The sequence below is a fragment of the Lentzea sp. genome, from assembly GCF_035525475.1.
In the GTDB taxonomy this organism is placed as follows: domain Bacteria; phylum Actinomycetota; class Actinomycetes; order Mycobacteriales; family Pseudonocardiaceae; genus Lentzea.
On sequence record NZ_DATLEC010000045.1, the window covers coordinates 1 to 57,671 of the forward strand.

Genomic DNA, 57,671 nt, shown 5'->3' on the forward strand with positions numbered 1-57,671 from the left:
CGCGTGCACGCCGTAGTGCTTCGCGGCGTGGATGATCATCGATCCCCACCCGCAGCCGACGTCGAGCTCGCCGCTCACGTACGCACGCGCGAGCCCCAGCTCGTTCGGACTCCACACGAGCCGCCGAAGGGCGTCCCGCGACCGGATCACGAGCACGGTGCCGTCCTGCGGCCCCGCCACACTTCCGTCCCACGCACGAATCCCGATCGGCAGGGCCGAACCCAGCACCCGTTCGGCCATTCCCGCCAGCTGACCAGCGACGACCACCCCGCACCTCCTGCGCGACCCGGCTCCGCCGGACGTTCGGGACGACAAGAGGTTCGGTTCGTTTCTGAACCGAGACGCAACCGCGCCCGTATGGCCTGAATAGAGCGAACGGATGGACAAGGAGGACATGAGTGTGATCCGACGTAACCGCATTGCCATCGGGCTCGCCGCGGGACTGGCAGTTGTGCTGGGTCTGGGTGTCTGGAGCGCCACGGGTGGTGGCACGAACTCCAAGCCGGTGGCACAGACGGAGACCGACCTGGGCGTCCTCGGTGACTACGGCGACGTGGGTCAGCCCCCGGTACTCCAGGAGCCCGCCCAGGCACCAGAAGCCCCTGTTCAGCAGCAGGCACCGGAAACCCCCGCGGCGCAGCAACCCGCGGCGCAGCCCCCGGCGGCAGCCCCGGTCAGCTCCTTGAAGCTGGTCGGCAAGGCAGTGGACAAGATGGGCATGGTCGTCCAGGACGGCGACGGCCGCACGATGTACCGCTTCGACAAGGACACCCCGAAGCCGGAAGGCAAGTCGAACTGCAACAACCAGTGCGCCGTGACGTGGCCGCCGTTGCTGTCCGACACGGTCCCGCAGGTCGAGGGCATCGACTCGAAGCTGGTCTCGCTGATCACCCGCGCCGACGGCAAGAAGCAGGTCGCGATCGACGGCTGGGCCCTCTACGCCTACTCCCAGGACCCGAAGCCGGGCGCCTGGAAGGGCCAGGGCGTCGGCGGAACGTGGTTCGTGGTCCAGCCCAACGGCAAGCGCAACGTGGAGTGCCTGCCCCCCGGCGTAACGGCCCCCGCTGCCTGAACCGCAGCATCCCGTTAGGACAGTCCATCTGAGACACACAGCACCCTGACACGGTGTGACCCCGGCCCTGGGGAAGGGGCCGGGGTTCCCGTCGTTTCGCTCTGAGAACACGGAGGGGCGCCACCGACGAGGTGGCGCCCCTCCGCTTTGAAGGTGTCAAGAGCGTGAAGGCAGCGCCCTCAAGAACTCAGAGCGTCGAGTACAACGGGTGCTTGGCGGCCAGGACCTCGACCCGAGCCCGCAGCTCCTCAACGGCGGCCCCGGGCTTCAAGGCCTCAGCGATCACGTCAGCGACCTCGACGAAGTCGACCTCACCGAACCCGCGAGTGGCCAACGCCGGCGTACCGATCCGCAACCCCGAGGTGACCATCGGAGGCCGCGGGTCGTTGGGAACGGCGTTGCGGTTGACGGTGATCCCGATCCGGTGCAGCACGTCCTCCGCCTGCTTGCCGTCCAACTCGGACGAAACCAGGTCGACGAGCACCAGGTGGACATCAGTCCCCCCGGTGAGCACCTTCACCCCGGCCGAAGCGACATCAGCCTGCGACAACCGGTCGGCCAGAATGCGCGCCCCCTCCAGAGTCCGCCGCTGACGATCAGCGAACTCCGGGGAGGCGGCGTGCTTGAACGCCACGGCCTTGGCCGCGATCACGTGCTCGAGCGGACCACCCTGCTGCCCGGGGAACACCGCCGAGTTGATCTTCTTGGCGATGTCGGCGTCGTTGGACAGGATCACGCCGCCACGAGGACCACCCAGGGTCTTGTGGGTCGTGGTCGTGGTCACGTGCGCGTGCGGCACCGGCGACGGGTGCAACCCAGCGGCGACGAGCCCGGCGAAGTGCGCCATGTCGACCATCAGGTACGCGTCGACGGAGTCCGCGATCCGGCGGAACTCCGCGAAGTCCAGCTGACGCGGGTAGGCGGACCAGCCGGCGACGATCAGCTTGGGCCGGTGCTCGGTGGCCAGCCGCTCGACCTCGGCCATGTCGACGAGGCCGTCGGAGTCGGCCACGTGGTACGGCACGACGTTGTAGAGCTTGCCGGAGAAGTTGATGCGCATGCCGTGCGTCAGGTGCCCGCCGTGCGCCAGGTCCAGGCCCAGGATGGTGTCGCCCGGCTGGAGCAGGGCGAACATCGCGGCCGCGTTGGCCTGCGCGCCCGAGTGCGGCTGGACGTTCGCGAAGCCGGCGTCGAAGAGCGCCTTGACGCGCTCGATGGCCAGGCGCTCGATGACGTCGACGTGCTCGCAGCCGCCGTAGTAGCGGCGGCCGGGGTAGCCCTCGGCGTACTTGTTGGTCAGCACCGAACCCTGGGCCTGCAGCACCGAGACGGGCGTGAAGTTCTCCGAGGCGATCATCTCGAGGGTGCCCTGCTGGCGCGCCAGCTCGGCGGCAACGGCCTCGGCGACCTCGGGGTCGTACTCCGCGAGGGAGGCGTTGAACTGCTCGGACATCTGGAAGATCTCCCTACTTGGCGCGCTTGTAGAACGGAAGTGCGACGACCTCGACCGGCTGCTTCTTGCCGCGGACGTCCACCAGCAGAGGGGTGCCCGGCTCGGAGCTCGCGCGGGACACGTAGGCCATGGCGACGGAGTAGCCGAGGGTCGGGGACAGCGCACCCGACGTCACCTCGCCCACGACCTCGTCGCCGTTCAGCACCGCGTAACCGTGACGCGGTGCGCGGCGCTCGGGGGTCTTCAGGCCCACCAGGACCGAGTCCACACCGGACTCCGAGACCTTGGTCAGTGCGTCACGGCCCACGAAGTCGCCCGGCTTGTCGAGCTTCACGACGCGACCGAGGCCGGCGTGGTACGGAGTCAGCGACGTCGTCAGCTCGTTGCCGTACAAGGGCATTCCGGCTTCGAGGCGCAACGTGTCGCGGCAGCCGAGTCCACACGGCTTGAGCTCGTGCGCGGCGCCGGCCTCCAGGAGCGCGGCCCAGACGGCGGACGCGTCGGCGGGCGCCACGAAGAGCTCGAAGCCCTCCTCACCGGTGTACCCGGTGCGGGCCAGGAGCGCGTCCACGCCCGCGACGGTCGACGGGTACGAGGCGTAGTACTTGACCGCCGAGAGGTCGGTGTCGGTCAGGCCGGACAGGATCTCGACCGACTTCGGGCCCTGGATCGCGATCAGCGCGTAGTCGGTCGAGGCGTCCGTGACGACGGTGTCGAACCCGGCGGCGCGCTCCACCAGCGCCTCGGCCACCACGGAGGCGTTGGAGGCGTTCGCGACGACCATGAACTCCTCGTCGCCCAGGCGGTAGACGATCAGGTCGTCGATCACGCCGCCGTCGGCCTGCGTGATCATCGTGTAGCGGGCCTTGCCGACGGCCAGCGCGGAGATGTGGCCGACCAGCGCGTGGTCGAGCGCTTCGCCCGCCTGCGGCCCGGTCAGGACGATCTCACCCATGTGCGTGAGGTCGAACAGGCCCGCGGTGGTGCGCACCGCGTGGTGCTCCGCGAGCTCGCTCGAGTAGCGCAGCGGCATCCGCCAGCCCGCGAAGTCGGTGAACATCGCGCCGAGCTGCTCGTGCTCGGCGTTCAGAGGCGTGAGGCGGGACATCAGAACGCTCCTTGAGGGTGCGCCGAAGAGCCGGGCGAGGCCGGCTGAGGCAGCAGAAGAATGACACGGTCCATCGGAGACTCCTCACGAGAGCGAGCCTCCCCCTCTGTCATGAGCCTGAGAGCTTCGCCGCGCGGAACGCGACTTGCACCGTGGGCGAGGCCGATGGGCCTGCTTTCCAGAGTTGCCTTCGTCGTGCGGTAGGGGTACCTGAGAGATTCCGGGGAGGAGTTGCTCCTTCGGCGCCCTCTGCCCGGCGAACCGGAAACAGTGGGACTCTCCCGCGCGACATCGACGGCCGTGTTCAGTTGTCAGCCCCAGACGCTAGCAGGCCAAACGTCACAACGGCACGCCCTGCGCGGTCTTCTCGACCACTTTGCGCTCCGCCCAGAACGACAGGAACGGGATCGTCCCGGCGAGCAGCACGAGGGCGGTGCCCTTGATCGACCAGCGCAGCTTCAGCGCGAGGTCGACGGAAAGCACCAGGTAGATGGCGTAGAGGAAGCCGTGGATCGGGCCCACGACCTTCATCGCCCCGCCCATGTCCGCGGCGTACTTGAGCACCATCGCCACGACCAGGAGCAGCAGGAAGACACCGACCACGTAAGCCATGACCCGGAACCGGGTCAACGCACCCTTCATCTGCCCGCCTTCGCTCAACGACCGTCCCGCGCGTTGAGGTCCGCGAGCATGCGGTTGTAGGCCGCGAGCTCCGCGTCTTCTTCGTCGTCGACGTGCTCGACAGGCGCGGGTTTGACGGCGTCAACGGTAGCTACCGGCTTCGGAGCGGGCGCAACCGGCTCCGGTGCGAGAGCCTCGTCACGGTTCTGGCGTGCCAGGCGGCGGAAGCGCCACACCATGAAGAGGGGGAAGAGGCCGAAGAGGGGCCACTGGAGCACGTACCCGAGGTTCTGGAACGTGCCGCTGGCGGAGGAGAAGCGCTGCCACTGCCAGTACGCGAGCCCGCAACAGACGATCAGCGCCGCCAGACAGGCGAGCGCGATCAGAACACGCTGGGGAGTAAGGAGGCCGCGCACGACCTCCACACTACAAGTGCAGGGCTCCCGCCTTCGAGAGCCCTTCTCCGCTACGCCACGCCGTCCCGGCGCTGCCTCTGCAGACGTGCGACGCACCAGGCCGCGGCGGAGCCACGACGAAGGTGCTGGAGAACCGTCATCGGTCCCAGGCGCCTCCCGAGGTCGGCAGGAGTCAGGCCGGCAGCGCGGTAGTCGAGCGCGCGCTGGTCCAACGGGCTGATGCCCGCGTCCCACCACTGCTCGGCCTCGCTGACGTCACCGACGAGCTGCCAGTAGCTCGCTGCGGCGGCGAGCAACGCCTCGGGTGCCTCCGGCGCCCGCTTGCGCATCGCGGCCACGTAGGCCGGATCCGCCGAGTCGACCTTGACCAAGCCACGCGACCCGCTCCTGGCGGCACCCCGCTGCACGGGGATGCCTGGCGCCACGGGGGGAGCCTCGGCGAGCCACGCGTTCTTGATCCGGTTCACCTCCTGCATCTCTGCGTCATCAGACCGTTCAGCCGCCCACTGCTTCAAGAGCTCGTGGACCCCGGAGTCCTCGACCATCCATGCCTCCTCGTCGGTCGGGGATCGGCCATTGCAGCGGAAGGTATTCGGTAGGTCTGACAATCGCCAGACCCTGAATCCCCAGAACACCCGTTACCAGTGCGTGATTGGCCGCTTTCCACCCGTCCGGCTCAACGCGAACGGTCGTATCTCACCGTCAGTCACTAGCGGATCGGCGTCGCCGTCCCGAAGAGGCTCCTGATGAAGGTGATGATCGACTCCGCGCCCTCGCGCAGCCAGCCGAGCACCGTCTGGACCGCGCCGGCGGACTCCTCGGGCCGGGTGATCAGGAGGAACAGCACCAGCGCGACGACCGCCAGCACTAGCACCTTCTTGAGGTTCACAGGTACCTCTCCGTCCATGTCGCTCACAGCTGAGGCGGCGGACCGCCGTGTCACCCGACATGCTCCCTCATTCACCCTTGCGATGAACAACGGCCACGCCCAAGCCGGGTCAGGATCCACCGGCAGCGCACGCCTGCACGACGGCCAACGTCACCCGAATGGCGGCTAAAGCCGTTCCTGTCCAGCGCCGATGTCCTGGGCACGAGGTGAACACGGACTCCCTCGCATCCCACAGCTTGGACAAGGACTGGTGCACCGGACCTCACCCGGATGCCGAGCCCTCGGCATCACGCTGCGTCACGCCGTCGTTGCGCATTTAATGCGCACCCGGCCATTCATCCAATTACTCCGGCCCGCCGCAGTTCCATAATTTCGGCGTCCGACACACCCATGTCGGCAAGCACTTCCCCGGTGTTCACCCCGGCTTCCACGGGAGGCGTCGGAACCGCCGTCGGCGTCCGGTCGAAACGGGGGGCCGGCGCCGGGTGCAGCGCTCCGGAGACGTCGACGAACGTGTCCCGCGCCGCGTTGTGCGGATGCCGCGCCGCCTCGTCGGGGGTCAGCACCGGCGCCAGGCACGCGTCCGTGTCCCGCGCGAGGTCGGCCCACTCGTCCCGCGTCCTGGTCTTCACCGCCGCCGCGATGCGTTCCCGCAGCTCGGGCCAGTTCGCCGGGTCGTTGCGCGACGGCGCGTCCTCGAGACCCAGCACGCGCACCAGGTCGGCGTAGAACCTCTCCTCCAACGCGCCCACGGCCACGAACCGGCCGTCCGCGGCCTCGTAGACGTCGTAGAACGGCACGCCGCCGTCGAGCATGTTCTCGCCGCGCCCGCCCTGCCACATGCCCGCGGACCGCATCCCGTGCAGGAACGTCGTCAGCAACGCCGCCCCGTCGACCATGGCCGCGTCCACGACCTGACCGCGCCCGGAGCGCTCCCGTTCGTACAGCGCGGCGAGCACGCCGAGGGCCAGCAGCAGCCCTCCCCCGCCGAAGTCGCCGAGCAGGTTGATCGGGAACGACGGCGGCCCGCCTGCCCGTCCGAGGGGTTCCAGCGCGCCCGCGACGGCGATGTAGTTGATGTCGTGGCCGGCGCGGTCGGCGAGGGGCCCGTCCTGGCCCCAACCGGTCATACGTCCGTATATGAGGCGCGGGTTGCGGGCGAGGCACTGCGCCGGACCGATGCCGAGCCGTTCGGTGACGCCCGGCCGGAAGCCCTCCACCAGCACGTCCGAGCGTTCGACCAGCCGCAGCACCAGCTCGGAGCCCTCGGGCCTGCGGGTGTCGACCGCGATGGAGCGCCGGTTGCGGCCCAGGAAGTCGCCGGGGACCGTCGAGCGGCTCCCCGGCTTGTGCACCTGGACCACGTCCGCGCCCAGGTCGGCGAGCACCATGCAGGCGAACGGCGCGGGCGCGAGGCCCGCGAGCTCGACCACGCGAAGACCTGCGAGAGGTCCCTTCCCGGAAGGACCGGTCACAGGGACCTCGCGATGATTTCCTTCATGATCTCGTTCGTGCCGCCGTAGATCCGCTGCACGCGGGCGTCGGCCCAGGCACGGGCGATCGGGTACTCGTTCATGTAGCCGTAGCCGCCGAACAGCTGCACGCACTCGTCGACGACCCTGCTCAACCGGTCGCTGGCCCACCACTTCGCCATCGCCGCGGTCGGCACGTCCAGCTCGCCGCGCAGGTGCTTCTCGACGCACTCGTCGATGAACGCCCTGGTCACGGCCGCCTCGGTGGCGCACTCGGCGAGCTTGAACCGGGTGTTCTGGAACTTGATCAGCTCCTTGCCGAACGCCTGGCGCTCCTTCACGTACCTCAGCGTCAGGTCGACGGCGGCCTCGATGCCCGCGACGCAGCAGACGCCGATGATCAGGCGTTCCTGCGGCAGCTGCTGCATGAGCTGGACGAAGCCGAGGCCCTCCTGCCCGCCGAGGAGGTTCGCCGCCGGCACGCGCACGTCGTCGAAGAACAGCTCGGCGGTGTCCTGGCCCTTCATGCCGACCTTGTCGAGCACGCGGCCGCGCCGGATGTCGTTCTCCACGACGAGCAGCGAGATTCCGGTGGCGCCCTGCGCCGGGTCGGTCTTGGCGACGACGATGACGAGGTCCGCGAGCACGCCGTTGGTGATGAAGGTCTTGGAGCCGTTGATGACGTACTCGTCGCCGTCCTTGACGGCCTTGGTGCGGATGCCCTGGAGGTCGGAGCCCGCGCCCGGTTCGGTCATCGCGATCGCGCCCACGTACTCGCCGGACGCGAGCTTGGGCAGCCAGCGCCGCTTCTGGTCCTCGGTGCCGTAGGAGTTGAGGTAGTGGGCGACGATGCCGCTGTGGACGCTGTTGCCCCACGAGCTGTCGCCGGCGCGCGCCTGCTCCTCGAGCAGCACGGCCTCGTGCGCGAACGTGCCGCCACCGCCGCCGTACTCCTCGGGGATGCTCAGGCACAGCAGCCCGAGCTCACCGGCCTTGCGCCACAGGTCGCGGTCGACCTGCTTCTGCTCGGCGAAGCGGTCGGCGTTCGGGGTCACCTCCTTCTCGAAGAACGTGCGCGCGAGCTGGCGCAACTGGTCCAGGTCGCTGTCCATCCACCGCGATCGACGCTCTGCCATGCGGTCAACGAAACCACCGGTGGGTGATCGACGCCATGACCGGCACGCGTCGGCGTCACCCGAAAATCTGAGCGAAATTCCCACCCCGTCGTCCAGACTTCACGGTGTGGAGATCCATCAGGTCGAGCCGGACGAGTGGCGGTTGTGGCGCGACACCCGGCTGGCAGCCCTGTCCAGCGACCCCGAGGAGTTCGGGTCGACGCTGGCGGCCGAGCAGCGGTACGGCGAGACCGAGTGGCGCGACCGCGCCGCGGAGGGCCTCAAGCTCGTCGCGCTCGACCAGGAGCCCGTGGCGCTGGTCGCCGCCACCGCCAAGCCGGAGGGCCTCTACCTCCACTCGATGTGGGTGCGGCCGTCCCACCGCGGCCGCGGCATCGGGGAAGCGCTGGTCAGGACCGTGCTGGAGTGGGCAGCGGAGGAGGGCTGGAAGGTCGTCGTGCTGCGGGTCTGGGTCGACAACCTGCCCGCGCGGAAGCTCTACCGGCGCCTGGGGTTCGTCCAGGCGGAAGATCCCGAGCACATGGAGTTCAGGGTGAGCTAATCGGTCACCCTCCACGGTCATGGCCAGCTCGATGAGCCGGGCCTAGCGTGGTGTCATGAGCGAAGCCTTGATCTTCGACGCGGTGCGCACGCCGCGCGGCAAGGGCAAGCGCGGGTCGCTGCACAGCGTCAGGCCCGTCGAGCTGGCCGCCGGTGTGCTGCGCGCGCTGTCCGAACGCAACTCCCTCGACACCTCCGCGGTCGACGACGTCGTGTTCGGCGTCGTGTCACCGCTCGGCGAGCAGGGCGGCGACATCGCCCGCACGGCCGTGCTGGCCGCCGGGTGGGACCAGCGCCCCGCCGGCGTGCAGCTCAACCGGTTCTGCGCGTCCGGACTCGAGTCGGTGAACCTCGCGGCGGCCAAGGTCGCGTCCGGGTTCGAGGACCTGGTGGTGGCGGGTGGCGTCGAGTCGATGTCGCGCGTGCCGATGGGCTCCGACGGTGGCGCGTGGGCGATCGACCCCTCGACGAACTTCGACCTGTCGTTCGTGCCGCAGGGCGTGTCGGCCGACCTGATCGCGACGCTCGAGGGCCATTCGCGCACCGACGTCGACGCGTGGGCCGCCCGTTCGCACGCCCGCGCGTTCGAGGCGCAGAAGAACGGCTGGTTCGAGCGGTCCGTGGTGCCGGTCGTCGACCAGAACGGCACGGTGGTGCTCAAGGAGGACGAGACGATCCGTCCCGAGTCCACCGTGGAGTCGCTGGGCAGGCTCAAGCCGAGCTTCCAGTTCCACGGCGACCTCGGCTACGACACGGTGGCGATCGACCGCTACCCCACCGTCGAGCGCATCACGCACGTGCACACGCCGGGCAACTCGTCGCAGATCGTCGACGGCGCCGCGGCCATGCTGATCGGCTCCGCGGCGGCCGGGAAGGCGCTGGGCCTCACGCCGCGCGCCCGGATCGTCTCCGTGGCCGTCGTGGGCACCGAGCCGACGATCATGCTCACCGGACCGGCGCCGTCCGCCCGCAAGGCCCTGGACAAGGCGGGCCTCTCGGTGGAGGACATCGACCTGTTCGAGGTCAACGAGGCGTTCTCGTCGGTCGTGCTGAAGTTCCTGCGGGACATGGACGTCCCCGAGGACAAGGTCAACGTCAACGGCGGCGCGATCGCGCTGGGGCACCCGCTGGGCGCCACCGGCTGCATGATCCTCGGCACGCTGCTCGACGAGCTGGAGCGCCGGGACCTGCGCCGCGGCCTCGCCACGTTGTGCGTCGGCGGCGGCATGGGCATCGCGACGATCATCGAGAGGGTCTAGAAGATGCCGTTCCACTACGACAAGGACGCCGACGGCATCGTCACCCTGACGATGGACATGTCCGGCTCCGCCAACGTCATGAACGACGAGTACCGCGACCTGATGGGCGACGCGGTCTCGAAGCTCGAGGGCGACGACATCACCGGCGTCATCATCACGTCCGCCAAGAAGACGTTCTTCGCCGGCGGCGACCTCAACGTGCTGATCGCGATCACGCCGGAGAACGCCTCGCAGGCGCTGGAAGGCGTCGAGGAGCTCAAGTCGCAGCTGCGGCGCCTGGAGAAGCTCGGCAAGCCGGTCGTGGCGGCGATCAACGGCACCGCGCTCGGCGGCGGGTTCGAGATCGCGCTCGCCTCGCACCGCCGGATCGTGCTGAACGACAACGGCATCCGCGTCGGTCTGCCCGAGGCGACGCTGGGCCTGCTGCCCGGCGGCGGTGGCGTCACGCGCATGGTGAGGCTGCTCGGCGTGCAGAAGGCGTTGCCGTTGCTCATGGAGGGCAAGCAGCTGCGTCCGGAACGCGCGCTGCAGGCCGGGATCGTGGACCAGCTCGTGGACACGCGCGAGGAGCTGATCTCCGAGGCCCGTGCGTGGATCAAGGCGAACCCGGCGCCGACGCAGCCGTGGGACGTGCAGGGCGCGGGCGTGCCGGACCTGAAGTTCGGCGACCCCAACAGCTACGGCCTGCTCGCCGCCGCTCCCGCCGTGCTCAGCAAGAAGTCGCACGGCGCGTACCCGGCACCGCAGAAGATCATGGCGACGGCCGTCGAGGGCGCCTACGTCGACTTCGACACGGCGTTGAAGATCGAGGGCCGCTACTTCGTGGAGCTGGCCTCCGGTCAGGTCTCCAAGAACATGATCACGGCGTTCTGGTTCAACCTCAACGAGGTCAACGGCCGCGCGTCGTCGGCGGGCAAGCGGGTGGCGAAGCTCGGCGTGCTCGGCGCGGGCATGATGGGCGCCGGAATCGCCGAGGTGTCCGCGAAGGCGGGCATCGAGGTGGTCCTGAAGGACGTCACCCTCGAAGGCGCGCGGAAGGGCGCTCAGGGCCTGGAAGGCGTCAAGCCGACCGACTCCGACGACGACCTCGCGGGCTGCGACCTGGTCATCGAGGCCGTCTTCGAGAACCGCGAGCTGAAGAACGAGGTCCTGTCCTCCGCCGAGGCGAAGGCGTTGCCGGACGCGGTGATCGCGTCCAACACCTCGACGCTGCCGATCACCGGCCTCGCGTCCGCGGTGACGGCGCCGGAGCGGTTCATCGGCCTGCACTTCTTCTCGCCGGTGCCGAAGATGCGGCTCGTGGAGATCATCCGCGGCGAGAAGACGTCCGGGGAGACGCTCCAGCGCGCGCTGGACTACGTGCGGCAGATCGGGAAGACGCCGATCGTCGTCAACGACTCGCGCGGCTTCTACACCTCGCGGACCTTCGGCACGTACGTCATCGAGGCGATCACGATGCTGGCCGAGGGCGTGGCCCCGGCGCTGATCGAGAACGTCGCGAAGAAGTCCGGCATGGCCGTGGGCCCGCTGGCGGTGTCCGACGAGGTGACGCTGTCGTTGCAGCTGAAGATCCACGACCAGACGCTCGCCGACGACCCGTCCCTGGTCTCGGAGAGCCCGGCCTACGACCTCATCCGCGAGATGGTGTCGCTGGGGCGCAGCGGGAAGTCGACCGGCGCGGGCTTCTACGAGTACCCGGAGGGCGGCAGGAAGTTCCTGTGGCCCGAGCTCACGACCCGGTACGCGAAGGCCGACGCCGGAGTGTCCGAACAGGACGTTCGCGACCGGCTGCTGTTCGTGCAGTCGCTGGAGACCGTGCGGTGCCTGGACGAGGGCGTGCTGACGTCGGTGGCGGACGCGAACATCGGCTCGATCTTCGGGTTCGGCTTCGCGCCGTGGAGCGGTGGCACGCTGCAGTTCATCAACTCCTACGGCGTGCAGGCTTTCGTCGAGCGCGCGGACTACCTCGCCGACACCTACGGCGAGCGGTTCCGTCCTCCGGCATCCCTGCGGGAGCGCGAGAAGTTCTAGGCACGGTAGGAGCCGGGTGAAGACCCGGTCCACCGCTTGAACGCCCGGTGGAAGGCGCTCGCCTCGGAGAACCCGAGGCGCAGCGCCAACTCCTCCACCGACTCCCCGCCGCGCACCAGCGACGCCACCGCCTGGTCGCGCAGCAACTGCTCCCGCACCTCGCGGAACGACGTTCCCTCAGCGGCGAGCCTGCGCCGCAACGTCGGCGCCGACACCCCCAGCGCGGCCGCCACGGCCTCCAGCCCCGTCACCCCGCGCCCGAGCAGCCGCCGCACGTGCCCCGCCGTGTCGGCCCCGTGGTCCCGGCGCGACAACAACTCCGCCGGCGAGTGCCTCAGGAACCTGCGCAACGCCGCCTCGTCCTGCACGACCGGCATGCGCAGGAACTTCGGGTCGAACGAGATCGCGGTGGCGGGCGCGCCGAACGTCAGCGGGCAGCCGAAGATCAGGTGGTACTCGGCGGCGTGCGCGGGCTCGGGATAGGCGAACCCGGCGCCCTGCAAGGGGATGCGCCGGCCGATCAGCCACGACGAGAACCGGTGCCACAGCACGAGCAGCGACTCGGTGAGGAAGTGGTCGGGGTCGCCCGGGATGTCGAGCGTGAAGCGCCCGCCGTCGAGCGACAGGCGCAGCGGCTGCTCGAACAGCGAGTAGAACGCCAGGCCTCGCCGCAGCGCCGACTCGAGGTCGGGGCAGTGCACGGCCAGCAGGCACATCATCGCGAACGTGCCGCGCTTGGACGGCCGCGGCCCGAAGCCCATGAACTCGTCGTCGAGGACTTCCCAGAGCGTCTGGATGAACTTCGTGTACTGCGCGGGAGTGACCCGCGCCCGGTCGTCGGCGAGAAGGCTCGCGGGGATGCCCGCGCCCTGCAGGACGGCGGACGGCTCCGGGCACGCGCGCAGTGCCGCACGCACGTAGTGGATCGCCACGGTCCGGGAGTGCACGACCCACAGTAGAACGCCGACGGCGGTGATGCGGCTCCAGGGAGAGTAGGAGCCGCATCACCGCCGTCGAGGGGCCCACCCAGTGAGCCGTACTCCTCGCCGACGGGGCTTCCGCACGCCCGTCAGCAAGGGACGATGTCGTATCTGTTCCGTTAACGTTATGTGGTCTAGACCAGGAAAGTCAATAGTGCAAGAAGAGCACTTCGAGCCGGGATGTTTCAGGCTTGTTCCAGCGGGGCTACGGCAAAGCCCGCGGAGAACCTCTGGCACCAGATGACCACACTCCGAATGGTGGAGACATCGACGCTGGACGGAATCTCGTACACCTGGTCACCCCGGTTGCCCTTCAACTTGCCGAGGCTCGTGAAACCGCTGCCGAACGTTTTCTCCGACGAGCTCGACGCGTGCGGCGAAAGGTAAACGTACAGGTCAGGGCCATCACTGGTGTTCAAGGACGCGAACTGCACCGAATGCCCACCGCCCGGCAGCTCGATCAGGCTCGCCTTACCGGTGGTGGCGTGTTCGAGCGACCGCCACTCCCCGGCCGCCACCTCCTTCGCCGTTTCCGCGACAGGCGCCGGCGCACTCGCGGGAGTTGACTGAGTGGTCGACTGAGTAGCCGACTGGGAGGTCGTCGCCGGCACGAGCAGGGCATCGTGCGTTTCGCGAACCGTGAGCAGCCGCCACGGCTGGAAGAGGTACAACCCGACACCGAGCACGACGACCAGGAAAACTGAGGCGGGAATCAGGAATCGACGACTGCGCATACCGAAAATACTGGCCCGAACCGGACCGAAAAGAGCTTACGAGGTTGTTAGGGTCGCTAGCCGTGGCGACACAGGCGAGGATCGGCCAGGCGGTGCTCGGAGTCCTGATGGTCGGCTGCGCCCTGACGGGCCTGTTCCCCAGACCGGTACCGCTCCTCTTCGCCATAGCGGCGATCGGCACCGCCAACGCGGCGTTCCCCCTCATGCGCACGTTCGGCTCGGCACTGCTCGGCGGCGTGGCAGCCTCCTCCATCGCCCTGTCCTCGGTCCCGTTCGTCACCTGCTCCACGGAACGCTTCACCGAGGTGTTCACCTGCACGGGTGATGCTCCGACATGGCACCTGACCGGAACAGTGCTGGTGGCGGGCCTTTCCGGAGCCAGTCTGGTACTGGCCAGGATCACCGGGCAATGACAACGACCACTCAACCGCTGCTATCAAGGAGCCGATAAGGCAAGCGGCGAGCGTTCTCCAGCAACCGCCCGACCGGTAGCCTGCCGGGAGCGCGATCGCCCGACTGCACCCCGTGAGCATCTGAGGAGGACTGCTGTGCGCGCACTGTGGGCAGCAGGTGGTTCCGCCGTGCTCGGGTCGGCGTTGCTGGGAGTGCTGGTGGGCATGGCGATCCACGGCGTGAACACGGAAGACCCGCGAAGCAGACCCCCGGCCTCCACCTGGGTCAGGTCCACGACCAGCACCCCACCGAGCCAGACGGAGATCTCCTCCCCCACGAGCAGCACCCCGCAGAGCTCCACGAGTTCCCCGCAAAACGCGGCACCAACGCCGAAGAGGACCACCCCACCCCCGGCGGCGACGAACGAGACCCCGCCCCCAGCGCCCGCACCGTCAGCGACGACGACGACCACGACGCCGTCCGGCTGGTCCTGCAGCCCCCTGAACCCGCTGCCACCACCCACGTGCAAGAACCTGGACAACGGCCGATAGCCAGACGCCGGGCCGCCGCACAGGCAGGCCCGCGAAGACGGGCAGCGGCGAGGAAAAGGCCAGCCGGGCAGGCTCGCGCAGAGGTCCCCCCGGCTCGAGGCTCCCCCGCGGTCCAACCTAGCGGCGGGGTCTGACAGTGCAGACGATCTTGAGGACGCACGAGCGCGCAGCTCAAGCGATGGCGAAGCCGAGCGGTCCCGAGCAAAGCGAGGCCGCAAACGCAACCAAACCAAGCAGCAGTCAGCCGCCAGAACCAACAGGCGTGCCATCAACCCGCAGACGGCGCTGGCCCCGGCTCCTCTGGGAGTGCCGGGAGTTCGAGGGCGGAGCCCTCAGGACCGGACAAGCAACGCAGGAATCAAGCAGACTCCCGCCGAACCAACACGGTGGGCAGCATCTCCTTCTTGGGCTTCACAGTCTCGTCCCGGAGCAGCTTCATCAGATGCTCCACCATGTGCTTGACCTGCTCATCGGAATCCTGCCGAACAGAGGTCAACGGCGGCGAGGTGTGCTCGGCAATCGCAATATGGTCATCAAATCCAACCACGGCAACATCCTCAGGAACCCGCCGGCCCGCCTCCTGCAGCGTCTCCAGAGCCCCAGCAGCCATCAGGTCGGAAGCGACGAACACAGCATCCAACCCAGGCACCCGCCCCAGCAGAGCGGACATGGCCTTGCGCCCACCCTCCCGAGTGAACCCACCATCCTCGGTAACCCGGGCAACAGCGCGATCATCAAGACCAAGCGCAGACCGGAACCCGTTCAACCGATCAATGGCCGACAACTCGTCCACAGGCCCGGAAACGTGGACGATCTTCCGCCGCCCAAGAGACTTCAGGTGCTCGGTGGCGAGAACAGCGCCACCCTCGTTGTCGTTGTCCACGAGGTGCATCCCCCGCAACGACCCCCAGGGCTTACCGGCGTACACCACCGGCAACGGCAGCTTCTTCACGACGGCGACGAGCTCGTCGTTGCGGTGCGGCGCGAAGACGAGAGCACCATCGACGTGCCCACCGGCCAAGAACCGGTGCGCACGGACCTGGTCGTCGTGCGAGTGCACGAGCATCAGCACCATCTGCACGTCGACGTCGGCAAGAGCGCGCGCCCCTGCACGGATCAGACGCGCGAAGTGCGGGTCGTCGAAGATCTTGGGTTCCGGCTCGGAGAACAGCACGGCCACGGCGCCTGTGCGGCGGGTGACCAGCGCCCGCGCGGCGCGGTTCGGCTGGTAGCCCAGCGCCAGCACGGCTGCGTTGACCGCTTCCAGCGCTTCGGGACTGACGCGCGGGGACGCGTTCAGCACTCGTGACGCCGTGGCGCGGGAGACCCCAGCCCTCGCGGCAACGTCTTCCAACGTCGGACGCGCGTGGATGGACACGAGCACCACCACTCCTCGATGAAAACCTTTGATCCGCCAAGCAGCTTAGCCCCAAGCGATCTCCGAGGAGGGTTTCCGCGCTGTTCACCGAGTTTTTTCGGCCATCACCGCCGTGATCGACGTCTTCAGGGCGCGTCCGCGTGGCGCGATCGAAACGCGGAGCAGTCCGTCCTCCCGGCGTGTCGTGGTCTGCAGGCCGGCGCGGGCCGCTGTGCGCACCAGAGCGGTCTCCGACGGCAGGCACCACGCCACCAGCTCCGCGTAACCCGCGGCTCGCGCGTCGGAGGCCAGGGCGCCGAGCAGGGCCGTGCCGACACCGCGGTGCTGCCAGGCGTCCTCCACCAGCAGGGAGATCTCGGCGCAGTCCGGTGTGCCGGTCTGGATGAGCTGGCCGAGGGCCACCACCTGGTCCGCGCACTGGGCCAGGACCGTGGTGCCGCGGGGCGGGCTGAGCAGGCGGTGCAGCCAGCGGCGGGGCAGGGTGCGCATGCCGGAGTGGTAGCGGTTGAACAACGTCCTCATGGAACAGCGGGAGTGCAGGTCGGCCACGGCGTCCTCGTCGGCGCCGGTGCCGGGGCGCAGGACCAGGGCCACGCCGTCGTCGCTCAGCACGCCCCGAAGGGCGGGGGCCGGGGCGTCCACGAGGTCGAGCAGCGCCTCCGCCCGTGCCAGCTCGACCTGGGTGAACCTCGCCCAGCCGCGCCGGGCCGCCATGTCCCCCAGCTGGACCTGGCCGTCCCCGGCCTCGCCGTGGGTCACCGCGTCGGCGGAGAGCACCTGGCGGAGCGCCTCGGCCGTCCTGTCCGGATCGGCGAGGGCCATCTTGGCGGCGCGCAACGCCGCCGTGGGCTCGTCCACCAGGTCCCGCATGTCGGCGCTGGTGATCCCCACGCACTTGGCGCCCTCGCTGCGCACCGCCTCGACGAGGTCGGCGGGCAGCACGCCCTCGCCCGCGCGCACGACGATCTCGTCGAGCACCCCGCCGGGGACGGGCATCACGTGCAGGGCGAGGACGTTGCAGTCGGCCGCGGCCAGCCGGACCATGACGCGCGCGAGCGCGCCGGGGCTGTCGCTGAGTTCGAAGCGCATGCGCCAGGTCGTCGTCATGTCGTCAAGAGTTCATGGAACTTGTTGCCGCGAAGCGAACCACGGGTAAAACGACCGAAATAGGGTCACGGCATGAGGAGAACTCTGGCCGTCAGCCTCACCCTGCTCACCGTCACCGCGCTGGCGACGCCCACCACCGCCGCGCCGGCGGCGAAGCCGCGTCAGGCCACGCTGACGAACTTCGCCTTCCTCCCCGCGGAGACCTTCCTCCCCGGCACTGAGCCCAGCGGCGCCGCACTGGGGACGGCCCCGATCAACGGGGTCACGCCGCCGTTCGCGGACCAGCCGGTCCAGGGCTTCAGCGGTCTCGTCCGCAACAGCGACGGCACGTTCGACGCCATCTCCGACAACGGGTACGGCACCAAGGCCAACAGCGCGGACTTCACCCTCCGCATCCACCGCATCGCGCCGGACTTCAGGACCGGACGGGTCGACGTGGTCGGCGGCATCACGCTGACCGACCCGAACGGCCACATCCCGTTCCCGCTGACCAGGCCGGACAGGGTGATCACCGGAGCGGACATCGACATCGAGTCGGTGACGCGCGGCGCCGACGGCACGTACTGGATGGGCGACGAGTTCGGCCCCTACCTGCTGCACTTCGACCGGGCAGGCCGGTTGCTCGCCCCGCCGGCACCGCTGCCCGGCGTGCGCGCCCCGGAGAACCCCGCCGGCGACCCGAACCTGGGCGGCAGCAAGGGGTTCGAGGGCATCACGCTCTCCCCCGACGGCAGGACGATCAACGCCCTGCTGGAGGGCACCGTCGCCGGTGACACGCCGGGAACGCTACGCCTCGACGAGTTCGACATCGCGGCGAACCGCTTCACCGGCAAGACCTGGAAGTACCGGCTGGAGGACCCGAACTTCGCCATCGGTGACGCCATCGCGGTCGACGCGAACCGGTTGCTGGTCATCGAACGGGACAGCGCGCAGGGCGCCGACGCGATCGTCAAGCGCGTCTACCTGGCCGACAAGCGCGATCGGGACGAGGACGGCAAGCTCGACAAGACGCTGGTCGCCGACCTGCTGAACCTCGCGAACCCGAAGCACATCGGCGGGCAGGCGGACCCGTTCACGTTCCCGTTCGTCACGATCGAGGACGTCACGATCCTCGACGACCGCACGATCGCTGTGCTCAACGACAACAACTTCCCGTCGTCGTCGGGCCGCACGCCGGGCAAGCCGGACAACGACGAGTTCATCACCATCAGGCTGGCCGAGAACCTGCACGCCGACCCGCGCGTGCTGCGTCGCCGCTGATCAGGGCACAAACGAGAGAGCGCTCTCACCTGCGGGCGGCAACGCCCGTCGGTGAGAGCGCCAGACCTCCTCGGCCCGACCGGCTGGGCTAAACGGTGTAACCCTGTGCGGGCAACCCGTTCTGCCCGATGATCCGCGACAACGCGACGGCGCTTTCCTTCACCGTGCGCCGCTGCGTCTCGAAGTCGACGTGCACGATCCCGAACCGCTGCGAGTACCCGGCCGCCCACTCGAAGTTGTCGAGCAGCGACCACGCGAGGTAGCCGCGGATGTCGGCGCCCTGCGAGATCGCCTTGTGCACCGCGCGAACGTGGTCCACCAGGTACTTCGTCCGCTGCGTGTCGGCCACGCGGCCCGTCGCGTCGACGGTGTCGGGGAACGCGGACCCGTTCTCCGTCACCACCAGCGGCACCCCGTCGGCGTCGCGGGACAGCCGGACCAGCAGCTCGGTGAACGCGTCGGCGTTCTGCTCCCACCCGAACCCGGTCAGCTCGCCCTGAGGCGGCTGGATCTCGACACCGCGCAGACCCGCGTGCGGGCCGGCGGGCACGAAGTCGGGGTCGGCGGGCGCGACACGGGTCGGGTTGTAGTAGTTCACGCCGATCCAGTCGACCGGGGTCGCGATGGTCTCCATGTCCCCGTCGCGCACCACGTTCGTCCAGTCGCCCAGCCACGACGTGTCCCGCAGGACGTCGAGCGGGTAGCCGCGACCGCGGATCGGGTCGAGCAGGATGCGGTTCTGCAGGCCGTCGACCTTGCGCACCGCCTCCTGGGACGCCTCGGAGTCGCCGTCTCCCCAGATGGTGCTGAAGTTCAGGACGATCGAGAGCCGGTGCGACCCGGGGGCCTGCGCGCGCAACGCCTGCGTGGCCAGGCCGTGGGCCAGCAGCAGGTGGTGGGCCGCCTCCAGGGACGCCACCGGGTCGGTGACGCCGGGTGCGTGGATCCCGTTGCCGTAGCCCAGGAACGCCGAGACCCACGGCTCGTTCAGCGTGGTCCAGGCCTGCACCCGGTCGCCCAGCCGTTCGTGCACGATCGCCGCGTACTCGGCGAAGCGGTAGGCGGTGTCGCGGTTGCGCCAGCCGCCGAAGTCCTCCAGGACCTGCGGCAGGTCCCAGTGGTAGAGGGTGACCAGCGGCTGGATGTCCTTCTCCAGCAACGAGTCCACGAGCCGGTCGTAGAACGCGAGACCGCGCTCCTCGACCCGGCCGCTGCCGCTGGGCTGGATCCGGGGCCACGCGACCGAGAACCGGTAGGCGGCCAGCCCGAGCGAGGACATCAGGTCCACGTCGGAGGAGTACCGGTTGTAGTGGTCGCAGGCGGGGTCACCGGTGTCGCCGGCCAGGACCTTGCCCGGAGTCGCTGCGAACGTGTCCCAGATCGAGGCACCGCGACCGTCCGCGGTGGTCGAACCCTCGATCTGGAAGGCCGCGGTCGCCGCGCCCCACAGGAAGTCCGGCGGGAAGGTCAGCACCTCCTGCCCGACCTCGACGTCCGAGTCGGTCGTCATGCATTCACATCCTCGTGGCTCGAGCCCTGCCGGGTTTCAGCCCTTCAGGGCGCCCTGCATGATGCCGCCGACGATCTGGCGGGACAGCAGGACGAAGATCGCGATCACCGGCAGCACCGCGATGGAGGCGCCGGCGAGCATCAATGAGTAGTCGGTGTAGTAGCCGCTGGCCAGGGTCGACAGGGCGACCTGGACCGTCGGGCTGTCGTTCGGGTCGAGCACGATCAACGGCCAGAAGAAGTCGTTCCACGAGGTCATGAACGTGAACATGCCCAGCACCGCGGCCTGGGGCCGCACCGCGGGGAACCCGACGTGCCAGAACGTCCGCAGCACCGAGCAGCCGTCCACGCGCGCGGCCTCGATCAGCTCGTACGGGACGGTCTCCTCGCACGCCTGGCGCATCCAGAACACCGCGAACGAGCCGATCAGCACCGGCACGATGACCGCCTGCAGGGTGCCGTACCAGTCGAGGTCCGACATCAGCATGTACAGCGGGATCACGCCGAGCTGCGTCGGCACCATCGCGGTGCCGAGCACGACGAGGAACAGCGAGTCGCGGCCCTTGAACCGCAGCCGCGAGAACGCGAACCCGGCCAGCGTGCCCAGCACGACGTTCGAGATCGCCACGCTCGACGCCACGATGAACGAGTTCTGCATGGCGAGCCAGAAGTCGACGGTGTCGAAGACGCGGGTGATGTTCTCGACCAGGTTGCCGCCGGGGACCAGCGGCGGGACCTTCTCGCCGAGGACCGAGTTGTCCTTCGACGCCACGATGAACGAGTAGTACAGCGGGAAGATCGACGCGGCGAGCACGGCGACCAGGAACCCGTAGAGCAGCGGTCCTGCCTTCGCGTTCTTCATGCTCTTCACTCCTTGCCCGCGATGCGCCGCGTCAGCGTGAAGTTGACGATCGCGACCAGCAGGACGACCACGAACAGCATCCACGCGACGGTGGCCGCGTACCCGGCGTCGAACAACCGGAAGCCCTTCTCGTACATGTAGAGCACCAGCGTCTGGAACTGCCGGTCGGAACCGCCCGTGGAGTTGTTCGCGGCGAACCCGGGGTCGAACAGCGCGGGCTCGGCGAACAGCTGCAGGCCACCGATCGTCGAGGTGACGACGGTGAACAGGATCGTGGGACGGATCGACGGCACGGTGATCGACCAGAACATGCGCCAGCGACCGGCACCGTCCAAAGTGGCCGACTCGTACATGTCCTTGGGCACCGACTGCATGGCCGCCAGGTACAGCAGCGCGTTGTAGCCGGTCCAGCGCCACATGACCATCGTGGACACCGCGAGGTGCGAGGCCCACGTCTCGGCGCGCCAGTCGATCGGGTCGATCCCGACGAAGCCGAGCAGGAAGTTCACGATGCCGAAGTCGCGGCCGAAGAACTGCGCGAACACCAGCGCCACCGCGGCGACCGAGATGACGTTGGGCAGCAGCACGCCCGCCCGCCAGAACGCGCTGCCGCGCAGGCCCCTGTCGAGCAGTGCCGCGAGCCCCAGCGCCGCCAGCAGCTGCGGCACCGTCGAGAGCACGAACAGGCTCAGCGTGTTGAACAGCGCGTTCCAGAACTTGGCGTCGCCGAACAGCTCGGCGTAGTTGGCGAGACCGACGAACCCCTGGTCGCCGTCGATCAGCTGCCACTCGTGCAGCGACACCCACGCCGTGTACAGCAGCGGGTAGAGCCCGAAGATCCCGAACACCAGGAAGAACGGCGCGATGATCAGGTACGGCGTGTACCTGGCGTCCCAGTTGCTCAGCCTGAAGCGCTTCGGCTCCTTGGAAGGCGAGACCGAGACGGCCGGGGCCGCCTCGGTCTCCTGACGAGTCACCGTCACTTGGCGGCGTCCGTCGCTTCCTTCAGGGCCTGCGTCCACGCGTCAGCCGCGGACTGCTTGCCCTGCTCCACGCGGGTCAGCGCGGTGGCGAACACCGGTCCGACCTTCGAGTCCTTCGTGCCGCGGTAGGTCGGCTTGAGCGACTCCGCCGAGGTCGCGAAGATCTGGCCCACCGGGGCCTTGCTGAAGTAGTCGTTCACCGTGGCCTGCACCTCGGCGTCCTGGTAGACCTTCGGCTGGCTGGGCAGGTTGCCGGTCTCCTTGAAGATCCGCTTCTGCTGCTCGGGGGCCGTCAGCCACTTGGCCAGCTCATAGGCCTCCTTGGGGTGCTTGCCCTGCTTCGGGATGGCGAGGAACGAGCCACCCCAGTTGCCGCCACCGCCAGGCGCCGTCGTCACGTCCCACTTCCCGGCCGCCGCGTCGCCGGCACCCGCCTTGATCAGCGCGAGCGCCCAGGCCGGGCACGTGGTGGTGGCGAACGACCCCTGCTTCAGCGCGACGTTCCAGTCCTGGCTGAACGGCTCGAGGGCACCGGTCTGCTGCTTGGTGCCGAGCGCCGCCGCCGTCTCGAACGCCGTCTTGACCTTGTCGTTCTTCTCCGCGATGTACGAGTCGTCCTTCGCGAAGTAGCCCTCCTCGGTCTGGTCGAGGATCGCCTTGTAGACGTTGCGGCCGGTGTCGACGAACTTCACGTTCGGCGTCTTGGCCGTGAACTGGTCCGCGACCTTCGCGTAGTCGGCCCACGTCGGCCACAGCTTCGCGACCTCGGTGCGGTCCGTCGGCAGCCCGGCCGCCGCGAACAGGTCGCTGCGGTAGCAGAGCCCGAGGCTGCCCATGTCCGTGCCCAGCCCCAGCACGAACTCGCCGTTGTCAGCGGTGCCCTGGTTCCACTTCCACGCGGCCCACTGGTCCTTCAGGTCCTTCGCCCCGTACTCCGCGAGGTTCACGAACTTGTCCTTGGAGGCGCGGAACTGCGAGACCACGCCCTCCTCGAGGGCGACGATGTCCGCGGCACCACGGCCACCCGCGAGCTGAGTCGCGAGCTGCGTGTTGTGCTGCTCCATCTTGACCTTGCGCTGCTCGATCTTGACGTTCGAGTGCGAGGCCATGTACTCCTCGATGAGCTTGTCGTAGCCGAAGTCGGAGAAGAGGCCCAGCGACAGCTCGATCTTGCCGTCCGCCCCGGAACTTCCGCCGCAACCCGCGGCCAGAGCCATCACGAGGGTCGCAGCCACGCTGCCGACCAGCCTTCTGCTCATCCGATCCGTCCTCCTCGACGACGCCGGTGTGACGCGGCTAACTGTGGTGAGAGCGCTCTCACACTCAACTGGAGAGGCGCGGGTGTCAAGCGGTCGACATCGTTCCGTAACTTTGTGGAGAGGAGCAACAAAAACCCGCACCCGATCGGTGAGCGTCTCGATCGGACCGGTCCAGGGGTCCGGGAAACGACGAAGAGGGACGACCGGGCCCTCGCTCCGGTCGTCCCTCACCCCAGGTAGAGGGGCCGGCGCGTCATTCGTGACGCGCCGGCCCCGAAGTTTTCTCGCCAGGTCGTGGTTGGGCCGTCCGGCAGCGGGCAGGGCCGCTGTTCGCGCGGGTGAGACGGCGCCGGCGACTTCACCCGACTCGCACCACAGCGGAGGCCCGGCGCCTCGACGGCGCCGGACCTCCACCGATCCCCCGGTCGCGCGGCCCCTGTTCCGCACGCCCGAACCCACCCGGCCACACCCCGACAGCGGGAGCCGGGCGGGGTGTCCCTACGCCTCCGCCATCCCCGCGACGATGGAGCTCCGAGCCGCGCGGCGCGCCGGCAGCACCGCGGCGAGCACGGCCGCGATCACCGCCAGGCCGAGCATCACGCCGATCTGAGCGAACGGGATGGAGAAGCTGACCTTGAGCTCGGAGTTCGCGAGCGCCTCGACCAGCAGCCACCCGAACCCGGCGCCGAGCAGCACGCCCACGACCGCGCCGATCAGCGCCATCAGGATCGACTCGACCACCAGCATCTGCCGCAGCTGGCCCCTGGTCAGGCCCAGGGCACGCAGCAGGGCCGACTCGCGGGTCCGCTCGAGCACCGAGAGCGTCAGCGTGTTCGCGATGCCGAACAGGGCGATGACCAGGGCCAGGCCCACCAGCGCCCAGATGAACAGCAGGATCTGGTCGAGCTGGGCGTTCAGCTCCGCCTTGGTCTCGGCGGCGGAGTTGAGCACCGCGACCGGCGAGGTGGAGATGACGCGTTCCAGGTCGGTCCTGGCGGTGGCGACGTCGGTGCCGGGAGCGAGCTTGACCAGCAGTTTCTCGTAGCCCTTCGGAGCTTCCCTCGACAGCGCGGTGGCCGCGGGGAGGGTCACGATGCCGGTGCCGTAGGTGTTGTCCTTGATCAGCGCGACGACCTTGAAGTCCTTGCCGCCGAGCTTCAGCGACGAGCCGACGGACAGGCCCGCCTCCTTGGCCTCCTTCTCGCGCATCGCGATCTCGTCGTCCTTCAGCGCGCCCAGCGGAGCGCCGGTGGTCTCGGCGCGGACGAGCGAGCCGATCGCGTCGGCCGGGTAGCCGGTCACGTAGGCGTACGGGAGCTGCGGCGACTCGGTGGACGCGGTGAGCTCCGGCGCGATCTTCGCGACGTTGCGGACCTTCGCGAGCTCGTCGGCGAACTTCTGGGTCAGCGGCTGGCTGTAGACGCTGGAGGTGACCTCGTAGTCGGCGGGGAAGCGGTCGTCGACCTTCTGGTTCATGGTCTCGCGGGCGCTGCCGGCCACGACGGTCACCATCGCCACGATGGTCACGCCGATCATCAACGCCGCCGTGGTGGCGGCGGTGCGCTTGGGGTTGCGGCCCGCGTTGGCCGAGGCCAGCTTCGACGGGACCCCTCGCAGCGCTTTGCCGAACAGGCGGTTGATCGGGCCCACGTACAGCGGGCCGACCAGCAGGACCGCGAGCAGCAGCACCATCGTGGCGCCACCGGTGACGAACAGCGCGGCCTCTTCCTCCTGCTTCATGCCGAAGTAGACGGCCGCGCCACCGACCAGTGCGATCAGGGTGGCGACGACGACGCGGACCTTGCCGGTGCGGGCGACGTCGTCGTGGCTGTCCGGCTGCGAGCGCAGGGCCGCCACGGGGGCGACGCGGGTGGCGCGGCGGGCGGGGAGGACCGCCGACAGCACCGTCACGACGACACCGACGCCGAACCCGGCGGCGATCGTCAGCCAGGTGAGCGGCAGGCGGATCTCGACGTCGCCGCCCCCGCCGGAGCCGCCGACCGAGCCGACCAGGACCTGCAGGGCCGCCGAGACGCCGAACCCGCCGAGGATGCCCAGCACGGACGCCGCGAGACCCATGAAGACCGCTTCGGCGAGCACGCTGCGGAACACCTGCCCGCGTTCCGCGCCGACGCAGCGCAGCAGCGCGAGCTCCTTCGTGCGCTGGGCGACGAGGATCGTGAAGGTGTTGTAGATGACCATGCCCGCGACGACGAGCGAGATCGCGGCGAACGCGAGCAGAAACGACTTGATCTCGCCGGCGGCGTCACCGACCTGCTCCAGCGTCGCCTTGGTCAGCTCCTCACCGGTCTGCACCTGGTACCCGGAGCCGACGACGGCCTTGATCCTGTCCACGAGCTGCTGCTGGGACACTCCGGAACCGGCGACGGCGACGATCTCGTAGATCCGCTGGTCCGGGATGAGCGCGCGCATGCCGTCCGGCGAGACGATCACGTGGTCGCTGCCGGACATCGAGATGCTGCTCGTGCCCTGCTGGTAGGTGCCGACGATGGTGTAGGCGTGCTCGGCGTTGTCCTTGTCGAGCAGCTCGAGCTCGTCGCCGATCTTGAGCTTGGCGATCTGAGCGGTCTTGGTGTCGACCGCGACCTCGTCGGACCTCCCGGGGAACCGGCCGTCCTGGAGGTTGAAGTCGCGCAGCTTCTCCGTGGTCGGCAGCGGCTGGACCGCCGCGTTGCGCGCCTTGCCGTCGCCGCCGAGCAGGGCCGCGCTGCCGAACTCGCGCGAGTCGGCGCCCTCGACGCCCTGCGTGGAACGGATCTTCTGCAGGAGGTCGGCGGGGATGCCGCTCTCCCGGTTGGGGCTGTTCTCCTGCAGGTGCACCGCGGCGTCGACGTTGCGGGCGCTGCGGGCGAAGTTGTCCCTGGTCTGGGCCTCGACGGCGTCACCGAGCACGAGCGTGCCGGTCACGAACGCGACGCCGAGCGCGATGGCGACGCTGGACAGCACCAGCCGCGCCGTGCGGGCCCGCAGGCCCGCGAGGATGGTCTTCAGCATTACCTCACGCCCCCAGGTGCGTGAGGGCGTTGACGACGGACTCGGTGGTGGGCTGGTGGATCTCGCCCGCGAGCCTGCCGTCGGCGAGCAGCACCACGCGGTCCGCGTAGCTCGCGGCCACCGGGTCGTGCGTCACCATGATCACGGTCTGTCCCATCTTGCGGACCGACATGCGCAGGAAGTCGAGGACCTCGGCGCCGCTGCGGGAGTCCAGGTTGCCGGTCGGCTCGTCCGCGAAGATGACCTCGGGACGGGCGACGAGCGCACGGGCGCACGCCACGCGCTGCTGCTGGCCACCGGACAGCTCGGTCGGGCGGTGGGTGAGGCGGTCACGCAGGCCGAGGACGTCGACGATCGTGTCGTACCACTGCTTGTCGGGCTTGCGGCCGGCGAGCTCCAGGCCCAGCAGGATGTTCTGCTCCGCGGTCAGCGTCGGCAGCAGGTTGAAGGCCTGGAACACGAAGCCGACGCGGTCGCGGCGCAGCTTGGTCAGGTCCTTGTCGCCCAGCTTCGTGATCTCCGTCTGTCCGATGTGGATCGTGCCGCTGTCCACGGTGTCCAGTCCCGCGAGGCAGTGCATCAGCGTGGACTTGCCGGAGCCGGACGGGCCCATGATCGCGGTGAAGCGACCCGCCTGGAACGCGACGTCGACGCCGTCGAGCGCCCGCACCGCGGTGTCACCCCTGCCGTAGACCTTCACCAGGTTGTGGGCCGCCGCGGCGGTCCGGGTGCCGACCTCGGACACCAGTGCAGACATGTCTCTTGCCTTTCCTCACAGGGGTGTTCCTTGCTGAGGAAGAAGCTATGAGTTCGCTGCGTGAGCGGTCATCAACTCCGCGACGCGTTGCGCGTCAGCCTGAGGTATGACAACCGGGACTACTCGAGCAGACCCCGGTCGTACGCGATCGCCACGGCCTCCGCGCGCCGGGACGCCCCGAGCTTGGCCATGATCCGGGAAAGGTGCACGGAGACGGTCTTCTCGCTGATGTAGAGCTCCTCGCCGACCTCGCGGTTCGTCCGCCCGGAGGCCACCAGGCCGAGCACGTCGCGTTCGCGCGGGGTGAAGAGGTCGACCTGCTCACGAGCCGGTTCCTCCGCCCGGAGGGTGATGCGGGCGCGCTTGGCGCACGACACCACGGCCTCGCCGAGCGGACCGGCCTTGAGCCTGGTCGCGACCTCGTCGGCCTGGCGCAGCTGCTCGGCGGCCTCGTCCCGGCGATCTGCTCCGAGCAACGCCTCGGCGAGCCGCCACCGGCACAGCGCCTGCTCGTACACGAGCCCGTAGGCGAACCCGTCGACCGCGGCCTTCCACAGCTCCGGATCGCCCGCGCCGGTCAGCCTGGACTCCTCCGCGTCCGCACGGGCGAGCCACGCCCGTCCCTCAGGCCCGAGGGACGCGGTCCGCGCGACGCCGTTCTTCGCGGTGAGCCTGACGTGCCCGGCCAGCTTCCGGCCGGACTCGACGGCCTTCGCCGCGGCTCCCGCGTCACGTTTGCGGCGCGCCTTGGCCGCGATGTCCGCGTACCCGGCGACACCGATCGCACCGATCCGGATGTCCGCGAGCACCCACGGCCCGCCGAGCTTGCGGGTCCACTCCAGCGCGTCCGCGACCCGCTCGACCGCGAGCTCGGGGCGGCCGCGCCACAACGCGAGCTCGCCGCCGGTGCCACCGGTGATCAGCGCGATCTGGATGTCGCGGTGCCAGTCGTGGCGCAGCTCGGTGATCATCCGCTCGGAGGAGGCCAGGTCGCCGCGCGAGACCGTGAGGTGCGTGCCGGCGGCGGCGAGGCGCGCGAGGACCGTGGAGGACACGGACATGCCGGGCGGTTCGCTCGCCTGCTCCGCGGCCGGCCAGTCGCCGAGGTAGTAGTGCACGAGGACCTGCAGGATGCGGATCTCCAGGCCGTACGTGCTCCAGGTCAGACCGGTTTCCTGGGCACGCTCGCCCGCCTGGCTGTAGACGCGGGCGGCCTCGGCCAGCTCGCCGGAGTCGTAGTACATCAGGCCGAGGTAGTACCAGCCGCGCAGCTCGGTGTTGACCGCGCCGACCTCGCGGGCGCTCTCGATCGCGCGCTCGAAGTGGACCCTCGCCTCGTCGTGGCGGTCCGCGTGGTCGTCGAGGATGCCGAGCGTGCCCAGCGCGTCCGCCACGGCACCGGGCGCGTTCGCCCGACGGCCGTCCGAGATGGCCTTCTCGGCGAACTCCCTGGCCTTGGTGAACTTCCGCTGCTGGCGCAGCAACGAGGCCATGCCGGCCAGCACGCGGGCGCGGGAGGGGCTCGCGTCCCGTTCGCGCACCAGCTCCCACGCACTCGTCATCACCTCGTGGTGCTCCCGGTCGTTGCCGTCGAGCGTGGACAACGCCTGGGCGAGCCTGAGCAGCACCTCGGCGGCGTCCTCGGGGGGCTTCCCCTCCAGCGCCTTCCCGGCACTGCGGCCGAACGCGACGGCGCGTTCCGGTTGCCCCGCCGTGCCCGCGACCCAGGACGCCCTCCGCAGCAGCACCGACTCGTCCACATCGGACGGACGGTCCGCCTCCGGCACGGCGGTCCACAGGGTGAGCGCCTTCTCCAGGTACCGCAACGACTCCGCGGGAGCACCGGCGCGTTCGGCCTCCCTCGACGCCGTGATCGACGCCTTCAACGCCTGCGGGAGGTCGTGGCTCTGGAAGGCGTGGTGCGCCAGCGCCGCGGCGGCACCGCGTTCGTCGAGGTGCTGGACCAGGTGACGGGCGTAGCCGGCGTGCAGCCGGACCCGTTCGCCGGGCAGCAGATCGCCGTAGACGGCCTCGCGCACCAGGGCGTGGCGGAAGGCGTAGACCTCGTCGTCCTCCACGACGAGCAGGTGGTGCTGGACCAGTTCGCGCAACGCCGTGTCGAACGCGATGTCCGTCATGCCGCAGACCTCGCGCAGCCGGTAGTGCCGGACGCGGCGGCCGCGGACCGACGCGACGCGCACGACGTGCTGCGCCTCCGGGCTCAGCCGTTCGACGCGGCTCAGCAGGACGTCGGCGAGCGCGGACGGCAACGACCTGTCGTCGCACGTGGCCACCGCGATCAGTTCCTCGGCGAAGAACGCGTTGCCCTCCGAGCGTTCCGCGACCTGCTGGACGACGTCCTCCGGCAGGTCGTCGGACAGCGCCTCGACGAACCGGCGGGCGTCCGCGGCGTTGAACGGCGTGAGGTCCAGGCGGTCGACGGCGGGCAGCCGGACCAGCTCGGACAGCAAGGGGCGCAACGGATGGCCGCGGTGCAGATCGTCCGCGCGATAGGTGCAGACGACGAGCAGGCGCTGGGAACGCAAGCGGGACAACAGGAACGACAGCAGGTACCGGGTGGACGCGTCCGCCCAGTGCAGGTCCTCGACGACGAGCAGCACGCGTTGCTGTTCGGAGAGGTCGCCGAGCAGCCCGAGCACGGCGTCGAACAGCTGGAGCTGCCCGACGTCCTGTTCCGGCCGCCGTCCCGGGATGAGGCTCGGCGCGATCATGCTCTCGGTGCCGGGCTCGCGTTCGGCGGGCAGCGCGAGCTTGGGCAGCAGCATCGCGAGCGCCGGCCGGCTCGCCGTGTTCCCGAGCGCGCTCAACGCCTCCGCGAACGGCAGGTAGGGCAGTCCGGTCTCGCCGGCGTCGAGACACCGTCCCGTGAGGACGAGCGTGTCCTCGGCGCCGGCCGCCAGCTCGTCGACCAGCCGCGTCTTGCCGACCCCCGCGTCACCCGCGAGCAGCACCGCCCCCGCGACGCCCTCGCCCGCCTGTGCCAGCGCGCCGCGCAACCGGTCGAGCTCGCGGTCGCGCGCGACCAACGGGATACCGGAACCGAGGCGTGCCACGAGTGGCATGCTCGCACAGGTCATGCCCCGACGCCGCCGTGTTTCCGGGAGGTGCGGTGGATCACCCGCCTGATCCACGACGGCGTGCCGCCGCGGGACCGCTGCCAGTTGCAGCGGGCGGTGCCGCGCCGGTAGTCGATCTCCGCCTTGATCGCCTCAGGGGTCCATTCGCTCATGGTCCCCAGGGTCGTCCTGAGGCCTCGCCGCGGGCATCGGACGATCACGCAGTTCCTGGCGGCGAAACCCTTACGCCACGGTCACCGCGCGCGTGCGGGCCAGGCGCGCCCGCACCCCGTCCGCCTCCGGAGCTCCCAGCTCCGTGAACAACGCCAGCGCCCGCTGCCAGTGCGCCGCCGCCCCCGCCGCGCCGAGCTGGTCGAACACCGCCGCCAGCCGGTCGTGCGCCAGCGCCTGGTGGTACGGCGACACCGCGTCGCTGGCCACCGCCAGCGCCGTCCGCGCCGCCGACAGCGCGCCCTCGGTGTCCCCCGTCTCCAGCAGGGCCGTGGAGATGTCGACGTGGCAGGCCGCCTCACCGCACTGCTCGCCGACCTCGTGGTACATCTCCAGCGCCACCCGCAGCCACGGCATCGCGTCGTCGAAGCGCTGCGTCGCCAGGTAGAGCAGGCCCAGGTGGTGGTGGGCGTTGGCCTCCGCCCACTTCGACCCGGCGATCCGCGAGATCTCCATCGCCTCGCGGTAGTGCGCCTCGGACTCCTCGGCACGTCCCAGGTCCAGCAGCGTGCCGGCGACGGTGGTCAGTGCGCGGGCCTGCTGGTGCACGTCCTCCTTGCGGCGGGCCACTTCCAGCGCTCCGCGCTGGGCTTCCAGGGCTTCCTCGAAGCGTTCGAACTGCAGCAGCGCCACGCCCAGGTTGAACTGCATCACGAACCGCGCGTCGTCGTCGTTCAGCGCTATCGCGGCCTGCAGCGCGGCTTCGGTGATGCGCAGGGAGGTCTCGCGCTCGGTCCGCAGCCAGAGGTAGCGCGACAACGTGTACGGCAGCTGCCACGCGTGGACGTGCCAGCCGGACGCCGAGGCGTGCTCGGTCGCGGCGATCAGGTTGGCGCGCTCGGCGTCGAACCACGCCATCGCGTCCGCGGCGCCGGACAGCGGCGGGATGTGGACGGGCCGGTGTTCCGGCGCCACCAGGACGCTGCCGCGGTTGATCGGCAGCATGCCGTCGGCGAGGTCGGAGCAGTGCAGGTAGTAGTCGAGCATCCGGCCCGTGGCGGCACGGCGTTCCGGTTCGGACAGCTCGCCCGCCAGGGTCTTGGTGTAGACGCGGACGATGTCGTGGGCCACGTGACGGCCGGGTTCGCTGACGGACAGCAGGTTCGCGGCGGTCAGCGCGTCCAGCGCCCGTTGCGCCTCCACCAGCGTGACGTCGCCCATCGCCGCCACCACGTGCGGCGTCAGGTCCGCGCCGGGGTGCAGGCCGACGATCGCCAGCAACCGCGACGGCAGCGCGGGCAACGCACGGCGCGAGGCGTCCAGGGCGGCGCGCACGGTGCCCTCGCCGTCCTCCAGGCCGAGTGCCGCCAACCGGCCGTGCTCGTCCTGCAGCTCCTCGACCAGCTCGGCCACGGCGAGCTTCGGCGACACGGCGAGACGGGCCGCGGCGATGCGCAACGCCAGCGGCAGGCCGTCGCAGAGCGCCGCGAGCCGGCGCAGGGCGTCGGCCTCGATGTCCGACCGGCCGGCGATGCGGCCCAGCACGTCGACGGCCGCGTCCGGGCCGAGCATGTCCAGCTCGACCAGCTTCGCCTCGACCTGCGCGACGAGCCCGACCAGACGGCGGCGCGAGGTCACCACGACGCACGAGGGCGCGCCGGGCAGCAACGGCAGCAGATCCGCCGAGCTGCGGACGTTGTCGAGCATCACGAGCATGCGGCGGTCGGCCAGGAGCGTGCGCAGCAGGGCCGCGCGTTCGTCGACCGAGACGGGCGTGTCACCGGCGGGGACGCCCAACGCGCGCAGGAACCGGTTGAGCACCTCGCCGATCTCCAGCGGCTCCCGGTTCGGGTCGTAGCCGTGGACGTCGACGTAGAGCTGGCCGTCCGGGAACTCCTCGCGCACCCGGTGCGCCCAGTGCAGCGCCAGCGCCGTCTTGCCGACGCCCGCCGGGCCCGTCACGAGCAGCACCGGACCTTCGTGGGCGCGCAGCAGGGCGTCCATCGCGGCCAGCTCGGTGTCCCTGCCGACCAGGGCGGCGGGCGCGCGCGGCAGCTGCGCGGGGATCGTCACCGGCGCGGGTTCGGGAGCGGCGGCCTGGGGCGGCACGCGGACCGGCGGGCGTTCCGGCTCGGGGCTGTCCCCCGACAGCACGGCCTGGTGCACGCGGCGCAGCTCGGGACCCGGCTCGACGCCGAGCTCGTCGATCAGCACGCGCCGCGCCTCCCGGTACGCCGCCAGCGCCTCCGCCTGGCGTCCCGCCTGGACCAGCGCCCGCATGAGCAGGCCGTGACCGCGTTCGCGCAACGGGTGCTCGACGACCATCGTGCTCAGCTGCGAGACCAGCCCGGGGCCCTGCCCGATCGCGAGACCGAGCTCGGCGCGTTCCTCCAGCACCGCCAGCCGCCGTTCCACGAGACGGCCGCGTTCGACGTCGGCGTGCAGGCCGGACACACCGCCCAGCGGCTCGGCGCGGAACAGCGCCAGCGCGTCGTCCAGCTCGACCGCGGCTCCGGCGAGGTCACCGGCGGCGCGCATGCGGTTCGCGAGCAGCACTTGACGTTCGAACACGTCGAGGTCGAGCGCGCCGGGCTCGACGCGCATCAGGTACCCGTCGCCGACGGACGTCAGCAGCGCGGCGGGAGCGCGGCGCGCACGGGCCGGTTCGAGCGCCCGGCGCAGTCCGGCCACATAGGTCTGGACCAAGTTCACCGCGCTCGAGGGGACGTTGTCGCCCCAGACCGCCTCGATGATCTGCCCGCGGCTCACGGGGGTGTTGCGGGCCAGCAGCAGGACCGCGAGGACCGCGCGTTGCTTCGCCGCACCAAGATCTACGTCCTGACCTGCGCGAACGACTCGGAGAAGGCCGAGAACCTCGTACCTGAGGGGTTCCTCGCCGTGCGTCACCGATCTGTCCTTCGCCTGGTGGCCACCTGGAGCTTGAAGATCACTTCAGTCGGGCTCCAGTCGTGCTGTAGAAGCCATTCTTACGCTTAGCGTGTCCAACCAACCACAGACGGCGAGATCAACGGAAACCGGAGATCGAGCAGTCTGCGCAGGTTGGACCGGACAGCGGAACACCCGCTGCTCCCCATGATCGACGTGGGCCGGCCGGCGTGCAAGGGGCATCCAGCCCGCGGCGGCGGAACGCCGGCCGGCCCACGTCCCCCTTCAGGCACAAGAACGCCCCGGCTGCATCATCCAGCCGGGGCGTTCCGCTTTCACCTGTCTTCTCAGCTGACGAAAGAACCGGTCTTCGCCGCCGCGAGGAAGGTCTCCCACCCTCCGTCGCCGAACCTCAGCCGGGCGCCTTCGGCGTTCTTGCTGTCACGGACAGCCGCGCCGGGCCCGACGAGCGCGATCTCCACGCAGTCGGGTCCACTGGCGGACGAACGGCTGCTCTTGCGCCAACGCAAGCTTTCCATTCTGTGCTCACTCCTGGTCTCGACTCACGCGAGAGTGCGAGCGACTTCGGTGATCAGGGACGCGGATCCCGCCGGAGTAAGGGCGGTCCTCACCAGACGCTCGAACACCTCGGCGTACCAACTGACGTCACCCGGCTGCTCCAAGTAGACGCCGCTTCTGGTGCTCTCGATGTACACCACGTCGGGGTCGAGCCGCTCCGGGAAGCTCAAGATGACGAACGGCCCGTCCATCGCAGCGTAACCACCGGCGCTGAACGGCACGACCTGCACCGTGACGTTCGGCATCGCACCGACTTGGAGTAGACGCGCCATCTGCGCGCGCATCACCCCGGTGCCGCCGACGAGCCTGCGCAGGGCCGCCTCGTCGACCACGACGTGCAGGCGCAACGGGTCGTCCTCGTTCAGCAAGGCTTGTCGCGCCTTGCGCAACCGGACGCGCCGGTCGATCTCCGCGGCGCTCGCGTCCGGCAGCACCTGGGAGATGAGCGACCTCGTGTACGCCTCGCACTGCAGCAGTCCGGGGATCATCAGGCCCTGGTAGGTCCTGATCGAGTCCGCGTCGGCCTCGTACCCCACGTAACGACCGGGCACGATGTCGCCGAACTCGTCCCACCACGCCTTGCGGCGGGCTTCCCTGGCCAGCTGGACCAGTTCGTCCAGGGTGGCGGAGTCCGCACCGTAGGCGGCGAGCATGTCCCGTACGTCGCGCGGGCTCACCCCCACACGCCCCGTCTCGATGCGGCTGATCTTGGAGGCGGAGCACTCCAGGCGCTCTCCGACCTCCTCGATCGTCAGCTCGGCCGCTTCGCGCAGTCGCCGGAGCTCGCTCACGAGCCTCCTCTTGCGCACGGTCGGGCTGCTACCCCGCATGACGCCTCCTGGGTGGCATCCGCACCTCCTGGTCACTCCTAGTTTGAGAGCAAAGGAGCGAGTCGCAAAGGGACGTCATCCATTCGTGTACTGCAACTTGCAGATCTCATGAGGAGGGGGACAGTCTGCATGGGTTGCTCACGCGAGGACTGGAGCTCTGAGCCTGATGGCCGTCACGGTGTTCAGCCAACTGGACAAGTCGCTGCACTCCCACCTGGCCACACTCACCGATCTGGCCCAGCGCGGCGACGACCAGACCGCTCTCGTGCTCGCCAGGGTTGAGCTGCCGAGGGTGGTCGCGGTGGTCAAGGCGCTGCTCGACGAGCACCAGCCCGACGAGCACGGCCGGTGCGCGACCTGCAAACGCGGCTGGCTCTCCCGCCGCGCGCCCGCACCGTGCCGTGCCTACCTCTCGGCGCAGCTGGTCCTGACCGTGGTGGGCCAGGAGACTTCGCACGGCAAGCACCTGCGCTCGGTGGGCTGAAAGTGGAAACCCGATAGTTCCTCGTGAACTGTCACGACCTGGGCCGGCTCCGCACCCCCCGACCGGAGCCGGCCCTTCTTCGTCGTCACCAGGCGTGACGTTTGACAGCGAAGATCAACACGGTTGGCTGAACCCTCTGTCACAGCACCGTTTCCGCCGTCATCATGGTGGTGACGCGGCCTGGTCGCGACCCCTCGATGCCTGTGCCGACACGGAGGTGTTCCCGTGCCGACCCCGCATGACCGCGCCGACGCGCTCGAAGCCGTCCGGCCGCGCCGAATGCTGCCCTTAGAGCGCCTTTAGAGCGCTTCGATCTCACTCTCCCCCTCCCCGCCCTGCGCCCCGTGCCGCACAGGGCCATGCCGTCATTCCAGGAAAGGGAACGTCTGTCGTGAACCACTTGCAGAGGTCCAACGCCGGCGAGCACACCCCGCACGGTCCACCGGTGATCCTCAGGCACGACCTGCCGGCGAGCTTCGTGCTGTTCCTCATCTCGATCCCGATGTCGCTCGGCATCGCGCACGCGACCGGCGCGCCGTTGATGGCCGGGATCATCTCCGCGGTCATCGGCGGTGTGGTCGTGGGCGCGCTCAGCGGTGCGCCGTTGCAGATCAGCGGGCCGGGAACCGGTCTGGTGGTGATCGTGGCGAGCCTGGTGGCGCAGTTCGGGTGGGCCGCCACCGCGGCGATCACGCTGGCGGCGGGAGTGCTGCAGATCGCGCTGGGGCTCACGGGGATCAGCCGGCTGGTGATGTCGCTGTCCCCCGCGGTCGTGCAAGGCATGCTCGCGGGCATCGGCGTCTCCATCGCCGTCGGTCAGCTGGTGGTGGTGCTGGGCGGCACGGCGGCGCCGACCGTGCCCGCGAACGTCGCGCTGCTGCCGGGAGAGCTGGCGCAGTTCCAGCCCGGTCCGGTCGCCGCCGGAGCCGTGGCGATCGCGGTTCTGCTGCTGTGGCCCCGTGTTCCGCGTGCGTCGCTGGTCCCCGCGCCGCTCGTCGCGGTGGCCGCGGCGACCGCGCTGGTGCACGTGCTCCACCTCGACGTGGCGCGGGTCGACCTGCCGGACAGCCACGCGCTGGTGTTCCCGGAGATGCCGCGGGGCAGCGCGGGCACGGTGGTGACGGCCGTCGTGACGGTCGCACTGGTCGCGAGCATGGAGTCGTTGCTGTCGGCTGTCGCCACGGACCGGCTGCACGACGGGCCGCGTGCCCGGCTGGACAAGGAGCTCGTCGCGCAGGGCACCGGCAACGTGCTCGCGGGCGCGCTGGGCGGGTTCCCGATCAGCGGCGGCCTGGCGCGCAGTTCCACGAACGTGGCGTCGGGCGCGAAGACCCGGTACGCCGCCGTCTTCCAGGGCGTGTGGATCGCGGTGGCGGTGCTGGCGTTCGCCCCGGCCCTGGAGCTGATCCCGTTGTCGGCGCTGGCGGGCGTGCTGTTCGTCGTCGGGCTCAAGCTCGTGTCGATCAGCCGGATGCGGAACCTGTTGCAGCACAGGGAGCTCCTCGTCTACGCGGCGACGGCGACCGGTGTCGTCCTCTTCGGGCTGCTCGAAGGCGTGGTCGCGGGGCTGGCCGTCGCCCTGCTGCGCGCGCTGTACCGGTTGACGCACTGCTCGGTGAGCGTCGAGGGCAACCGGGTGTGCGTGCGGGGATCGCTGGTGTTCCTCGGGGTCGGGCGGCTCGTGCGTGAGCTGCGACGGTTGCCGCTGGGTCAGACCGTGGTGCTGGAGCTGCACATCGACTACCTCGACCACGCGTCGTACGAGGCGATCGACGACTGGCGTGAGGGCTACGAGCGGCTGGGCGGCCGGGTGCAGGTCGACGAGGTGCACGACAGCTGGTTCGACCGGGCGGACCAGGGAAAGCCGGGACGGCACAAGACGTTGCCCGGTCCGCTGCCCCGCTGGTTCGCACCGTGGTCGCACTGGCAGGGCACGCAGGACGCGGTGACGCTGCCCGCGCAGCGGTCCTCGGTCGAGCAGTCCGCCGCGAGCGACCCGATGCTGCGGGGCATGCGCGAGTTCGAACGGCGGTCGGCGCCGTTGGTGCGGCCGTTCCTGCACGAGCTGGCGGTGCGCGGGCAACGCCCGCAGCAGCTGTTCATCACCTGCGCCGACTCCCGCGTGGTGCCGAACCTGATCACCACGTCCGGGCCGGGCGACCTGTTCTGCGTGCGCAACATCGGCAACCTGGTGCCGATGGCGTCCGCCGGCGACAGGTCGGTCGGGGCGGCGGTCGAGTACGCCGTGGAGATCCTCAACGTCAGCACGATCGTCGTGTGCGGGCACTCGGACTGCGGTGCGATGAAGGCGCTGGTGACGGGATCCGCGTCGCGCGGCTCGCACCTGCACTCGTGGCTGCGCAACGCCGAGCCGTCGCTGATCCGGTTCCACGCGCCGACGTCGGGCGGCTGCGCCGACCTGCCGGTGGCCGACCGCCTCGCCGTCGCGAACGTCGCGCAGCAGCTCGACAACCTGCTCGGCTACCCGAGCGTGCGCGAGGCGATCGCGGCGGGCACGCTGACGTTGAAGGGCATGTACTTCGACATCTCGAACGCCCGCGTCTACCTCGTCGACCCCGACCGCAACGGCCTGGAGCCGGTGCACTCCCCCGCCTAGAAACGCTGGAGCCGCCCCGGTTTCCCGGAGCGGCTCCAGTTCCGTGCACGATCTCCTAGCAGGTGCCGATCCAGGAGCACTCCACGTCGAAGCGCTCCTTCGCCGGAACCGTCACGCGTTCCTGCGCGGGGACCTTGCGCTGCTGCGGCACCGACTGGACCTGCGGCTGGGCCGCCACGGTCCCGCCGTCGGAGGCGAGGCGCACAGCGATCCTGTCCTCGATGGACTTCGGGCTGTTGAACAGCAGCACGTTGTTCTGCACGACCGAGAACACGAGGTCCCGTCCGGCCTGCGTCCGCACGTAGCCGGACAGGGCCGAGACGCCGCTGAGCGATCCGGTCTTGGCCTTCACGTTGCCCGCGGCCGGGGTGTTCCTCATCCGGTTGACGAGCGTGCCGTCGACACCGGCGACCGGCAGCGACGCCTGCCACGCGGAGAACCACGGCTTGGTCTTCGCCTTGATCAGGATCGACGCCAGCGCGTCCGGCGAGAACTGGTCCAGCCGGGACATGCCGGAGCCGTCGAAGACCTCGACGCCGTTCGGGTCGACACCGAGGCCCGACCACTTGGCGCTCAACTGGTTGACGCCGTTGCTGAACGACTTGCCCGCGGTCTTGACGAGCACCTCGGCCAGCATGTTGTTGCTGTCCTTGAGCAACGGCGTGATCAGCTGTCCCAGCGTCTGCGACTGGTCCGACGCGAGCACAGCGGCACCGGCGGGAGCCGCCGCCCTGCGCACGTCACCGGTGAACTCGATCCCGTTCTCCCGCAACGCGTTGCGGAAGACGGACGAGACCAGCGCGGTCGGGTCCTTCACGCTCGCCAGCGCCACCGTCTCGACGTTCGTCGAGCCGCTGACCCTGATGATGTTCGAGCCGTGCTCGCGCTCGACGCTCACGCCACCGCTGCCGGTGGTCGCCGAGCTGACCACGTGGACGACGTCGTTGGCCGGCTCCGCCGTGGCGATGACCGGGGCACCCGCCGCGGCGCCCGGCTTGACGCGCACGAGTACCGTGCCGGCGCTGAACTTCGCGTCCGGCGACAACGTCAGCGCGGAGGTCTCCGCGCTGTAGGCGAACGGCTCGTCGTCCCACGCCCAGCCCGAACCGTAGGGCTGAGCGTCGAACGCGGTGCCGTCGAGGACCAGCGAGCCGCTGATCTTCGTGACACCGCTGTTCTTCAGCTCCGTCGCCAGCGCCGCGTACCGCGTCCTGCTCATCGTCGGGTCGCCGGTGCCGCGCAGGACGAGGTCGCCCTGCAACGTCGATCCGTTGCGCGTGCCCGTGGACAGCAGCTCGGTCCTCCACTTGAAGTCGGGGCCGAGCAGTTCGAGCGCCGCCGTCGTCGTGAGCAGCTTCATGTTCGAAGCGACCTGCTGACGACGCGAGCTCGTCCTGGTGTAGACGACATCGCCCGTGTTCGCGTCCCGCACGACCAGGCCGACGTCCGCGCCGTTGAGCGCGGGGTCGGCGAGGATCGTGTCGAGATCAGCCGTCAGAGCCTCGTTGTCGACGGCCACCGCGCCGCCGCTGGACGTCAGGGTCAACCCCGCAGCCGCGGCGACGACCGCCCCCAGAATTCTCAGTTTCACGCTTTCACCTCAGACCTGTCGCCTGACCACAAAGTGTGGAAGCTACCGGCCCTGTCGGTGCGCCTGTACGTGTGTGCGCCGAAGAAGTCGCGCTGCCCCTGCACGAGGGCGGCGGGCAGTCGCTCCGAACGGAGGCCGTCGTAGTAGGCCAAAGCGGACACGAAGCCCGGCGTCGGGACGCCGGACTCCACCGCACGGACTACGACACGCCGCCAAGCGGCCTCAGCGTTCTTCACCGCGTCGCGGAAGTAGTTGTCCACCAACAGAGACGCGATGTCCGCATTCGCGTCGTAGGCCTCACGGATGCGGTTGAGGAACTGCGCGCGGATGATGCAGCCGCCGCGCCAGATCGTCGCCATCGCGCCGAGGTCGATGTTCCAGCCGAAGTTCTTCGACGCCTCGCGCATCATGTCGAAGCCCTGCGCGTACGCGACGACCTTCGACGCGTACAGCGCCTGACGCACGTCGTCGACCAGTTCGGCGTCCGGCTTCGCGACCACCTCGCTGGCGCCGAACGCGTCGCGCACGGCCTTGCGCTGGTCGGTGTGGCCGCTGAGGCTGCGCGCGAACACGGCCTCGGCGATGCCGGTGACCGGCACACCCAGCTCCAGCGCCTCCTGCACGGTCCAGCGGCCGGTGCCCTTCTGCTCCGCCGCGTCCTCGATGACCTGCACGAGCGGCGTGCCGTCGGCGTCGACGTGCTTGAGCACCTCGGCGGTGATCTCGACCAGGTACGACTCCAGGTCGCCCGAGTTCCACTGCGTGAAGACCTCGGAGATCTCCGCCGGCGTCTGCCCGCCGATGCGGTTCAGCAGGTCGTACGCCTCGGCGATCAGCTGCATGTCGGCGTACTCGATGCCGTTGTGCACCATCTTCACGAAGTGACCGGCGCCGTCCGGCCCGACGTGCACGCAGCACGGCTGACCGTCCACCTTGGCCGCGATCTCCTCGAAGACCGGACCGACGTGCCGGTACGACTCCGCGGGACCACCCGGCATGATGCTGGGCCCGTTGAGAGCGCCCTCCTCGCCACCGGAGATGCCGGCGCCGACGAACAGCAGCCCCTTCTCCTTCAGCGCGGCCTCGCGGCGGCGCGTGTCGTTGAAGTGGGCGTTGCCGCCGTCGATGACCATGTCGCCGGGCTCCAGCAGCCCGCTCAGCTCGTCGATGACGGCGTCGGTCGGGCCACCCGCCTTGACCATGATGATGATCTGGCGCGGCGTCTGCAGGCTGTCGACCAGGTCCTGCAGCGTCTCGGCGCCGACGAAGTCGCCCTCGTGGCCGTGCTCCTCGAGCAGGGCCTTCATCTTCGCGGGCGTCCGGTTGTGCACGGCGACCTTGAAACCGTGCCGCGCGAGGTTCCGCGCGAGGTTGCTGCCCATAGTGGCAAGACCGGTGACCGCGATACGTGCTTTGCCTTCCGTCATGCGCACAGCCTGCCGTGTTCTCCGGCTTTGCGCGAGACGTCACAGCGTGTTCTCAGACTCCGTTTTGCCAGGTGAACCGCGTCACGTGCCCGTACGTACCGCTAGGCGTAAGTTGGCTTCATGACGGAATTCACGAGCGTGGGACGCTCGGCGACCGACCGTGCCTCCAGGTACGGATCGCAGCTGGTGAAGCACTTCACGCACAAGGACCTGGAAGGGTCCTGGGAGGACGGACGCGGTTTCGTCCGCTTTTCGGGCGGCCTGGCGGAGTTCGAGGCGGCCCCCGACGCGTTGATCATGCGTGTGGTGTCCTCGACGGAGGAGGACGTGGCGCGCCTGCGCGACGTCGTCGAACGGCACCTGGTCCGCTTCGGCGTCCGCGACGAGCTGACGGTCACGTGGGACTCAGGCAGCGAGAACTGACGCCGCCATCCCGATGAGAGCGGTCCCACAGGTCTTCTCGAAGACCGCGCGAACCTTGGGCCTGCTCAGCAGAGCACCGAGCTGACGCGCCGACGGCACCACGACGACCCAGAACGCCGCGAACACGCCGACCGTGACGGCACTCAGAAGCGCGGCCTGCGGCAGCGGCGCGGCGTTCTGGTCCATCGCCTGCGGGATGAGGCTCAGGAACGTGAGCATCACCTTGGGGTTCAACAGGTCGCACAACAAACCGCGCAGGAAGACGTTGCTCTCCCGCGGCTGCGACCGCTCCGGCTTGCCAGCGGCCCTCAGCGTGCAGAAGCCGACGTAGGCCAGGTAGCACGCGCCGATCGCCTTGACCACGAACAGCGCCGTCGGCGCCGCCGCCACGAGCGCCGACAACCCGACCGTCGCCAGCGTCGCGTGGACCAGGAGCCCGGTCATCACCCCGAGGGCGGCCTCGACGCCCTTCCGCGTGCTCCGCACGGCGTTCCCCATGATCAGCACGAAGTCGGGTCCCGGCACGATCATGATGATCAGGAGAGCGACCAGGAACGACGTCCACGCGATGTGCATGGCGCAGATCGTCGGCGCTTGTTCTGCTGTGTTCCAGCTGGTCAGTACGATGTTCGCTTATGCGCGAACAAGCCGAACTGGATTCGGTGGACTGGCACATCCTGGAGGAGTTGCAGAACGACGCGACCCTGCCGAACCGTGCCCTGGCCGAGATCGTCGGCTTGGCGCCGTCGTCCTGCCTGCAACGGGTGCGGCGGCTGCGCGACCTCGGCGTGATCACGGGGTGCCACGCCGTGGTGGATCCCGCGACGACCGGGCTGCCGCTGGAGGCCGTGATCTCGGTGAACGTGCGGCCGCACACCCGGACCGTCGTCGCCGGGTTCCGTGCGTTCGTGATGGCTCAGCCGGAGACCCGGTCGATCTTCCACGTTTCCGGGCAGGCGGACTTCCTGATCCACATCGCCGTTGCCGATTCCACGCACCTGCAGGCGTTCTTGATGGACAAGATCGCGTCTCGTACCGAAGTGCGGAACCTGACTTCGTCGGTGGTGCTGGAGCGGGTGGAGACCCGGGCTTTGACGCCTCCGGCGAACCTGCGGCCCACGCACCGCCGCCGGAAGGTCTAGCGGATCAACTCGTTCAGGTTCAGCTTCATCGGCGACGGGATCATCACATTGATCATTCGAGTGCCGGTCGCCGCGATCTCGTACCGGCCATCCGCGATGGAGTACGCGACGAGGCTGGGAGGACCATCGAGAGCGACGGTCCAGCAGTTCGGAATCCCTGCCGCCGCGTACTCGCGCAGCTTGACCCGCAGATCGATGTCCTCCGACTCCTCCGGCAGGATCTCGACCACCAGCGCTACGTCCCCAGCCGAGAACCGGGTCACCTCGCCCTGGAACGCCTGCGCCGATGCCACCACCGCATCCGGCTTGCGCATCAGAGGCGAGCTGCCGTTCTTGAGCAGAACGTCGAACGAGTGCACCACATCGAGGTCAGCCGGCAACTGCTCAGCCAACCATCTCCTGATCATCGACAGCTCACGGCACAGCCTTCATCGCTCACACAGGGGTTCGAACTACGGTGCGAACTCACACCTCATCGGGTGACGGCTTGATCACCCGGATCAGCCCCTCCTGCACCACCGTCGCCACCAGCTCCCCGGACTGCGTGAAGAACCGCCCGGTCGCCAGCCCCCGGTTCCCGGAAGCGGACGGCGACGAGGTGTCGTACAGCAACCACTCGTCGGCCCGGAACGGCCGGTGGAACCACATCGCGTGGTCGAGGGAAGCGCCGAGGACCTTGTCCAGCCCCCAGTACACCCCGTGCTTGACCAGCACGCTGTCCAGCAACGTCATGTCCGACGCGTAGGTCATCACGCAGAGGTGCAGCATCGGGTCGTCCGGCAGCTTGCCGTCGGCCTTCATCCACACCCGCGACGCCGCCTCGCCCGGACCGTCCTCACGCGACTCCCACGGCGTCTCGGTCACGTAGCGGACGTCGATGGGGCGCGGGAACTTCAGGTTCACCAGCGAGTAGCCCGCGACGGACTCGCTCCACGTCGGCAGGGACTCGGGGTCCGGCACCGGCGGCATCTCCGAGGAGTGCTCGACGCCCTGCTCCTCCACCTGGAAGGACGCGGACAGCGAGAAGATCGCCTTGCCGTGCTGCACCGCCACGACGCGGCGCGTGGTGAACGAGCGGCCGTCGCGGATGCGGTCCACCTCGTACACGATCGGCACGCGCGGGTCGCCGGGGCGGATGAAGTACGAGTGCAACGAGTGCACGCGGCGTTCGACCGGCACGGTGCGGCCCGCGGCCACCAGGGCCTGGCCCGCCACCTGGCCGCCGAACACGCGCACCGGCGACTCCGCGGGCGAGACGCCGCGGAAGATGTTCTCCTCGATGCGCTCCAGGTCGAGCAACGCGACCAGGTCGTCCACTGCGGATTGTCCGCTCAGGCCCGACGGGCTCTCAGCAGCGGCACGGGCGGCCTCAGTCACGGCAGAACTCTCCTAGCGGCACGGGCACGGCAACGGCCCCGCACCCTCACACGACCAGTATGAGGGGGCGGGGCCGGCGTTCACGACGTAACGGACTGAGAGTCCAACCACTACGCGTGGTCGTCCTCGCCCAGCCGGTGCACCCGGATGAGGTTGGTCGAGCCGATGGTGCCGGGAGGCGACCCTGCGACGACGACCATGAGGTCGCCGGCGGAGTAGCGGCCGATCTCCAGCATGGCCACGTCGACCTGGCGGACCATCTCGTCGGTGGACTCCACCCTCGGGACGATGAACGTCTCGGTGCCCCACGTCAGCGACAGCTGCGAGCGCACCGACGGCTCCGGCGTGAAGGCCAGCAGCGGCAGGTGCGTGTGCAGGCGGGCCAGGCGGCGGACCGTGTCGCCGGACTGCGTGAACGCGACCAGGGCCTTCGCGTTGAGGCGCTCGCCGATGTCACGGGCCGCGTACGAGATCACGCCGCGCTTGGTGCGCGGGACGTGGGTCAGCGGCGGCACGACGACCGACTCGGTCTCGACGGCCTCGATGATGCGGCCCATGGTCTGCACGGACTCGATGGCGTAGCGGCCGACCGAGGTCTCACCGGACAGCATCAGGGCGTCCGCGCCGTCGAGCACCGCGTTCGCGACGTCGGACGTCTCGGCGCGGGTCGGGCGGGAGTTCGTGATCATCGAGTCGAGCATCTGGGTCGCGACGATGACCGGCTTGGCGTTCTCGCGGGCGATCTGGATCGCGCGCTTCTGCACCAGCGGGACGTGCTCCAGCGGCAGCTCGACGCCCAGGTCACCGCGGGCGACCATCACGCCGTCGAAGGCCAGCACGATGGCCTCGAGGTTGTCGACGGCCTCGGGCTTCTCGATCTTCGCGATCACCGGGAGGCGCTTGCTGCCCGAGCGGTCCATGATCTGGTGGACCAGGTCGATGTCCGCGGGCGAGCGCACGAACGACAGTGCGATGAAGTCCACGCCCAGCGAGAGCGCGAACTCGAGGTCCTCGATGTCCTTCTCCGACAGCGCCGGCACGGAGACGTCCATGCCGGGCAGCGAGAGGCCCTTGTTGTTGCTGACGGGTCCGCCCTCGGTCACCTCGCAGACGACGTCGGAACCTTCGACGTCGACCACCACGAGCGCGACCTTGCCGTCGTCCACGAGCATGCGGTCGCCGACCTTGGCGTCCTTCGCGAGCTCCTTGTACGTCGTCGACACGCGGTCGTGCGTACCCTCGACGTCCTCGACGGTGATGCGGACGATGTCGCCGTTGTTCCAGTCCACCGGACCCGCGGCGAAACGACCGAGGCGGATCTTGGGGCCCTGGAGGTCGGCGAGGATTCCCACGGCGCGGCCGGACTCGTCGGCTGCCGCGCGGACCATGTCGTAAACCTGCTTGTGGTCGGCATGGCTGCCGTGGCTGAAGTTCATCCTGGCCACGTCCATACCGGCCGCGACCAGGTCACGGACCTTTTCGGGCGTGCCAGTGGCGGGACCGAGGGTACAGACGATCTTTGCGCGTCGACTCACGTGTAGAGAGAGTAGACCTCGTTCCTGGACCGATCCCGAACTACCCATCGGTAATGTTTTGACGATGGGACGAGTCCTTCCTTTTGTGATCGCGGCGTCGCTCAGTGTCGTCGTGCTGTTCACCCCCGAGTCAGGTGTGCCGAGCTCGCCACCTGGTACGGACAAGGTCGTTCACACGCTGCTCTTCGCGCTGCTGGCGTTCACCGGGCTGTACGCGAGGATTCGTCACGTCCTGGTCGCGCTGGTCGTCTACGCGGGCGTCTCGGAGGTGCTCCAGCAGCTGATCACGCCCCTGCACCGCAGCGGTGACGTGCTCGACGCGCTGGTGGACGTGTTCGGCATCGGCCTGGGCTGGGCTATCGCCGCGGCGATTCGCTCACGCCGACGTGGTCCTCGCACCACGCGTTGAAGTCCCTGAGCTGCCGCCACGACTTGCGCACGCGGTCCAGGCACTCCGGCTCGTGCAGCGCGTCGTCCGGTTCCCAGACCTTGCGCACGTAGATCGACCGGTGCCTGAGCAGGTCGAGGTGCGGGTGGTCGTCGTCGAACCCGCGCGGCTTCGACTTCATCACGTCACCGGCGAGCGCCCAGCCCTGCTTCAGCAGCTTGTCGACGATCTTGCGCAGCAGCACCCCGTGCGCGCCGACGGAGGCGCGGTAGCGGGCCAGCTGGTCCGGGGCCATGTGGAACGAGCCGCCGCCGGTCATCAGTCCCTCGGGGCTGAGCTGCACGTAGTACGCGCCGCCGCCGCGGCCCTTCTCGATGACCGCGCCGCAGTGGTCCTTGTACGGCGTCTTGTCCTTGGCGAACCGCACGTCGCGGTACGGGCGGAACACCTTGCCCTCGCCGAACTCCTTCTCCAGCGCGAGGAGCAGGGCCTCCATCGGCGCCCGCACGTCCCGCAGGTAGGTCTCCTTGTTGTCGTCCCAGTACGCCTTCGTGTTGTCGAGCACCAGGCCGTCGTAGAAGTCGATGGCGTACTCGCCAAAACCGCTGAACGTCACCGAGTCAGCCTAGGCGGATCGCCCATGTGCGTGAAAATTCGTTTGAGGACACACAACCGGGGCCATAATCCGGTGAATGCCACGCCGTATCAACGCGCTCGCGACCTGGCTCCTCCAACTCGGGCCGGACGAGGTGGCCACAGTCCTCCTGCACCGCCGCGACGTGGCGGACCGCTTCATCCGGACGTTGAGGGACCTCGCGACGCAGCTCACCGACTCCGACTCCGTGCACGCCGCCGAGGACACGCTCGACCAGGGCGCGCTCGACGTGCTCGCGGTGATCGTCGCGCAGGGCAACGCCGGGACCATCGACACGGTCCGCACCGAGCTGCGGTGCGCGGCCGACGACTTCGAACGGGCCTTCCGGCAGCTCAAGGACCGCGCGCTGGCGTGGCCGGACGGGCCGCGGCTCATCGCGGTGAACTCGGTGCGGGCGAGCGGCGCGGCGCACGGCCGGCTGACGCCGCGACCCAGGCCGCCGCGCAAGCGCAGGGTGTCGGCCATCTCACCGATCGTGCCCGCCATGTCCGTGGTGGACGGAGTGGCGCGGTTGCTCGCCCACTGCGAGCAGGACGCGTTCGACGCCCGCTACACCGGCGGCGTGGCGACGGTGGAGATCCGGCGGGTCGCCAGGGCGTTGCGGGTCCCGGACGGCGTGCTGCGGTTGTGGCTGGAGCTCGCGGTCGAGGCGCAGCTGCTCGGTGTGGAACGCTCGCGGTTGTTACCGACCAGGCAGGGTGACGGCTGGCTCGACTCGCACCCCGGCGCCAGGCTCGCCGCGCTGGTCGAGGCCTGGCGGCGGATGGACTGGCGGCCGGAGCCCGACCAGGCGCGGGCGGCGTTGCGCGACTACACCGGTGCCGCCGGGCTGGCGCTGAGACGCGGCACGCTGGAGCGGTTCTCGGCGGACGAGGCCTTCGCGGACACGGCGGAGCTGGTCGACGACCTCGCCTGGGAACGTCCCGCGGTGCACGACCCGCGCGCGACCGCGGCGGTCATCAGCGAGATGGAGTCGCTCGGGCTGGTGGCGGGCGGCGCGCTGACGCCGCTGGGCGTCGCGGTGCTGGAGGGCGGTGACGTCGAGGCCGCGGCCACGGAGCTGTTGCCGGCGGCGACGGAGAAGGCCGCGTTCCAGACGGACATGACGGCCGTGGTGAACGGGCTGCCGTCGCCGGAGCTGAGCGCGACGCTGAACCTGGTGGCGGACCTGGAGGACAACGACGCCGCGCGGGTGTGGCGGATGTCCGCCGGGACGGTGCGGCGCGCGCTGGACACGGGGTTGTCCGCCGACGCGGTGCTGATGAGGCTGGCGGCGATGTCGGAGGGGCCGTTGCCGCAGGCGGTCGAGCACCAGGTGCGGGACGTGGCGAGGCGGCACGGTCATCTGACGGTCACGGACGTGAAGAGCTGCGTGCGGGCAGCGGATTCCGCGTTGCTGCAGGAGATCGCGAAGTCGAAGCGGCTGGCTTCGCTGAAGCTGCGCTTCATCGCGCCGACGGTGCTGGCGTCGGACCGGCCGATGACGGAGACGCTGGGGGCGTTGCGGCGGGCGGGATACGCGCCGACCGGGGTGGACGGCGGCGATCAGTCCATTGTGGAGCAGATCGGGAAGCTGCGCGCGCCGGCGCGGGGCGAACGCCGCCAGGACCGGTGGTGGCGGGCCGAGCCGGGCGACCTGGAGATCACCCAGCTCGCGATCAGGCTGGTGGAGCAGGAACGGCCGAGCGTGGGGCGGGGAGCGCCGCGGGCGGGCGCGGCACGGGTGTTGCGCGACCAGAACGTCTTCCTGCGCGACGAGGAGGTCGTGCTCCTGGCGTCGGCGCTGGTGGACGGCAGCAGCGTCGAGATCAGGTACGCGAGCGGGCCGCGCAGGACCGAGACGCACGTCGTCGTCCCGACCAAGCACCTCGAAGGCGTGCTGAGCGCGGAGTGCGAGGACGGCACGAGCAAGGAGTTCGCCATCGGCCACGTCCGCGAGGTCGCCCTCCCCCGCTGAACGAGCCCGATGAACAGCTGGTGAAGTCCCTGCCACCCCCGGTGATCACGTGCTGATACTGGGGTCGTGGCCGACCCGTTTTCCGCCGGACTGCTGATGGTGCTGGAGACCGTGCTGGAGCGGGTGCTCCTCGGTCTCTTCGACGTCGTGCACAAGGGCGCCAGGGACAAGAGGCGCCGCCGCGAGCTGACCAGGCCGGGTCCGCTGGTGGAACGGGTCTCGAGCGAGCTCGCCCGCGGTGAGCTGAGCACCGTCGAGCAGCACGAGTGGCAGGCCGCCGTGGACGCGGTGCGCGAGTCCGTCGAGGCCTCGCTGCCGTTGCGGGACGACGAGGCGCTGCGGGTGATGCTGACGCCGGAGTCGTTGCGGGCGCACGTGGTGTCCAGGTCGGCGCAGATCCGGCGGGCGGCGGGGCTGTCCGACCACGCGACGGCCGTCTACGACGCGGTGCTGACGCGGGTCTGCGTCGCCGTGGTCGAACTGGTGTGGTCGCAGCCGGAGTACGCGCGGCGGCTCGCGGTCGAGATGTTCCGGATGGGCAGGGCGACCGCGGACGCCGTGGCGCGCCTCGCGGACCAGCGGCAGCGGGCGCTGGCCGCGTCGCACCGGGACTTCGAGGACCGGTACGCCGACCAGGTCGCGCACTCGCTGGGCGGCCTGGAGCTGTTCGGCGTCTCCCGCGGGCGGGCACCGCGACGGCACTCGTTCGACACCTCGTACGTGTCGCTGGCGGTGGCGCGGGTCGGGGACACCGACGAGCTGACCGGGGCCGGGCTGCCGGTGGCCGCGGCGCTGGCCGACACCACGAGGGTGCTGATCCGGGGCGGCGCGGGCGCCGGCAAGACGACGTTCCTGCGCTGGCTCGCGATGAACGCGCTGGGCGAGACGCGGACGTCGGGCAACGAGTGGCTGGGGCTGGTGCCGTTCTTCGTGCCGCTGCGGCAGTGCTCGACGCTGCCCAAGCCGGAGGAGCTCATCTCGTCGACCGCCTCGATGATCGAGGAGGAGAAACCGTCCGGGTGGGTCACCGCGCGGCTCAGGGAAGGGCGCGCGCTGATCCTCGTCGACGGCGTGGACGAGCTGGTGCCGGAGCGCCGCGCCGAGGCACGGCTGTGGCTCGAACAGCTGGCGAAGGCCTACCCGGAAGCCCGCTACGCCGTCACGACCCGTCCCGCCGCGGTGCCGGAGGACTGGCTGGAGGACGTCGGTTTCGAGACGTTCGACCTGTTGCCGTTGAGCGACAAGGGCGTGCGCGACTTCGTGGAGGCCTGGCACACGGCCGCGCGCGACGAGCCGGGGCTGACGCGGGACGCGCGGGTGTGGCTCACCGAGTGCGAGACGCGGCTGGTGGGGACGCTGGCGAAGCGGCCGGACCTGCGGCGGCTCGCGTCGAGCCCGTTGCTGGCCGGGCTGCTGTGCGCGTTGCACCAGGACAGGAACATGCACCTGCCGCGTGACCGCCGCTCGCTCTACGAGGCCGCGCTGGACCTGTTGCTGGTGCGGTGGGACGAGGACCGCGGACTCGCGCTGCCGTCGTTCTCCAAGGAGGAACAGCTCGTCCTGCTGCAACGGTTCGCGTACTCGCTGGTGCGCAACCGGGAGCTGATGGTGCCGCGCGAGGAGGCCGTGCACCGGCTCGGGAACGCGATGCGCGGGCTGCGGTCGCACGAGATCGACCCGGACGACGCGATGCAGCGGTTGCTCGAACGAGCGGGGCTGCTGCGGGAGGTGTCGAACGAACGGGTGCAGTTCGTGCACCGGACGTTCCGCGACTACCTGGCGGCCAAGGAGGTCGTCGACGCCGGCGACCTGAACCTCTTGGTGGACAGGGCACATCTCGACGAGTGGCACGACGTCGTGGTGATGGCGGTCGCCCACGCACGGCCGCGCGAACGGGCTCGCGTGCTGATGGACCTGCTGGCGGGCAACGACGACACGCGCAAGGACGAACGCGGTCGGGACAAGCTGCGGCTGCTCGCGCTGGCGTGCCTGGAGCAGGCCGACGTGATCGAACCCGAGACGGCCCGCGCGCAGGTCACCCAGGCCGCCGCCGCGCTGATCCCGCCGACGAGCTTCGCGCACGCGGACGCGCTGGCCGAGGCGGGGTCGTTCGTGGTCGACCTGCTGCCGGGACCGGAGGCGGCCGAGGAGGCCGCGTACATCGTGCGGACGCTGGCCACCATCGGCGGCGAGGGCGCGTGGGAACGCATCGCGGAGTTCGTGGCCGTGGACCACGCGATGGTCATCGACGAGCTGCTGCGGGCGTGGCGGAACACGCCGGACGCGGAGAAGTACGCCAGGACCGTTCTGTCCAAAGTGGACTTCGGTGACCGGCGCGTGGACGTGCGCGGCTGGCACCGGATCCAGTTCATCCCGCACCTGGAGAAGCTGCGGCACGTGCGGTGCATCGGCAACATCGACCCGCTCGACCCGCTGGGCGCGATGCCGTCGCTGCACCGGCTGGAGCTGTGGCAGAACGAGGTCGTGCGCGACCTGTCACCTCTGGCGCTCTCGCGGTCGTTGAGGGAGCTGCACCTGAGCCGCTGCCGGCCGCTCGGGCGGATCGACCTGTCACCGGTGAAGGACCTGGACGAGCTGCACCTGCACTTCAGCCGGGTCGACCTGGGCTCGCTGGACGGTGGGGCGGTGCGGCGCCTGCAGATCCGCGACTCGGCGACCGACGACGGGCTGGGCGCGTTGCCCGCGCTGCCCGCGTTGCGCGAGCTGGCGATCGACCACCGCCCGCCCTTCCCGCTGGCGGGGCTGGAGCGGTGGCCGACCGTCACGACGCTGGAGGTGTTCGGCGTGCCGGCGGCCGACGACGTGCGCGTGCTGCCGGCGTTGGAGCACCTCGTCGTGCACCAGCCGGAGTCGCCTGCCCGGCTGGAGGAGCTGCGTCAGCGGCTGCCGGGAGTCGTCATCACCACCTGATGTCGCCGAGGTCGTCCAGCGGCTTGCGCTCGGACTCGCCGAGCAGCTGGACCGACGCGGTGTCGGCGGCGTGCAGCTCGGCCGGGAAGGTGAAGCTCGTGCGCTTCTCCAGCTCGCTCAGCGACACCTGGAACACGCGGAACTCGTCCAGGTCGAGGGCCTCGGCCAGGACGAGGTTCTGCGTGAGCAGGAACGCGCTGCAGCGCAGCTCGCCGTCCACGACGAACGCGATCGCCTTGTAGAACTCACGGGGGATCGCGACGCTGCGGAACACCCTGTCGTCGGCGTTGAACACCGGGCCGCCGTAGACGCTGACCTTGAGGTTCTCGACGTCGACGTCGGCCAGCGCCGCGTCCTCCAGCCTGCCCCAGATGCCCTGCTTCGTGCTCTGGTTGAAGTCGTCCATCTGCGGCGTGATGTTCGTGAAGAAGAACGAGTCCCTGTTCGCCTTCTGCGCCTCGGCCTTCGGGCCCCAGCACAGGTCGGCGCGGCGCGCGAGGTGGCCGCGGTCGAGCCTGTTGTCGCGGTAGAGCTCGTCGCCGGTCTGGAACCCCGCCGGGATGCGCGGGTCCTTGACGAACGGGATGTTGTTGCGGCTCAACGCCTTCATGTCGCCGCCGTCGATGTTCCACGCGACCCAGATCGCGAACTTGCGCGACTTGCTCAACGCGAGCGAGAAGTGCGCGTAGTCGATCGTGGTCGAGCCGTCCAGCTCGACGGCGTCGTCGGCTCCCGAGCTCGTCAGGACGGGAGTCCCGGCCGCGGTGCCGAGGAACTTCGCGTCGAATCCTGCGCTGGTCATGGTGTCGCCCCCTACTGGTTCACCTGCTGGGTCGACACATCTCACACCGCCGTTAGCCGGGTGCACCCGAACGGCCCAGTGTTCATCAGGACTTCTTCTCCGGGTGAGGCGCCGCGACCACCACGGCCGCGGCGCCTGCCGTCACCTGCCGACCAGCTCGACCGTCCTGCCGGCCCGGCGGGACTCGTCCACCCACTGGTCGATCGCCTGCCCGCAGGCCTGGTCGAGGTGCCGGACCTCGCTCAGGTCCATCCGGACGTGCTCGCGGTCGACCCGTTCCAGCTCGTCGAGCAGCCTGGGAAGCCGCAGGAACGTCGCGTTGCCGCGCAGGGCGAGCCCATCGGCCGTGACGACCACCGACAACCGGGACACGTCCCAGGCCGTCTTCACGACCGCGGCCAGCAGTCCGGTCAGCGTGCCCGTCAGCAGGTCCGTGGCCACGATGAGGCCGGCGGTCAGCACGAGCACCGCGACCTCCGTCCTGTCCTTGCGCCACAACGCGATCAGCTGCCCGAGGCCGAGCAGCTTCCACCCGGCGTGCACCAGCACCGCGGCCAGCACGGCGACCGGGATCAACGTCAGCAGCCCCGGCGCCAGCACCACGAACAGCAGCAGCCACACGCCGTGCAGCACCCTGGACGCCTTCGTGCGCGCCCCGGCCGACACGTTGGCCGAGCTGCGCACGATGACCGCCGTCATCGGCAACGCGCCGAGCAGGCCGCAGATCGTGTTGCCGACGCCCTGCGCGACCAGTTCCTTGTTGTACTGCGTGCGCGGACCGTCGTGCATGCGGTCGACGGCGGCGGCGCTGAACATGCTCTCCGCCGACGCCACCAGCGCGAACACCACAGCGGTGCCGATGACCCCGGTGTCCAGCAGGGAGAGGTCCGGCAGGTGCACGTCCGCCGACAGCGTGCCGACCGCGATCTTGGCGACGTCCGACGCGAACACCGCCGCCACCGCGGTGCACACGGCCACGCCCACCAGAACACCCGGCACGACCCGCAGCGGAGTCCGTTGCCACAGCAGCATGATCACGACCGTGAGCAGGCCGAGCGCCATCGCGACCGGCGACACCACGATCGGCTCGAGCTGACCGAAGATCAGCACCAGCCCGATGCCCGCGAGCATGCCCTGCACCACGGACGGCGAGATCGCGCGGAACCACCGCCCGCACCGGGACAAGCCCAGCGCCACCTGCAACAGCCCAGCGCCCAGGACGATCACGCCCAGAGCCCCGATCCCGTGCCGCCCGACGGCATCCGCCACCAGCACCGTCAACCCGGCAGCCGGCCCGCTCACCTGCATCGTGCTGCCCGGCAGCAGCCCGACGACGATGCCGCCGACCACACCGGTCACGATGCCGAGCTCAGCCGGCACACCGGACGCCACCGCCACACCGACGCACAGCGGCAACGCCACGAGGAACACGACGACCGATGCGCCGAGGTCGGCCCAATGCTTCTTCATCATCGAGACCCCTACAGCGGAAGGAAGGCGTGCTCGGCACACGCGGAGACCTCGCCGGTCTCGATGTCGTAGAACCAGCCGTGAACGCGCAGCTCACCCTTCGCCACCTTCTCGGCGACGAACGGGTAGGCCAGCAGGACGTCGAGCTGCGCCCGCACGTGCTGCTGCCCCTCCGCACGCAGGGCCGGATCGTTCACCCCGTCTCGCGGCTGAGGACGCAGCCAGCCGCGCATAGCGGGCAGGTGGTCGATGCCACCGCGGTTCAACGCCCCCACCGCACCGCAGTGGGAGTGGCCGCAGACGACGATCTCGCTGACCCCGAGCTGCAGCACGGCGAACTCGATCGTCGCCATCTCGCTGGTCGGCGCGTGCAGCGAGTAGGGCGGGATGACGTTGCCCGCGGTGCGCATCTCGAACAACGACCCGGGCTCGGCACCCGTGATCGCGGCCGTGACGATGCGCGAGTCGGCACACGTGATGAACATCGTGCTGGGTTGCTGCCCCGCCGCGAGCTTGCGGCCGAGCGCGCGCGACCGTGAAGCGGCATGTGCGCGGGCATGCTGAACAAAGCGATGGAAGTCCATGGGGGTCCCTCACTGCATTGAGAAAAATGTTCGGTTTTGATCGGACAGCAACGACCGATCAGTTCCGGAACACCTGCAATGCGGGAGGTGTGCGCCACACCGTCAGGGGTTCGGCGGAGGACACCGGCACGGAACGCGGCTTGTCCTGCGGCGCGATCGCCGTCACGGACGACGGCCGGGCCAGGGCGGACTCCCGGTCGGGCGCGACGAGAACGCGCAGCCGGCTCGTCTCACGTTCCTCGCGCGGCGTCTCCTCCTTGGGCACGGAGGTCTTGGACTTCGGCGGCGGCGCGCCGACCGACGCGGTCGAGACCGCCGGGGTCAGCACGGCGCACAGGGCGACCACGATCGCGAGCAGAACGCTGCGCATGGCTCACCCCCTGACCGAGTTGATCTACTTCACCCAGTTTTACCGGAGGAGATGACGCGATGGTTAACAGGTGACATGGAAGACCGCTTCACGCACGAGATTCACCCGAAAGTGTTTACGCATTTCACTCAGTGGAACGGATCATCGCTCGGGACGGACGCCGAACTTGTCCTCGACCATTCGCCAGAACGCGGGCACGGCGTCGGCCACCGGGTGCTGCCGGATCTCCTGACGTCCTCGCCTGCGCTTCTTGCGGCCGAGGAACGTGATCGCGAAACAGCCGTCGTCGACAGGTGCGTTCGACGACGGCGAGATCACCTTGATCGTCTCGTAGTGCCCGTTCGTCGTGTCCAGCGACACCACCACGAGGTCGTGCATCGAGGTGGTCACGCCCAGCCGGTCCGCCACACCGCTCTCCAGCACGCTCGCGACGATGTCCCGCAGGTACTGGTGCGAGGCGAAACCCGCGTTCCCTCGCCGCAGCTCGTCGAACCACTCGGCCACGTCGGCCCAGGTCCTCCCGCTGAACTCGCCCTGGATCGACGCGAACGCGCACGGAAACCCCTCCACGGCCCCAGAGCCTAGGGAAAGGCGACGCCCCGGTCGACGTCGTTGTCGACCGGGGCGTCATGGTGCTCTCCGCTGACTGACTCCGTTGTCAGACCACAGCGAGCGGAAGCTGGTTGGGGATGACGGGCGAGGGCAGGTTCGACGACCCCGTGAGGAACTTGTCGACGGCGTTCGCCACCGACCGGCCCTCCGCGATCGCCCACACCACGAGCGACGCACCACGGTGCGCGTCACCGCAGACGAACACGCCGGGTGCCGACGTCTGCCAGTCGGAGCCGCACGAGATGGTGCCGCGCGTCGTCAGCGAGATGCCCAGCTCGTCCAGCAGGCGCATGTGCTCGACGCCCTCGAAGCCGATCGCCAGCAGCACCAGGTCCGCGGGCAGCAGCTCGACCTCGTCGGACAGCGGCACGACCGAGCGGCGGCCGGACGAGTCCTTCTCGACGCGCACCTGCTGCAGCTCGATGAAGCGCACGTGACCCTCGTCGTCGCCCACGAAGCGACGGACGGCCACGGTGAAGCGGCGTTCGCCGGCCTCCTCGTGCGCCGGGTAGGTGCGCAGGATGTGCGGCCACACGGGCCACGGGGAGCGCTCGTCGTCGCGCACCGAAGGCGGCGTCGGGTACTGGTCGAGCTGCGTCACGGACAGCGCGCCCTGGCGGGTCGCGGTGCCATAGCAGTCGGCACCCGTGTCGCCACCGCCGATGACGATGACGTGCTTGCCCTCCGCGGAGATCGGCGACGGGCCATCGCCCTCGACGGCGCGGTTCGCGGGGACCAGGTGGTCCATCGCGAGGTGCACGCCGGCCAGCTCGCGTCCGGGAGTCGACTTGTCGTCACGGCCGCGCAGAGCGCCCACGGCCAGCACGACCGCGTCGAACTGGGAGCGCAGCTCCTCGACCGTGATGTCGGCGCCGACCTCGCAGCCGGTGACGAACTTGGTGCCCTCGCGGCGGAGCTGGGCGAGACGGCGGTCGAGGACCTTCTTCTCCATCTTGAACTCGGGGATGCCGTACCGCAGCAGGCCACCGAGCCGGTCGTCCCGCTCGTACACCACGACCTCGTGGCCGGCGCGGGTCAGCTGCTGGGCCGCGGCGAGACCGGCGGGACCGGACCCGACGACCGCGACCCGCTTGCCGGAGGACACCGACGCGTGGGCCGGCTGGACGTAGCCGTTCTCCCACGACATCTCCGCGATGGTCTCCTCGACGCGCTTGATCGCGACGGCGCCACCGGCGTCGTGCGAGATCGACAGCACGCAGGCGGCCTCACACGGCGCCGGGCACAGACGACCCGTGAACTCCGGGAAGTTGTTCGTGGCGTGCAGGCGGTCGGAGGCGAGCTCCCAGTCGCCGCGGCGCACCAGGTCGTTCCACTCGGGGATCAGGTTCCCGAGTGGACAGCCCGCGGTTCCGCTGTGGCAGAAGGGGATGCCGCAGTCCATGCACCGGGTCGCCTGCGTGCGGACGGCGTTGTTCCGCTCGGCCGGCTCCTCGTGCAGGTAGACCTCGTTCCAGTCCTGCAACCGTTCCGGCTTCGGACGCTTCGGCGCGTCGGAGCGGGAGTACTTCATGAAACCCTGTGGATCAGCCACGAGACGCCTCCATGACAGCCGCGTCGACGTCCCGGCCCTCGGCGCGCGCGAGACGCATCGCGTCCATCACGCGCTGGAAGTCGCCGGGCATGACCTTCGTGAACGCACCGGCTCGCCGGGTCCAGTCACCGAGCAGCGACGCGGCGACGGCGGAACCCGTCGCGTTGTGGTGCTTGGTGATGGCGTCCTTGAGCCAACGCAGGTCCTCGGCGTTGAGGCGCTGCAGTTGCACCATCTCCTGGTTCACCGACAACGGGTCCAGGTCGAGCACGTACGCGATTCCGCCGGACATGCCGGCCGCGACGTTGCGCCCGGTCGGCCCGAGCACCACTGCCCGGCCGCCGGTCATGTACTCGAACGCGTGGTCGCCCACGCCCTCCGCCACGAGCAGCGCGCCGGAGTTGCGGACGCAGAAGCGTTCGCCGACGCGGCCGCGCAGGAAGATCTCACCCGACGTGGCGCCGTAGCCGATCACGTTGCCCGCGATCACCTGGTCCTCGGCGCGGAACGGCGCGTCGTCGTGCGGGCGGACGATGATCCGCCCACCGGACAGGCCCTTGCCGACGTAGTCGTTCGCGTCGCCGACCATCTCGAGCGTGATGCCGCGCGGCAGGAACGCGCCGAGCGACTGGCCGGCGGACCCGGTGAGCTTCACCCGGATCGTGTCGTCCTCCAGGCCCTCGCCGCCGAAGCGGCGGGTGACCTCGGCGCCGAGCAGCGTGCCGACCGTGCGGTTGACGTTGCGGACCGGCAGTTCCAGGGTGACCTTGTGCGCGTCCTCCAGCGCCGCCTCCGCGAGCTGGATCAGCGTGCGGTCCAGGGCCTTGTCGAGGCCGTGGTCCTGGTCGCGGATCTTGCGCTTCGCCGTCGGGTACGGGGTCTCCGGCACCTCGAAGACCGGGTCGAGGTGCAGGCCCGCGGTCTTCCAGTGCTCGATCGCCTCGTCCTTGTCGAGCAGCTCCGCGTGACCGACGGCCTCGTCGATCGTGCGGAAACCGAGCTCGGCCAGCAGTTCGCGGGCCTCCTGCGCGATGAACTCGAAGAAGTTCACGACGTGATCGGCCTGGCCGGTGTAGCGGGCGCGCAGGTCCGGGTTCTGCGTGGCGACGCCGACCGGGCACGTGTCCAGGTGGCAGACGCGCATCATCACGCAGCCCGCGACGATCAGCGGCGCCGTGGCGAAACCGAACTCCTCGGCGCCCAGCAGAGCGGCCACGACGACGTCACGGCCGGTGCGCATCGCGCCGTCGACCTGGACGGTGATGCGGTCGCGCAAACCGTTGAGCAGCAACGTCTGCTGGGTCTCGGCCAGGCCGATCTCCCACGGCGTTCCCGCGTGCTTCAACGAGTTCATCGGCGACGCGCCGGTGCCGCCGTCGTAGCCGGAGATCAGCACGACGTCCGCGTGGGCCTTGGCGACACCCGC

Annotated in this window: 51 protein-coding genes and 2 riboswitches (1 of these 53 running past the window's edge); of the genes, 13 read left to right on the top strand and 38 right to left on the bottom strand. The window is 69.8% G+C overall.

The window, feature by feature from the left end; genetic code table 11:
* Positions 1–267, bottom strand: a 267-nt coding sequence (locus VM306_RS07175) for an SAM-dependent methyltransferase (protein WP_414672340.1), incomplete at its 3' end; no start/stop codon positions are given.
* A gap of 127 nt (positions 268–394) precedes the next feature.
* Here VM306_RS07175 and VM306_RS07180 point away from each other — a divergent pair.
* Positions 395–1,072, top strand: a complete 678-nt coding sequence (locus VM306_RS07180; RefSeq protein WP_325512219.1) for a hypothetical protein — start codon at positions 395–397, stop codon at positions 1,070–1,072.
* A gap of 187 nt (positions 1,073–1,259) precedes the next feature.
* On the opposite strand, the gene glyA is transcribed toward VM306_RS07180, so the two are convergent.
* From glyA to VM306_RS07220, 8 genes are all read right to left on the bottom strand, one after another.
* Positions 1,260–2,525, bottom strand: a complete 1,266-nt coding sequence (glyA, locus tag VM306_RS07185; protein WP_325512221.1) for a serine hydroxymethyltransferase — start codon at positions 2,523–2,525, stop codon at positions 1,260–1,262.
* Between the two features lie 13 nt (positions 2,526–2,538).
* The gene (gcvT, locus tag VM306_RS07190; protein ID WP_325512223.1) at positions 2,539–3,633 is read right to left on the bottom strand and encodes a glycine cleavage system aminomethyltransferase GcvT; all 1,095 of its coding nucleotides are present in this window, start codon (positions 3,631–3,633) and stop codon (positions 2,539–2,541) included.
* A 99-nt stretch (positions 3,634–3,732) separates the two neighbouring features.
* Positions 3,733–3,820, bottom strand: a riboswitch (glycine riboswitch).
* A gap of 1 nt (position 3,821) precedes the next feature.
* Positions 3,822–3,927, bottom strand: a riboswitch (glycine riboswitch).
* Between the two features lie 45 nt (positions 3,928–3,972).
* Positions 3,973–4,275, bottom strand: coding sequence for a DUF3817 domain-containing protein (locus VM306_RS07195; protein ID WP_191302747.1), 303 nt, complete (start codon positions 4,273–4,275; stop codon positions 3,973–3,975).
* Positions 4,276–4,289: 14 nt separating this feature from the next.
* A complete protein-coding gene (locus VM306_RS07200; protein WP_325512226.1) occupies positions 4,290–4,679 on the bottom strand; it encodes a hypothetical protein in 390 nt (129 codons plus the stop codon).
* Between the two features lie 41 nt (positions 4,680–4,720).
* Entirely contained in the window at positions 4,721–5,215 is a 495-nt protein-coding gene (locus VM306_RS07205; protein WP_325512228.1) for a helix-turn-helix transcriptional regulator, read from the bottom strand.
* A gap of 164 nt (positions 5,216–5,379) precedes the next feature.
* Positions 5,380–5,559: a hypothetical protein gene (locus VM306_RS07210; protein ID WP_414672341.1), complete on the bottom strand. Its 180-nt coding sequence runs from the start codon at positions 5,557–5,559 to the stop codon at positions 5,380–5,382.
* Between the two features lie 335 nt (positions 5,560–5,894).
* Positions 5,895–7,034 carry a CaiB/BaiF CoA-transferase family protein gene (locus VM306_RS07215; protein WP_325512232.1) on the bottom strand — a complete coding sequence of 380 codons (1,140 nt, stop codon included), beginning with the start codon at positions 7,032–7,034 and terminating at the stop codon, positions 5,895–5,897.
* Positions 7,031–8,167, bottom strand: a complete 1,137-nt coding sequence (locus VM306_RS07220; protein ID WP_325512234.1) for an acyl-CoA dehydrogenase family protein — start codon at positions 8,165–8,167, stop codon at positions 7,031–7,033. The genes VM306_RS07215 and VM306_RS07220 overlap by 4 nt, the downstream gene beginning before the upstream one ends.
* A gap of 106 nt (positions 8,168–8,273) precedes the next feature.
* Here VM306_RS07220 and VM306_RS07225 point away from each other — a divergent pair, with 106 nt between their 5' ends.
* From VM306_RS07225 to VM306_RS07235, 3 genes are read left to right on the top strand one after another with little or no spacing between them, the layout of a single operon-like run.
* On the top strand, positions 8,274–8,708 hold the full coding sequence (locus VM306_RS07225; protein ID WP_325512236.1) for a GNAT family N-acetyltransferase: 435 nt from the start codon (positions 8,274–8,276) through the stop codon (positions 8,706–8,708).
* A gap of 55 nt (positions 8,709–8,763) precedes the next feature.
* On the top strand, positions 8,764–9,966 hold the full coding sequence (locus VM306_RS07230) for an acetyl-CoA C-acetyltransferase (protein ID WP_325512238.1): 1,203 nt from the start codon (positions 8,764–8,766) through the stop codon (positions 9,964–9,966).
* Positions 9,967–9,969: 3 nt separating this feature from the next.
* Positions 9,970–11,997 (top strand): 3-hydroxyacyl-CoA dehydrogenase NAD-binding domain-containing protein, encoded by a 2,028-nt coding sequence (locus VM306_RS07235; RefSeq protein ID WP_325512240.1) that lies wholly within the window; start codon positions 9,970–9,972, stop codon positions 11,995–11,997.
* On the opposite strand, the gene VM306_RS07240 is transcribed toward VM306_RS07235, so the two are convergent.
* Together VM306_RS07240 and VM306_RS07245 are read right to left on the bottom strand one after the other, a co-directional pair.
* The gene (locus VM306_RS07240) at positions 11,994–12,944 is read right to left on the bottom strand and encodes an AraC family transcriptional regulator (RefSeq protein WP_325512242.1); all 951 of its coding nucleotides are present in this window, start codon (positions 12,942–12,944) and stop codon (positions 11,994–11,996) included. The genes VM306_RS07235 and VM306_RS07240 overlap by 4 nt on opposite strands.
* Before the next feature lie 218 nt (positions 12,945–13,162).
* Positions 13,163–13,711 (bottom strand): DM13 domain-containing protein, encoded by a 549-nt coding sequence (locus VM306_RS07245; protein ID WP_325512244.1) that lies wholly within the window; start codon positions 13,709–13,711, stop codon positions 13,163–13,165.
* Between the two features lie 62 nt (positions 13,712–13,773).
* Between VM306_RS07245 and VM306_RS07250 the strand changes: the two genes are divergently transcribed.
* Positions 13,774–14,124 (top strand): hypothetical protein, encoded by a 351-nt coding sequence (locus tag VM306_RS07250; protein ID WP_325512246.1) that lies wholly within the window; start codon positions 13,774–13,776, stop codon positions 14,122–14,124.
* An 889-nt stretch (positions 14,125–15,013) separates the two neighbouring features.
* On the opposite strand, the gene VM306_RS07255 is transcribed toward VM306_RS07250, so the two are convergent.
* Positions 15,014–16,042, bottom strand: a complete 1,029-nt coding sequence (locus VM306_RS07255) for a LacI family DNA-binding transcriptional regulator (protein ID WP_325512426.1) — start codon at positions 16,040–16,042, stop codon at positions 15,014–15,016.
* Between the two features lie 75 nt (positions 16,043–16,117).
* Positions 16,118–17,140, bottom strand: a complete 1,023-nt coding sequence (locus tag VM306_RS07260) for a GNAT family N-acetyltransferase (RefSeq protein WP_325512248.1) — start codon at positions 17,138–17,140, stop codon at positions 16,118–16,120.
* Between the two features lie 72 nt (positions 17,141–17,212).
* Here VM306_RS07260 and VM306_RS07265 point away from each other — a divergent pair, with 72 nt between their 5' ends.
* Complete coding sequence (locus VM306_RS07265) at positions 17,213–18,400, top strand: esterase-like activity of phytase family protein (RefSeq protein WP_325512250.1); 1,188 nt, start codon at positions 17,213–17,215, stop codon at positions 18,398–18,400.
* Between the two features lie 88 nt (positions 18,401–18,488).
* Here VM306_RS07265 and VM306_RS07270 read toward each other — a convergent pair whose 3' ends face one another.
* The 11 genes from VM306_RS07270 to VM306_RS07320 all read right to left on the bottom strand — a co-directional run bounded on the left by VM306_RS07270 (position 18,489) and on the right by VM306_RS07320 (position 34,328).
* Positions 18,489–19,910 (bottom strand): GH1 family beta-glucosidase, encoded by a 1,422-nt coding sequence (locus VM306_RS07270; protein WP_325512252.1) that lies wholly within the window; start codon positions 19,908–19,910, stop codon positions 18,489–18,491.
* A gap of 36 nt (positions 19,911–19,946) precedes the next feature.
* Positions 19,947–20,771: a carbohydrate ABC transporter permease gene (locus VM306_RS07275; protein WP_325512254.1), complete on the bottom strand. Its 825-nt coding sequence runs from the start codon at positions 20,769–20,771 to the stop codon at positions 19,947–19,949.
* 5 nt (positions 20,772–20,776) lie between these two features.
* On the bottom strand, positions 20,777–21,676 hold the full coding sequence (locus VM306_RS07280) for a sugar ABC transporter permease (RefSeq protein ID WP_325512429.1): 900 nt from the start codon (positions 21,674–21,676) through the stop codon (positions 20,777–20,779).
* Positions 21,677–21,750: 74 nt separating this feature from the next.
* A complete protein-coding gene (locus VM306_RS07285) occupies positions 21,751–23,013 on the bottom strand; it encodes an ABC transporter substrate-binding protein (protein ID WP_325512256.1) in 1,263 nt (420 codons plus the stop codon).
* 498 nt (positions 23,014–23,511) lie between these two features.
* A complete protein-coding gene (locus tag VM306_RS07290; protein ID WP_325512258.1) occupies positions 23,512–26,028 on the bottom strand; it encodes an ABC transporter permease in 2,517 nt (838 codons plus the stop codon).
* A gap of 4 nt (positions 26,029–26,032) precedes the next feature.
* On the bottom strand, positions 26,033–26,785 hold the full coding sequence (locus VM306_RS07295) for an ABC transporter ATP-binding protein (RefSeq protein ID WP_325512260.1): 753 nt from the start codon (positions 26,783–26,785) through the stop codon (positions 26,033–26,035).
* Between the two features lie 119 nt (positions 26,786–26,904).
* A complete protein-coding gene (locus VM306_RS07300; RefSeq protein WP_325512262.1) occupies positions 26,905–29,868 on the bottom strand; it encodes a helix-turn-helix transcriptional regulator in 2,964 nt (987 codons plus the stop codon).
* A gap of 11 nt (positions 29,869–29,879) precedes the next feature.
* The gene (locus tag VM306_RS07305) at positions 29,880–30,035 is read right to left on the bottom strand and encodes a hypothetical protein (protein ID WP_325512264.1); all 156 of its coding nucleotides are present in this window, start codon (positions 30,033–30,035) and stop codon (positions 29,880–29,882) included.
* Between the two features lie 70 nt (positions 30,036–30,105).
* Positions 30,106–32,940 (bottom strand): AfsR/SARP family transcriptional regulator, encoded by a 2,835-nt coding sequence (locus VM306_RS07310; protein ID WP_325512266.1) that lies wholly within the window; start codon positions 32,938–32,940, stop codon positions 30,106–30,108.
* A gap of 326 nt (positions 32,941–33,266) precedes the next feature.
* Complete coding sequence (locus VM306_RS07315) at positions 33,267–33,458, bottom strand: DUF397 domain-containing protein (RefSeq protein WP_325512268.1); 192 nt, start codon at positions 33,456–33,458, stop codon at positions 33,267–33,269.
* A 24-nt stretch (positions 33,459–33,482) separates the two neighbouring features.
* Positions 33,483–34,328, bottom strand: a complete 846-nt coding sequence (locus VM306_RS07320; RefSeq protein ID WP_325512271.1) for a helix-turn-helix transcriptional regulator — start codon at positions 34,326–34,328, stop codon at positions 33,483–33,485.
* 166 nt (positions 34,329–34,494) lie between these two features.
* Here VM306_RS07320 and VM306_RS07325 point away from each other — a divergent pair, with 166 nt between their 5' ends.
* Positions 34,495–34,812 (top strand): hypothetical protein, encoded by a 318-nt coding sequence (locus VM306_RS07325; RefSeq protein WP_325512273.1) that lies wholly within the window; start codon positions 34,495–34,497, stop codon positions 34,810–34,812.
* 391 nt (positions 34,813–35,203) lie between these two features.
* The gene (locus VM306_RS07330) at positions 35,204–37,429 is read left to right on the top strand and encodes a SulP family inorganic anion transporter (RefSeq protein ID WP_325512275.1); all 2,226 of its coding nucleotides are present in this window, start codon (positions 35,204–35,206) and stop codon (positions 37,427–37,429) included.
* Between the two features lie 55 nt (positions 37,430–37,484).
* Here VM306_RS07330 and dacB read toward each other — a convergent pair whose 3' ends face one another.
* On the bottom strand, positions 37,485–39,020 hold the full coding sequence (gene dacB, locus VM306_RS07335) for a D-alanyl-D-alanine carboxypeptidase/D-alanyl-D-alanine endopeptidase (RefSeq protein ID WP_325512277.1): 1,536 nt from the start codon (positions 39,018–39,020) through the stop codon (positions 37,485–37,487).
* Complete coding sequence (gndA, locus tag VM306_RS07340; protein ID WP_325512279.1) at positions 39,017–40,447, bottom strand: NADP-dependent phosphogluconate dehydrogenase; 1,431 nt, start codon at positions 40,445–40,447, stop codon at positions 39,017–39,019. Before gndA ends, dacB begins: the two co-directional genes overlap by 4 nt.
* A 120-nt stretch (positions 40,448–40,567) precedes the next feature.
* Between gndA and VM306_RS07345 the strand changes: the two genes are divergently transcribed.
* Complete coding sequence (locus tag VM306_RS07345) at positions 40,568–40,870, top strand: DUF2218 domain-containing protein (RefSeq protein WP_325512281.1); 303 nt, start codon at positions 40,568–40,570, stop codon at positions 40,868–40,870.
* On the opposite strand, the gene VM306_RS07350 is transcribed toward VM306_RS07345, so the two are convergent.
* Entirely contained in the window at positions 40,853–41,446 is a 594-nt protein-coding gene (locus VM306_RS07350; RefSeq protein ID WP_325512283.1) for a LysE family translocator, read from the bottom strand. The two genes, VM306_RS07345 and VM306_RS07350, sit on opposite strands and share 18 nt — an antisense overlap.
* 59 nt (positions 41,447–41,505) lie before the next feature.
* On the opposite strand from VM306_RS07350, the gene VM306_RS07355 reads away from it, so the two are divergent.
* A complete protein-coding gene (locus tag VM306_RS07355) occupies positions 41,506–42,012 on the top strand; it encodes an Lrp/AsnC family transcriptional regulator (RefSeq protein ID WP_325512285.1) in 507 nt (168 codons plus the stop codon).
* Here VM306_RS07355 and VM306_RS07360 read toward each other — a convergent pair.
* The 3 genes from VM306_RS07360 to pyk form a co-directional block, all read right to left on the bottom strand.
* Positions 42,009–42,404 (bottom strand): Uma2 family endonuclease, encoded by a 396-nt coding sequence (locus VM306_RS07360; protein WP_325512287.1) that lies wholly within the window; start codon positions 42,402–42,404, stop codon positions 42,009–42,011. The genes VM306_RS07355 and VM306_RS07360 overlap by 4 nt on opposite strands.
* A gap of 73 nt (positions 42,405–42,477) precedes the next feature.
* On the bottom strand, positions 42,478–43,389 hold the full coding sequence (gene tesB, locus VM306_RS07365; protein ID WP_325512289.1) for an acyl-CoA thioesterase II: 912 nt from the start codon (positions 43,387–43,389) through the stop codon (positions 42,478–42,480).
* A gap of 110 nt (positions 43,390–43,499) precedes the next feature.
* A complete protein-coding gene (gene pyk / locus VM306_RS07370) occupies positions 43,500–44,924 on the bottom strand; it encodes a pyruvate kinase (RefSeq protein WP_325512291.1) in 1,425 nt (474 codons plus the stop codon).
* Positions 44,925–44,988: 64 nt separating this feature from the next.
* On the opposite strand from pyk, the gene VM306_RS07375 reads away from it, so the two are divergent.
* Complete coding sequence (locus VM306_RS07375) at positions 44,989–45,333, top strand: VanZ family protein (RefSeq protein ID WP_325512293.1); 345 nt, start codon at positions 44,989–44,991, stop codon at positions 45,331–45,333.
* On the opposite strand, the gene VM306_RS07380 is transcribed toward VM306_RS07375, so the two are convergent.
* Positions 45,281–45,928, bottom strand: coding sequence for a DUF2461 domain-containing protein (locus VM306_RS07380; protein ID WP_325512295.1), 648 nt, complete (start codon positions 45,926–45,928; stop codon positions 45,281–45,283). The genes VM306_RS07375 and VM306_RS07380 overlap by 53 nt on opposite strands.
* A 76-nt stretch (positions 45,929–46,004) precedes the next feature.
* On the opposite strand from VM306_RS07380, the gene VM306_RS07385 reads away from it, so the two are divergent.
* Together VM306_RS07385 and VM306_RS07390 are read left to right on the top strand one after the other, a co-directional pair.
* Complete coding sequence (locus tag VM306_RS07385) at positions 46,005–47,924, top strand: helicase-associated domain-containing protein (protein WP_325512297.1); 1,920 nt, start codon at positions 46,005–46,007, stop codon at positions 47,922–47,924.
* Between the two features lie 66 nt (positions 47,925–47,990).
* On the top strand, positions 47,991–50,855 hold the full coding sequence (locus VM306_RS07390; protein WP_325512299.1) for an NACHT domain-containing protein: 2,865 nt from the start codon (positions 47,991–47,993) through the stop codon (positions 50,853–50,855).
* Here the strand turns inward: VM306_RS07390 and VM306_RS07395 are convergent.
* The 7 genes from VM306_RS07395 to gltB all read right to left on the bottom strand — a co-directional run.
* The gene (locus VM306_RS07395; protein ID WP_325512301.1) at positions 50,845–51,657 is read right to left on the bottom strand and encodes a DNA/RNA non-specific endonuclease; all 813 of its coding nucleotides are present in this window, start codon (positions 51,655–51,657) and stop codon (positions 50,845–50,847) included. The two genes, VM306_RS07390 and VM306_RS07395, sit on opposite strands and share 11 nt — an antisense overlap.
* Positions 51,658–51,798: 141 nt before the next feature.
* Positions 51,799–53,127: a SulP family inorganic anion transporter gene (locus VM306_RS07400; RefSeq protein ID WP_325512303.1), complete on the bottom strand. Its 1,329-nt coding sequence runs from the start codon at positions 53,125–53,127 to the stop codon at positions 51,799–51,801.
* Positions 53,128–53,138: 11 nt separating this feature from the next.
* Positions 53,139–53,612 carry a carbonic anhydrase gene (locus tag VM306_RS07405; RefSeq protein WP_325512305.1) on the bottom strand — a complete coding sequence of 158 codons (474 nt, stop codon included), beginning with the start codon at positions 53,610–53,612 and terminating at the stop codon, positions 53,139–53,141.
* A gap of 157 nt (positions 53,613–53,769) precedes the next feature.
* Positions 53,770–54,081 carry a hypothetical protein gene (locus VM306_RS07410; RefSeq protein WP_325512307.1) on the bottom strand — a complete coding sequence of 104 codons (312 nt, stop codon included), beginning with the start codon at positions 54,079–54,081 and terminating at the stop codon, positions 53,770–53,772.
* A gap of 141 nt (positions 54,082–54,222) precedes the next feature.
* Positions 54,223–54,651 (bottom strand): hypothetical protein, encoded by a 429-nt coding sequence (locus tag VM306_RS07415; RefSeq protein WP_325512309.1) that lies wholly within the window; start codon positions 54,649–54,651, stop codon positions 54,223–54,225.
* A gap of 88 nt (positions 54,652–54,739) precedes the next feature.
* Positions 54,740–56,245, bottom strand: a complete 1,506-nt coding sequence (locus tag VM306_RS07420; RefSeq protein ID WP_325512311.1) for a glutamate synthase subunit beta — start codon at positions 56,243–56,245, stop codon at positions 54,740–54,742.
* A protein-coding gene (gltB, locus tag VM306_RS07425; RefSeq protein WP_325512313.1) for a glutamate synthase large subunit crosses the window boundary here: on the bottom strand, positions 56,238–57,671 show its final stretch. Its footprint extends 3,090 nt past the window's final position; the window shows 1,434 of its 4,524 coding nt (coding positions 3,091–4,524); its start codon lies beyond the right edge, outside the window — the gene reads right to left on this strand; the stop codon is at positions 56,238–56,240. The genes VM306_RS07420 and gltB overlap by 8 nt, the downstream gene beginning before the upstream one ends.

Excerpts from the sequence above, each read along its gene's own strand:
- VM306_RS07320 (WP_325512271.1), bottom strand. The coding sequence starts at position 34,328 with ATGCGGGGTAGCAGCCCGACCGTGCGCAAGAGGAGGCTCGTGAGCGAG.
- VM306_RS07205 (WP_325512228.1), bottom strand. The coding sequence starts at position 5,215 with ATGGTCGAGGACTCCGGGGTCCACGAGCTCTTGAAGCAGTGGGCGGCT.
- gcvT (WP_325512223.1), bottom strand. The coding sequence starts at position 3,633 with ATGTCCCGCCTCACGCCTCTGAACGCCGAGCACGAGCAGCTCGGCGCG.
- VM306_RS07405 (WP_325512305.1), bottom strand. The coding sequence starts at position 53,612 with ATGTTCATCACGTGTGCCGACTCGCGCATCGTCACGGCCGCGATCACG.
- VM306_RS07305 (WP_325512264.1), bottom strand. The coding sequence starts at position 30,035 with ATGAGCGAATGGACCCCTGAGGCGATCAAGGCGGAGATCGACTACCGG.
- VM306_RS07260 (WP_325512248.1), bottom strand. The coding sequence starts at position 17,140 with ATGACGACGACCTGGCGCATGCGCTTCGAACTCAGCGACAGCCCCGGC.
- VM306_RS07410 (WP_325512307.1), bottom strand. The coding sequence starts at position 54,081 with ATGCGCAGCGTTCTGCTCGCGATCGTGGTCGCCCTGTGCGCCGTGCTG.
- VM306_RS07395 (WP_325512301.1), bottom strand. The coding sequence starts at position 51,657 with ATGACCAGCGCAGGATTCGACGCGAAGTTCCTCGGCACCGCGGCCGGG.
- VM306_RS07270 (WP_325512252.1), bottom strand. The coding sequence starts at position 19,910 with ATGACGACCGACTCGGACGTCGAGGTCGGGCAGGAGGTGCTGACCTTC.
- VM306_RS07220 (WP_325512234.1), bottom strand. The coding sequence starts at position 8,167 with ATGGCAGAGCGTCGATCGCGGTGGATGGACAGCGACCTGGACCAGTTG.
- VM306_RS07245 (WP_325512244.1), bottom strand. The coding sequence starts at position 13,711 with ATGCGCAGTCGTCGATTCCTGATTCCCGCCTCAGTTTTCCTGGTCGTC.
- VM306_RS07180 (WP_325512219.1), top strand. The coding sequence starts at position 395 with ATGAGTGTGATCCGACGTAACCGCATTGCCATCGGGCTCGCCGCGGGA.
- VM306_RS07355 (WP_325512285.1), top strand. The coding sequence starts at position 41,506 with ATGCGCGAACAAGCCGAACTGGATTCGGTGGACTGGCACATCCTGGAG.
- VM306_RS07345 (WP_325512281.1), top strand. The coding sequence starts at position 40,568 with ATGACGGAATTCACGAGCGTGGGACGCTCGGCGACCGACCGTGCCTCC.
- VM306_RS07265 (WP_325512250.1), top strand. The coding sequence starts at position 17,213 with ATGAGGAGAACTCTGGCCGTCAGCCTCACCCTGCTCACCGTCACCGCG.
- VM306_RS07195 (WP_191302747.1), bottom strand. The coding sequence starts at position 4,275 with ATGAAGGGTGCGTTGACCCGGTTCCGGGTCATGGCTTACGTGGTCGGT.
- VM306_RS07295 (WP_325512260.1), bottom strand. The coding sequence starts at position 26,785 with ATGTCTGCACTGGTGTCCGAGGTCGGCACCCGGACCGCCGCGGCGGCC.
- VM306_RS07275 (WP_325512254.1), bottom strand. The coding sequence starts at position 20,771 with ATGAAGAACGCGAAGGCAGGACCGCTGCTCTACGGGTTCCTGGTCGCC.
- VM306_RS07350 (WP_325512283.1), bottom strand. The coding sequence starts at position 41,446 with ATGCACATCGCGTGGACGTCGTTCCTGGTCGCTCTCCTGATCATCATG.
- VM306_RS07230 (WP_325512238.1), top strand. The coding sequence starts at position 8,764 with ATGAGCGAAGCCTTGATCTTCGACGCGGTGCGCACGCCGCGCGGCAAG.
- VM306_RS07375 (WP_325512293.1), top strand. The coding sequence starts at position 44,989 with ATGGGACGAGTCCTTCCTTTTGTGATCGCGGCGTCGCTCAGTGTCGTC.
- VM306_RS07325 (WP_325512273.1), top strand. The coding sequence starts at position 34,495 with ATGGCCGTCACGGTGTTCAGCCAACTGGACAAGTCGCTGCACTCCCAC.
- gndA (WP_325512279.1), bottom strand. The coding sequence starts at position 40,447 with ATGACGGAAGGCAAAGCACGTATCGCGGTCACCGGTCTTGCCACTATG.
- VM306_RS07400 (WP_325512303.1), bottom strand. The coding sequence starts at position 53,127 with ATGAAGAAGCATTGGGCCGACCTCGGCGCATCGGTCGTCGTGTTCCTC.
- VM306_RS07285 (WP_325512256.1), bottom strand. The coding sequence starts at position 23,013 with ATGAGCAGAAGGCTGGTCGGCAGCGTGGCTGCGACCCTCGTGATGGCT.
- VM306_RS07290 (WP_325512258.1), bottom strand. The coding sequence starts at position 26,028 with ATGCTGAAGACCATCCTCGCGGGCCTGCGGGCCCGCACGGCGCGGCTG.
- VM306_RS07385 (WP_325512297.1), top strand. The coding sequence starts at position 46,005 with ATGCCACGCCGTATCAACGCGCTCGCGACCTGGCTCCTCCAACTCGGG.
- VM306_RS07300 (WP_325512262.1), bottom strand. The coding sequence starts at position 29,868 with ATGCCACTCGTGGCACGCCTCGGTTCCGGTATCCCGTTGGTCGCGCGC.
- VM306_RS07315 (WP_325512268.1), bottom strand. The coding sequence starts at position 33,458 with ATGGAAAGCTTGCGTTGGCGCAAGAGCAGCCGTTCGTCCGCCAGTGGA.
- VM306_RS07235 (WP_325512240.1), top strand. The coding sequence starts at position 9,970 with ATGCCGTTCCACTACGACAAGGACGCCGACGGCATCGTCACCCTGACG.
- glyA (WP_325512221.1), bottom strand. The coding sequence starts at position 2,525 with ATGTCCGAGCAGTTCAACGCCTCCCTCGCGGAGTACGACCCCGAGGTC.